Below are 57,671 nucleotides of genomic sequence, written 5' to 3'. Positions count from 1 at the left end.
AATTGGAGTCGAGCTGACGATTAGGCAAAGCACAGCAGTAAAGAAATGAACAGAAGCAGCGCGATAAGCAGCAATCTATGAAGGGGGTGATGCCAAACTTCTAGGAGCCTAGGTGAAATAATGCGTCTAAACGGAGGGTATTTTGTTGAACTAGGCAATAAATCTGCATTTCAAAATAGTGGGGAGTGTTGAATGGATGAAGGTTATAGGGAAAAGGTTAGCTTTGTTCGTATTAGCAGCAGCACTTGTATTGCCGGCAATTAGTGTTAATCCAAGAGAAGCAGAGGCATTAACCGCATCGTCCGCGCTTAGTCCAGTTACGCCAAAGGATACGGTGTACCAAATTATTACGGATCGATTTTATGATGGCAACACAAGCAATAATATCCCTGCTGGCTCCTCCGCTGCTTTATTTGATGATGCGAATGGCGATGGCAAAGGGGATGGCAATGATTTAAAGCTTTATCAAGGCGGGGATTGGCAAGGGATTATCGACAAAATTCCTTATTTGAAAAATATGGGTGTAACAGCTGTTTGGATATCCGCACCCTACGAGAATAGAGATACAGTAATTGAGGATTACCAGCCTGGCGGCGGCATGAATAAATGGACGAGCTTCCATGGCTATCATGTTCGCAATTATTTTGCGACGAATCAGCATTTTGGGCTGATGAAGGACTTTGAGAATCTTCGTGATGCTCTCCATAATCAAGGAATGAAGCTGGTCATTGATTTTGTAACGAATCATACGAGCCGCTGGCAAAACCCGACTAACGGCAATTCTCCAGAAGACGGCAAGCTCTATGAGCCGGATAAAGACGCAAGTGGTAATTATGCCTTCAATGCTGCTGGCAACCCTTACGATTACAACAACGATGGCAAAATAGAAAACCTAATCGCCGACCCGAATAATGATGTAAACGGCTGGTTTCACGGATTAGGCGATCGCGCCGGCGACAATTCTCGTTATGGCTTCCGTCATAAGGAACTCGGCTCGCTTGCGGATTTCTCGCAAGAGAATGCCAATGTAGTTGCGCATTTGGAGAAGGCAGCGACGTTCTGGAAATCGAAGGGCGTTGATGGCTTCCGCCATGATGCAACGCTGCATATGAATCCTGCATTCACAAAAGGTTTAAAAGACGCCATTGACTCCGCTGCAGGCGGACCGCTCACTCATTTTGGTGAATTTTTTATCAGCAGACCTGACCCGAAATATGATGAATTCCGTACCTTCCCTGACCGTACAGGCGTGAATAATCTTGATTTTGAATTTTATCGTTCTGCAACAAATGCTTTCGGCAACTTCTCCGAGACGATGTCTACTTTCGGTAATATGCTGACACAAACGAGCGCCGATTATTCCTATGAGAATCAAGCGGTAACATTCCTCGACAACCACGACGTTACGCGGTTCCGCTATATTCAATCGAACAATAAACCTTATCACGCTGCGCTCGCAACGCTTATGACATCACGTGGAACACCAAATATTTATTATGGTACGGAGCAGTATATGTCCTCCGCGGACAGCAGCGATATTGCTGGCCGTTCATTTATGCAGAAGGCGGCTGCTTTCGATGAGACGACAACTGCTTTCAAAGTAATCAAGAATCTATCGGCCTTGCGTCAGTCCAACGAAGCGATCGCTTATGGTACAACTTCCATTCTGTACAGCACAGACAATGTTCTCGTTTACCAGCGTCAGTTCTACGACAAGCAAGTGATTGTCGCTGTAAATAGACAGCCAGATATTTCGTATACGGTTCCTGCAATTAATACAACGTTGCCTGTAGGAACTTACACAGATGGATTGTCCGGCCTGCTAATGGGCGCGTCGAATACGGTTGCGAGCGTATCAGGGCAAAATAAAATTTCAAGCTTCACGCTCTCAGGCGGCGAGGTAAACATTTTGGCGTACAATCCATCGCTTGGCACTACGGTTCCAAGAATCGGAGATGTTGTTTCTACCTCAGGACGCCCAGGCAATACCGTTTATATTTACGGAACGGGCTTAGGCGGCACGGCTACCGTGAAATTCGGTACGGTTGCTGCAACAATCGTATCTAACAATGATACGTTTATCGAAGCTGTCGTTCCAGCTGTAGCTGCCGGTTCACGCAGCATTACGGTTACGAAAGGAACAAATGTCAGCAATAGCTTTACTTACGAGGTACTGTCGGGTGATCAGGTGCAGGTCATCTTTAAGGTCAATGCCACAACGACAGTTGGACAAAATATTCATATCGTCGGCAGCATTCCTGAGCTTGGCAGCTGGGATGCAGCTAAATCGACGGAAGCGATGATGAATCCGAACTATCCAGTATGGTTTCTGCCGGTAAGTGTGCCGAAAGGGACGACCTTCGAATTCAAGTTCATTAAGAAGGACAGTCTCGGCAATGTCATCTGGGAGAGTGGAACGAACCGCTCGTTTACTTCCCCTGCGAGTTCGACTGGCACGTCTGATACTGCCGTCTACAATTGGTCTTGATGTAAATCAGCAGCGCGGAATTCAAGCATAAAAAACCCCGACGGTTCAAGCAACCGTCGGGGTTTGATGTATTTGTGATTTTTTAAAATCGGATAGAGCAGGTTTTACTTTGCTTCCGCTTCCGCAAGCATGAAAATCGTTAATATAAACATGGCATGCGACCAAGTAAGCGGGACAACCCAAGCGGTTTCGCCGGTGTTTTTGTCTACTTGCTCTGGCAGGAGGCCGGTCTCCGTACGATGGTCCATCGCCCACTTCAGCAATTGCTTCGCTTCATCAATGCTGCCGGTTTGAATGCGATAGTGAGCAAGCCATAGTGTAGTGAGAATCCATGGGTTACCGCCAATATAGATATCGTCCTCATAGCGCTTAATGCCGCCGACGCCCGGTACAGTCAATGCAGCTTCAACAGCATCAGCAGTGCGGCGCATGGAGTCATCATCTGCCGCTACCGCTCCAAACGGTACAGCGATGCCAAGCAGGCTGATATCAATTACAGCATCATGATCGAGAACATGCTTCTTGTAGCCTTTATTGCTTTCAGTCACATAACCAGTTGAGCCAGCTGCCAAGGCTTGCTCGTATTTGCCTGCGTTTACCGTTAGGTCAACTCCGCGGTAGAATCGGCCGCCTTCCTCGTTCCAGCATAGCTCTTTGATCGCTGCTGAAATCCGCTCCGCAGCAGCAGTCCATTCAGCTGCAAGCTCAGGTTTGCCTGCTAGCTCGGCAAAGCTCGCTGCTGCCGTCAACCCGCCGTATACAGCGGCTGAGGAGTACGTATGCGACGCTTCACGCTCTTCCCACAGGTCGATGCTAGGCTTCGGCAAGCCGCTCTCTGCATCGAGGAAGCTCATCAAGAAGGATGCGCCTTTCTCTACAGCAGGCCATACCTGCTTAGAGAAATCAGAGTCCTTTTTCTCCAAATAATGCTGCCACATTCCCCAAAGAATCGACGAGCCTTCATCAATTTGCAAACCCCATGATGGCGCTAAGCTGCCATCATGATAATGCCGCTGCTGCCATGAACCATCTGGTGATTGCGCAGAAAGCGTCCATGCATAGAAGCTGTCGGACAGAGCGCCAAGACCTGCTTTATCAAGCGCAGTTGTAATGAATGCGGCATCTCGGCCCCAGCAGTAGGAATAACCCCCGCAGCGCGTGAAATTTTCATCAAATTCTGGAGCAGCGATAATGCTTCCCGTTTGCTCATCGGACATGAGCTTGAACATAAGCAGGGATCGGTCATATAGATCTGAGATTTCGTTGTCGTCAATCGGACAAGGGGCAGCGGCAGCCAAAAATTCATGCCAGTAGGTTGTCGTTTCTTGAACCCATTCTGCGCTTGTTTTGCTTTTTGCAGTACGCATTTGTTGCAGTACGCTTTCTTCATCATGGCCGGCTGTTATATAGACGGGAATCGTTACGGATGCGCCTGCTGCAAGCTCATCGACGCGCCAGTTCAAGGCACCATCTGGCTTCATATCAATGTTATTGCCGTTCAACTCCCCATGCTGAACGTTATCCCAGTTGATTCCTGATTGATAACCTGTGCATACGTTTGCACTTGAAAGCGCAAAATAATACTTATGGCGGAAATGAACCAAGGAGTCTTCAGCGGCATTAAACATAGTTGTGTTATATAGATTATTCTCGCTTACGAGAAAAGAAGAGTGAACGATAAACGAGAAGGAAGCAGCTTGATTGCTGACGTTTGTGAACGTGTATTCACGAACGATAATATCTTGGCCGGGAACAGCAAAATGCAAGCTGTCCACTTGAACGGGCTGTTGTTCAGTACGAGCATTCACTTGCAAAATGTTTGTTTTTGCAACATATGCCGTCTCATGAGTGAAGCCGTTCGTTTCTTCATCAAACCAGGAAACAGGGGATTGCGCCCACTGAATTCCTGTGCGGATAGCGTCTACATGCTGCGGCAAATCAATGTTCGGCCACCACAGGCGATACATTTTGCCTGTGCGGCCAAGCGATGCGAGAAACTTGGAATTGCCGATAATGGCATCCACTAAAAATGGTTTTTTATTTGACATGCTGTCAACTCCTCTTGGATACGGTTTGAATCGATGATTCGCGAACGATCAGCCTATGCGGAATAATCATTCTGTTCTGGTGTATGCTTTCTTCTTGTATAAGACGAATCAACATTTGTGATGCGGTATAGCCGAGCTGATAGGTTCCGATATCTATCGAGCTGATTGGCGGTGTTGCAAGTTCGGACAATGCAATGTTATTGAAACTTACGATGCTAAGATCATCAGGCACCTTGTACCCAAGCTCTGTCAGGCCGCGCAATACGCCGAATCCGACTACATCATCGATGACAACAAGGCCGCTAGGTCTTTCGGGCAGGCTCATCATAAATGACATGGCACGATAGCCGCTTTGCTGAAGAAACTCGCCTTCAACGATCCATTCGGATCGAACAGGCAAACCGGCTTCGGACATGGCTCTGCGGTAGCCTTCCATCCGGTCATGTGCAACGGTTAACGATGGCGGACCGCTAACAAAACCGATTCTTTCATGGCCTTGGACAATGAGATGCTGCGTCGCATCATAAGCTGCTTGCTCATTGTTATTATCGACTGATAATATATTAGGCCGATTTTCTGTGCGGCCTATTAATACAGTAGGAAACTTATGTTTGTCCAATAGGTCGATTAAAGGGTCATTTACCCGAGAGGATAACAAGATAACGCCGTCAACTCGTCTACCGAATACAAGACGTGATACGGTTTCCGTCTCGTCGCTTGGCGACGTCGCTGCGGTAAGCAGCATATCGTATCCCGCTCTTGTTGATTGCGTCAATATTCCGCGAAGCAATTCACCGAAGAAAAAGTCCTGAAACAGCTCTTCAGCTGGTCGAGGCAGCATTATGGCTAAGGTTTGTGTTGTTTTTGATACCAGACTCTTCGCCATCACGTTAGGATGGTAGCCCATTTCTTCCATATACCGTTTGACCTTCTGAGAGGTTGCCTTGCTAATTCTAGGATGATTAGAGACGACTCTTGATACAGTGGAAGGAGATACCCCTGCAGCTTTTGCAATATCTTTAATGGTTACCATATTAAGTTGAACCCCCACCCGCGCAAACGTGCTTGCTTTATATGCTTCATCCTAATGCAACTGTTGCCTAAAAGTAAATATATATCTAAAGTAAGCGTTTCACAAATATTGAAAAACTGAATGAGAAGGAGAATATCGAAGAAAATTGAAGATAACTCCGTATTTAAGCGGAATATTGAACTGTGCAAACGTTTTAACAAACCGTGCACCTTGTTGTATGATGAATCCACGAATAGAACGCTTTCAAAACAATTCCACCATGTTTTCAGCTGTGAAACGGCATAAAAACCGCTCACAAATTATTTTCTAGTATGATTTGTACAAACGTTTGCGCATTGTTGAGTTTACCAATTTATGATGGGAGTAAGCTTTTCAGAACGATGAATAAAACGTTTGTGCGAATGCAGCCTATTAGAAAAGAGCTTGAGGAATTGTTGGAACGCCGCGAATTCAAAAAAAAGGCATGAAACACATTATGGAGGGGGATCACCTAGCATGAAAAAGTGGTTTGTAATGTCATTAATCACAGCCTTATTTATCGTTTCCGCTTGTGGTGGAACAAATAAGGCAGAAAACACAGAGAAAACTGGAAATGCAACAAATGCTCCAACGAATAATACACCTGCTAACGAAGGTACTGCATCAGAAGAAATCGTTCCTGAAGAAGGCGCATCACTGCTTATATGGGAAAGTAAAGAGGAACGTCCTTTCGTTGAAGCCATCGCGAAGGAATTCACTGCAAAATACGGCATTGAAATTAAATTCGAGGAAATCGGCGCAGGCGATCAAGTAAACAAGCTGGTTACAGACGGCCCTGCAGGTCTTGGCGCTGACGTTGTTCTTTTCCCTCATGATAACCTTGGTAAAGCAGTAACAGCTGGATTGGTTTTGCCAAATGACTACTATGAAGAGCAATCAAGAAGCGCAAACTCGGAAATTGCAGTAAATGCAGTATCTTATGACGGCGTGCTTTATGGATACCCGCGCTCGGTAGAAACATACGCATTGTTTTATAACAAAGCACTAATCAAAGAAGCTCCAAAAACGTTTGATGAGGTAGTAGCATTCTCGAAAACGTTCAACGATACGAAAAACAACAAATACGGTCTTATGTGGGATGTAGGAAACTTCTACTTCAGCTATCCGTTCATCTCAACTGGCGGTTATGTATACGGCGATAACGGTCAAAACAAAGACGATATCGGCCTTAACACAGAAGGCGCAATCGCTGGTTTGAAATACTACGGTTCATTGAAAGACAGCATTTTGCCGCTTAACTCTGGCGATATCAACTACGATATTAAAAAAGGTTTGTTCATCGGCGGTACACTTGCAATGGATATTAACGGACCTTGGACTATCGGCGATTACAGAAACGCTGGCATCGATTTCGGCGTAGCTCCATTGCCTAGCATCAACGGCCAACCGGCTTCTTCCTTCTCAGGCATTAAAGCTTGGTATGTTAACTCATTCTCGAAATACCCGAATGCAGCACGTCTATTCTCTTACTATGCATCTACAAAAGAAGCTCAGTTGAAAAACTTTGAACTGACAGGCGCTATTCCTGCGAACACAGAAGCAGCAGCAGATCCTACTGTACAAGGCAATGAAGTGGTAAAAGGTTTCTTGGAGCAATTCAACCAATCGACGCCAATGCCTTCCATCCCTGAGATGGGCAATGTATGGACTCCTATCGGAGCAGCATTCTCTGACGTATGGAACTCCGGCAAAGATGCAAAAGCAGCTTTAGACAATGCCGTGCAACAAATTAAAGACGCTAACAACGGCGCAGCGGCATCGAAATAACATCATATCAACGGTTTCACCCGCCGAATTCCTTCGGCGGGTGAACCGATGTTTTATAAGCGATACTTTCCATACTAGCAAGTTGCAACAAGTTTTTTTATATGAAAGGAAGGGAGCCAGGCGGGATGAATCGTCATCGCAGCACCGCGGCTATATTGTCGTTACTCGTAATGGGTCTTGGCCAATTGTATAACCGCCAATTTATAAAAGGCTTAATTATGCTTGCTGTTGAAGCAGCGGCGCTCATGTATTTTATTCCAAACCTAGGAAGAGCGATTTGGGGAGTTGTCACGCTCGGAGAGAAAACGCAAGGGCTTGAGAAAATAGGTAAAATCAGTGTTCGTGTAGAGGGAGACCATTCGATCTTTCTTCTAATCAGTGGATTAATAACGTTAATTTTATTCCTGCTATTTGTCTTTATCTATGTTATGAATATCCGCGATGCTTATCTGAACGGCAAGCAAAGAGACGCAGGAGTGGCGCCAGCAAGCTTTCGGAAGACGTGGGCTTATGTAACGGATCGTAATTTTCCGCACTTACTGCTTACGCTTCCGGCGCTCGGTGTATTGTTTCTAACGATCATGCCGATTATCTTCATGATTATGCTTGCTTTCACCAACTACGCATCGCCTGATCATATTCCGCCAGCTAAGCTGGTTGACTGGGTAGGCTTCCAAACGTTTGCTAATCTATTGACTTTGAAAACGTGGAGCCATACATTCGTTGGCGTATTTACTTGGACGATTGTATGGGCTGTTATTGCAACGGTAACGACGTATTTCGGCGGTTTGTTAGTTGCGCTGCTAATTGAGCAAAAAGGCATTCGTTTTAAAAAGCTATGGCGGACATTGTTCATTATTCCTTATGCCATTCCGCAATTGATCTCCTTGCTCGTCATGAGAAATTTGTTTAATGGACAATTTGGTCCGATCAATCAATACTTAAAGTTTTTTGGTATGGGCAAGCTGCCTTGGCTGACAGATCCATTTTGGGCAAAGGTAACGGTTATTATCGTTAATATGTGGATTGGTATCCCGGTTTCAATGGTACTTATTCTAGGCGTATTGACTGCAATTCCGAAAGACCTGTACGAAGCTGCCGATGTTGACGGCGCAACAGGCATACAGAAATTCCGTATTATTACGATGCCATTTATTTTGTTCTCGACGGCACCGATTCTGATTACACAGTTCGCTGGCAACATGAATAACTTTAACGTTATTTTCTTGCTCACGAACGGTGACCCGGTTAAAGGTGATTACCAGTACGCCGGCAGCACGGACTTGCTTGTAACCTGGTTGTATAAGCTAACGCTGAACAACAGTCAGTTCAATATGGCATCCGCGATCGGTATCATCATTTTCTTGATCGTAGCGTCGTTCTCTATTTATAACTATCGCCGCTCACGGTCATTTAAAGAGGAGGATATGATTCAATGAAAATGGGCCGGAAAACCGCCAATATTGTGCGCCTGACACTTAGCTATGTCGTTCTAATATTTATAGCTGTGTGCGCTATCTATCCTGCTCTTTGGGTGCTGCTATCCTCGCTTCGCCCGGGCACGGCTCTGTTTAGCGACAGTCTTATTCCTGATACATTCACGATTGTTCATTATAAGGAGTTATTTACGAATCCAAGCTTCCAATACGGTGTTTGGTACGTGAATACGCTCAAAATTGCGACGTTGACGATGATCTTCTCTACGATTCTGGTCACGCTCAGCATGTACGCGTTGTCGCGCTTCCGCTTCCGCGGCCGTAAGATGACACTGACGATTATGCTTGTACTGGGCATGTTCCCTGGCTTCATGAGTATGATCGCTATCTTTATCTTCTTATTGCAGCTTAACCTGCTAGATACACATGCGGCGCTCATTATCGTATATTCTGCTGGTGCAGTGCTCGGTGGCTTTGTCGTTAAAGGCTTTTACGATACGATTCCTCGGAGCTTGGATGAAGCGGCTCGGATCGACGGAGCAACTCATCTGCAGGTGTTTGTAAAAATCATGCTTCCGCTGTCGCGTCCGATGTTAACCTATGTAGCGCTGACTACATTTGCTGGTTCATGGGTAGACTTTATCTTTGCAAGATTGGTACTTCGAAGCAAAGACAACTGGACACTTGCTGTAGGAATGTGGGATCTTGTAAGCAATTATCAGAACAGCAACTTCACGTTGTTTGCCGCGGGTGCGGTGTTGATTGCGATCCCGATTACTCTCCTATTCATCTTCTTGCAGCGCTTCCTTGTACAAGGGCTGATGTCTGGCGCTTCGAAAGGATAAGAGAATGAACCGCAGCCGTTTGCGTTATGCGATAGTCCTGTTATGCTCGCTAATCTTTATTATGCTCGCTGCTTGCTCTTCAGAGGAGGCGGCGAACAATAATAAACCAAGTAGCACAGCTTCTGCAGAAGCTGATGAAGAAGGTGCAAGCGGGGAAGCTTCCACTGCTGCTTACACAGTAGATGAGCAGCCTGGCGGCGTATACTATGAAATATTTGTCCGTTCCTTCTATGATACGAACGGAGATGGAATCGGCGATTTGAATGGTGTAACCGCTAAGCTTGATTACTTAAAGGAGCTTGGGGTTAGCGGTATTTGGCTAATGCCGATTAACGCTTCGCCAAGCTACCATGGCTATGATACAACCGATTATTATGCGGTAAATCCGGAATACGGCACGCTGGATGATTTGCAGAAGCTGCTGGATGAAGCGCATAAGCGCGATATTAAAGTTATTATGGATCTTGTCGTTAATCATTCGAGCAAGGAACATCCTTGGTTCAAAGAAGCATTAAAGGATGAGAACAGTCCTTACCGCAGCTGGTACACATTTGCTAAACAAGGTGAGAAGGTTAGAGCAGATGGGGCAGTTGGCGGTGATCCATGGCATAGCTATGGCAGTCTCAAGTATTTAGGTGTCTTCTGGGAAGGCATGCCCGATCTGAACTTTGACGAGCCGAAGGTTCGCGAGGAATTGATTAAGATCGGACAATACTGGCTGGAGCAGGGGCTGGACGGCTTCCGCCTTGATGCGGCAAAGCATATTTACGGCGACTTCGCGTCTACGGCCAGCACGCCTGAGATTCAAGCGAAAAATAAAGCTTGGTGGCAAGAGTTCCGAGCTGGCATGAACAAAGTGAAGCCAGATGCTTATCTGATCGGAGAGGTTTGGGATTCACTAACGGTTATTGCGCCTTACTTTGACCAAGCGCTGAACTCCGCATTCCACTTTGATCTAGCTGGTCGGCTGCTGAGTGCAGCCGGTACGGAGAAGGATGCAGACTTAGCTTATTCTCTAGGACGTGCATACGGCGTTTACGAGAAATCATCTGGTGGTACATTTGTTGATGCGCCGTTCCTAAGCAATCATGACCAGAATCGTGTCATGACGGTTTTAAACGGCAATATCAATCATGCCAAGATGGCTGCTGCAATGCTGCTTACTTTGCCAGGCACCCCGTACCTTTATTATGGTGAGGAGCTGGGCATGAAAGGGGCTAAGCCGGATGAATACATTCGTGAGCCAATGCCTTGGTATAGCGCAGCAAGTGGAGGAGAAGGGCAAACCACTTGGGAGAAATCGCGATTCAATGGGAATGCCGAGACGGTATCTGTTGAGGCACAGACAGCAGATAAGAATTCGCTGTTAAACCATTATCGCGAGCTCATAAAGTGGCGGAACGAGGAGCCTGCTTTGCGCAATGGCGGAATAGCCGAGTTTAAGCTGGAGCCTGCCAATCAGAAACTAAGTGTATATGTTCGCGTCATTGCTAGCGAGAGAGTGCTCGTTGTGCACAATCTATCGGGCGAGGATCAGATGACTGATCTTCAGCCATCCAAAACTTTTGGATCATTCGAGGGGATCATTCACTCAAGCAATGATGGGGCTAAGTTGGATAATGGGAAACTGACCATTCCAGCTTACACCACAGTCATATTAAAATAATACGGTAAGAGGGATCTGCACCGCCGGTGCTGCTCCCTCTTTTTTTTGTGCGTTCCAATGCGATTCCAGCCCATTTGTATTCAAATTTTGTAAAAAAATTAAGGAAATTACTAGTTGGTATATTGACATGTTGACATATTGTTTATAATATACTATTTGTAAGCGCTTATCACAAAGCTTTATCCAACTTGTAGAAGGATCACCATTAGGAGGAATGTTTGCGAATGAATCTGTCTATTACCGATATGAAAAAGAGTGACGCATTGATTTCATCTCTGGAAAAGTGGCCTGAAATCGTTAAGTTTTATAAAAACTGCTTCTATAACACGCTGGAGACGACGACGGAATGGCTAGAGGATGGAACCACTTTTGTATTTACGGGTGATATACCAGCCATGTGGCTTCGTGATTCATCTGCTCAGGTTCGGCATTATATTCCACTGGCTGTTTCAGACAGCCACTATCAGAAAATGATAGAGGGACTTATCAAAAGGCAAATGCAATATATCCAGATTGATCCTTATGCAAACGCATTCAACAAAGGCCCGGACAACAAGGGACATACGGAAGATGTAACCGAGGGCAATTCATGGGTATGGGAAAGAAAATATGAAATTGATTCCCTGTGTTACCCGATACAGCTCGCTTATTTGTACTGGAAGGCAACAAACAGCACCGCAATGTTTGATGATGCTTTTAAAGAAGCGGTTAACAAAATTATTGGGCTATGGACAGTCGAGCAGAAGCATGCAGAACAATCGAGCTACAGCTTCCAAAGATTTAATTGTCCAGAATCGGATACGTTAAGCCACGATGGAAAAGGGAGTCCCGTTGCCTATACAGGGATGACATGGTCGGGCTTTAGGCCAAGCGATGATTCGTGCAAATATCATTATTTGATTCCTGCGAATATGTTCGCTGTTGTTGTACTGAGATATGTGGAAGAAATCTCCCAAGACATATACAAAGACGAAACACTGGCGCTCGCTGCCAAGAAACTAGGCAGCGAAATCGATGCCGGCATTAAAGCTTATGGCATCTACAAGCACGAAACGTTTGGCGAAATATATGCTTACGAAACAGATGGCTTAGGAAATTACAACTTGATGGACGATGCGAATGTGCCAAGCCTGCTGTCGATTCCTTATCTCGGATATACAAGCAAAGAGGATATGACCTATCAGAATACGAGAAGGTTTATTTTAAGTGAAGAGAATCCCTATTATTACGCAGGAAAAGCAGCTAGAGGAATCGGAAGCCCACATACTCCCACGAATTACATATGGCATATCAGCCTAGTCATGCAAGCGCTAACTTCAGACAACGACGCAGAAATACAAGAACTTCTTAGAACGATAATCAGCTCAGATGGCGGTACTGGCTTTATGCATGAGGGTTTTCACGTAGACAATCCGAATGAATTCACGAGACCGTGGTTTGCATGGGCTAACAGCTTACTCGGTGAACTTATTTATAAGCTCGTAGAAGACAAGAAACAGCATCTCTTTTAATTGGTTTGACCTCCACTTGTGTTAGAGCGGGCCTGACTCCGCTGCGGACAGGACTTGCATAACAAATAAAAGATTTGAAAGGGGCAGAAAAATGAAACAAAAGAGAATGTTTTTGTTAGTCGTATGCGTCCTCATTATTTCCATCTTTGCGAGTGCTTGCACAAGTAATAACGGCGGAGGCAAAGACAAGGAGACGGCTGAAGCAACGAATAAGGCAGAAGATACAGCCTCGCCAAGTCCGGAAGCAACACCAGATGACGGAGCTCCTCCAGTAAAAGATTTAGGCGGTTATAAATTTATCGTTGCGGATAACAATGCGAACAGATGGTTCCCGCAAGAAGGAAGCTCTGATCATGCCAATGCCATTATTGATCGAATCAAGTGGGTAGAAGAAACGTACAACGTAAAAATTGAAGTGAGAAAACATTCCGAGGAAGAGTTTGGCGCGGCGGTACTGGCGGGCGACAAATACGCTGACATCATCGTTGCTCCTACTTGGGAGCTGGGAAGACATATCAACGGCAAGCGTATTGTGGACATGAATACGATTCCTAACCTTCGGATGGATCAAGATTATTGGAAGGAATACAACACTTCATTCTTGCTCACTTATGACAACAGAACATATGGAACAGCAGCTCCATTCGCTAACCAAGGGGATGAAGTATGGGTTCTGGCATTCAACAAAAGCATTATTCAAGAGCTAGGTCTTGAAAATCCTTATGAGCTGGTAAAAAACAAACAATGGACATTCCAGAAAATGCTCGAGATGGAGCAAGCGGCAAAACGTGATCTAAATGGTGATGGCGTGATGGACAGCAATGACCGTTATGGACTGGCGACTGGACATGACTGGGATATTTCTGTAGCGCTTTATCTGGCATCCGGCAATAAAATCATTGATATCGCCAGTGATGGAAAAATGAAATATGCAGTAAATACACCAAAAGCATATGAGACGATTGAAATGATTAAGAAGATGGCGAAAAAAGGTGATACGTTCTTCCCGAAAAACGAAGGCGAGGATATGGACGCTTACGTGAAAGCTTTTGCTGAAGGGAAATCGCTGTTTTTAGCCTACTCCAGAGGCAGAGGCGTTATTGATCCGATTTATGAAATGGAAAGTGACTTTGGCTTTATCCCATTGCCAATGGGCAACAACACAGACGATTACCTTGATTGGGTAAGCCATGATGCTCCTTCGATCGCAGTGCCGGTAACGAACAAAGAGCTTGATAAAACAGGACTTATCTTGGATGCACTAGCGTGGAAAGCGCAAAGCGAAGAGAAAATTTGGATGGATGAAATTGCTCTCACTCAGTTGCGTGATGAGGAATCGCTTCAAACGCTGTTGCAGCTGAAAAATTATGGTGTGTCGGACATTGCGTTCATCGGTCAGCAAATGCAAGGCAATGTACACAGTGGTTTAGCGCTCATTCCCGATGTTGGGTTCTACGATCAGAACCTGGAGCCTGCCTCCAAGGTAGCGGAAATCGAGGATGCTGTAAATATTGGTCTTGAGGAGCTTGCTTTAAGGCTGAAAGGTGAATTCGTAGAGCCTGAACCAAAGCCTGAGGAAGAGAAAAAGGCAGAATAGCAGCTTTCACCAAATAGATAAAGGGGCTGTCAGACAGATGACGATTGCTGCTAGCGCAACAGCCCCTTTTCTTTTTTTTGCAAAAAAATGAGGCTGCTTTCCCTATCGTTCACGAAAAGGCAATGAATCTCTGTCTATATGGAGGAAACAAATATGACGGTGCGAGTTGAACGTTTATGAATAATAAAATAGCGAAATTATCAGTTGCAGCAATCGCCTTATGTTTGTTGGTGATTGGTTGGCCGCATGCGGYATTTGCAAGCAAGGATGACAACTTAATCAAGCTGCAAAGCTACCGCACCTATCTTGAACAGCACGCCGATAAAAAAGCTGGAAATGCGGATATTGTGATTAAGGCAGATGCGTATACGAATGCGGAGGGAGATTTGGAAACCCTCGATCATTTTGAAGGTAAGGAAGGCAAATCTGTTCTTACGGGTGAAACCGGAAAGATTGAATGGGAAATTAACGTTCCTGAGAGTGGAATGTACAATGTAGAACTGCTTTATTACCCGATAGATGGGAAAGGCAATTCCATTGAAAGAATGATATCAATTGACGGTGAAGTACCTTATAACGAAGCGAAATACATAAATTTATCACGGGTTTGGAAGGACAAAAGCGAGATTGCGCAAGACAAAAAAGGAAATGACATTAGGCCGAAACAGACGGAAGCGCCTAGATGGAGAACGGTGCTGTTGCATGATTTGCTTGGCTATTATAACGATCCATTACTATTTTATTTGGAAAAAGGTAAGCATACCATTGGATTCGAATCGGTGAGGGAATCGGTGGTTTTAAATACCGTCCGTATTTATAAAGCGGAGGAGCTTCCGACCTATGATGAAGTAAAAGCGGGTTATGAAGCAAAAGGCTATAAGGAAGCGGACGCCGAGACCATTAAGGTTCAAGCGGAAAACAGCTTTGAGAAATCTGATAATACGCTATATCCGGTGTCCGATCGCTCATCAGCTATAACCGAGCCGCAGGACCCATCGAAGCTTCGCTTGAATAGCATAGGCGGCGATAAATGGAAAATGCCGGGTCAATGGATCAGCTACCGATTCACGGTAGAGGAAGCGGGCCTGTACAAGATTGCAACGAGATTCAAGCAAAACAAATTAGCTGGGATGTACGTCAACCGCAAAATTTTGCTGGATGGAGCCGTACCGTTTAAAGAAGCAAAAGCTGTGAAATTTAAATACGGGAACAACTGGCAAGTGAAAACGTTGGGGAACGACGATCAGGCGTTTTCTTTTTACCTAGAACCGGGCGAGCATGAACTGACGATGGAGGTCACGCTCGGAGATTTGGCTGATGTGCTGAACAGGGTTGATGATAGTTTATTTCAACTGAATGCCGTATATCGGCAAATTCTGATGATAACCGGCGCTGAGCCGGATTTGTATCGTGATTACGGCTTTGAGAAATTAATACCGGATGCGATAGCCGCCATGAAGGAGCATGCCGCGATACTTAGAGAAGTATCGGCTGACATGGAGGCGCTAGTTGGTCAAAAAGGCGAAAACATGGTGCTGCTCGATAAAGTCGCCTTCCAGCTCGAGCAAATGGTTAAAAATCCGGAAGCCAATATTGCGAAGACGTTTACCCCTTTTAAAGAAAATGTAGGCGCGCTTGGTACGTGGATCTTGACGGTAGGCGAGCAGCCTTTAACGGTCGATTATTTTAGCGTGATGTCGTTGTCCAAGAAGCTGCCAAAAGCGGATGCATCCTTTTTCAAAAAAATGGTGTTTGAAGCGAAGTCATTTTCGATGTCTTTTTTTGTGGATTACAATGCCTTGAATACAGAAGGTGAAACCAAAGGAGAGCCGCTCGAAGTATGGCTGACGTCTGGACGCGATCAATCGCAAATTATTAGGGAAATGATCAATGACACGTTCACGCCGGAATCGGGCATAAACGTAAAGCTCAAGCTGGTAACGGAAGGGACGCTTTTGCCATCGGTGCTCGCAGGTACGGGTCCGGATGTGGCGATGGGAAATCTAGCTGCCGACCCTATTCAATACGCGTTAAGACATGCGGTGGAGAACATCAAAGACATGCCGAACTATGATGCTATTGCCTCTAGATTCCATCCAAGTGCATTAGTGCCCTTCGAATTAGACGGAAAAGTATATGCTTTGCCGGAAACACAATCGTTTCCCATGATGTTTTATCGGAAAGATATTTTGCATGATTTGGGGCTGAAGGCTCCAGAGACATGGGATGAGTTTTACAAGCTAATACCGGAAATTCAGAAACAAAATATGCAAATTGGTTTTCCGGCGGATATTACCGGCTTGCAAATCTTTTTGTATCAGAAAAATGGGGAGCTTTACAACAAGGAGCGCAGCCGCTCAACGCTGGAAGACGATCTGACGATCGACGCGTTCCAGAAGCAGACGGAGCTGTTCACCACCTATAAGTTTCCGAGGGATTATGATTTCAGCAACCGCTTCCGAACTGGGGAAATGCCGATAGGTATCGCGGATTATACGACATACAACCAATTAATCGCGTTTGCTCCTGAAATTAAAGGACTGTGGGAATTTGCTCCGCTTCCTGGAACGGTGATGGAGGATGGACAATTGAACCGGGCGACGCCGTCGACAGGGACAGCGATCATGATGCTTAAGGGCGTCCAGAAAAAGGATGACGCATGGCGCTTTATGGAGTGGTGGACGAGTGCAGAGACGCAGTCCAGATTCGGAATGGAAATGGAAGCGATTCTCGGCAAGGCAGCCAAACAAGCGACTGCCAATATGGAAGCCCTTGTTAATATGCCTTGGACAAAAACAGAGTATGACCATTTGATGACGCAGTGGTCGTTCGCAACAGGTACACCGGAGGTGCCGGGCGGTTACTATGTGACTCGAAGTATTGGATTCGCTGCCGCAACGGCGTATAACAACGGAGATCCTGAATCTCTTCTGGACTATGTGAAAGAAGTTAATACTGAAATAACGCGAAAAAGGCGGGAGTTCAAGTTGGAATGATGCTGCCTTGCGATTTTACTGATTCAGGAGGACCCCATTCATGAGTAGAGATTTGGTGATATCAGGAGCTGTTGACCCTAAGAGGCAGGGCAATCCGGTCTTGCGAAAATTGGAGCAGGGCTGGAAGTCGATTAAAAAAAATAAAGTGTCCTACCTCTTTGCAGCACCCTATATGATTTTGTTTTTTGCTTTTACCGCTCTGCCCGTCATTATTTCATTGATTTTAGGTTTTTTCTCTTTTAACTTGCTCGAAGCGCCTATCTTCGTTGGTATGGACAACTATATAAGGCTGTTTCTAGGCGATGATATTTTCATTAAAGCGATCGGAAATACGTTCCTGCTAGCTGTGATGGTAGGTCCGATCGGTTATATCATGTGTCTAGTGTTCGCTTGGCTTATTAATGAGCTGCCGAAGTCGCTGAGAACGATTTTAACTTTAATTTTTTACGCGCCATCCATTTCAGGAAACATTTATTTGGTTTGGGGCATTTTCTTCAACAAGGACGCTTATGGTTATGCCAATGCTATTCTACTTCGTTATAATGTCATTTCTTCGCCTATTCTATGGTTTGAGAATCCGAAATATATGATGACTCTTGTCGTCATCGTTGCTTTATGGACCAGTGTTGGAACGAGCTTCCTTTCCTTTATTGCGGGATTGCAGGGGATAGATCGAACGCTTTATGAAGCAGCGGCTATGGATGGGGTTAAAAATCGGTGGCAAGAGCTTTGGTATGTCACGCTGCCTTCGATGAAGCCGCAGCTTATGTTCGGGGCGGTAATGAGCATTACCGGCGCATTCGGCACCGGTGCCATTGTTACCGCATTGTGCGGCATGCCGAGCAACAGCTATGCAGCGCATACCATCGTTAACCACTTGGAGGACTACGGCGCCATACGTTATGAAATGGGCTATGCCTCTGCTATAGCTACCATTCTATTTATCATCATGATTGGAGCGAATAAGATTGTGCAAATGCTTCTGGCAAAGGTAGGTGAATGAAGTGATTCAAATCAAGCTTCATCGGAGCAAGAGCGGCATTAAACGTTCCTTTTTTGCGGATTTTGGCATCTATTTGTTTTTGCTGCTGTTTGGCATTTTTATGATGCTGCCACTGGTATATGCGATTTCAAATTCGATTAAGCCATTGGAGGAGATTTGGTTTTTCCCTCCGCGGTTTCTAGTAAATAACCCAACCTTCGATAACTTCAGAGATTTGCTCGCAGTCATGAGCGACTCGTGGGTGCCCTTCAGCCGGTATATCTTTAACACTGTATTTATAACAGCTGTTGGTACGGCTGGCCATGTGGTCATCGCTTCCTTATGCGCTTATGTCTTATCCAAGCATAAGTTTCCTGGCAAAGGAATCATGTTCAGCACGGTCGTGCTCTCGCTTATGTTTAGTGGTGTCGTTACCCAAATACCGAACTTTATCATCATTTCTTCGTTAGGCTGGATTGATTCGTATCAGGCTATTATTGTTCCGGCATTTGCATCCTCGCTCGGATTGTATCTCATGAAGCAGTTTATGGATCAGATGATTCCTGACGCCATCTTGGAATCGGCTCGCATTGACGGCTCCAGCGAATGGAAGATTTTCTGGTCAATCGTGATGCCAATGGTTAAGCCTGCTTGGCTGACGCTCATCATCTTCTCCATGCAAGGTTTGTGGGGAATTGGCGCGAATCACTTCATCCAAAGCGAGGAGCTGAAAACCTTAAATTATGCGTTGTCCCAAATCTTAGCCGGCGGAATTGCCCGTACAGGGACAGGATCGGCTGCAGCGGTGCTGATGATGATTGTGCCTATCATCGTGTTTATCATCTCTCAGTCGAAGATTATAGAGACCATGTCTGCATCAGGCATGAAAGAATAGGCATGGAAGGGGAAGAATGCGGTGGTTAGAAAAAAGTGGATTTTGTTTTTTGCCGCACTATTATTGTTGTGCAGCTTCGGTATTGAATCAGCTTCCGCCATGGTTCCATATAAAACCTATTTTTATGATTATGACGGGGAGTATCTCGTTTCTCCTGACGCTTATGTGCCAGGCAAAGTGTTAAATGCCAAGGCGATGGGGATCGAGGGCGCTGGGCTGAACCAGCCTCTGGATTTGTTTGTAGACAACAATAACTCGGTTTATATCGCAGATACGGGATCGAACAGAATTATTATTCTCGATGAACAGTACCGAATTAAACGAGAAATTACGGAGTTTGTCCATGAGGATGGCGTGACGAAGGATCAGTTCAACACGCCAAGCGGCATATTTGTGTCAGAGGAGGGGCTGATCTACGTTGCCGACTCCAAAAACGCTAGAATCGTCGTGCTTCATCAGGACGGAAGTGTAGAGAAAATATTGGAGGCACCGGATTCGGATGTGTTTCCTGCCGGCTTTATTTACGAGCCATCAGCAATCGGTGTTGATCCGTCCGGTCTTATCTATGTTATTTCGAAGAGCACAAACATGGGTGTTATTGCTCTGAATGCTGACGGAGGATTCGAAGGTTTTGTTGGAGCGGAGAAGGTAGTGCCCAAAGTGTCCGATTTGTTCTGGAAGCTGGTGACGACCAAGGAGCAGAAGAGCCGCACAGCCAAAAGCGTACCGACCGAGTACAACAACATTACGATCGATGAGCTTGGCTTTGCTTATGTTACGAGCAGTGCGATCCATGCCAGAAACCAATACAGCGCGCTCATTAACCGGGACAAATCGAGTAAGCATGCGCCAATTAAGCGGCTGAACAATACAGGCATAGATGTATTGAAACGAAATGGCGCTTATCCGCCTGCTGGAGATATTCAAACAACCGACAAGGTTTCACGTTTTATTGATGTAGCTTTGGCAGATGACGGGGCGTACAGCACGCTCGATTCTTCGCAAAATAAGATTTTTACTTACGACGATAACGGCAATCTTCTTTATGTATTTGGAGGGTACGGAACACAGGACGGCGTGTTCCAGAGCGCTTCAGCACTCGCTTACCAGAGCAATAATCTGCTTGTGCTGGATAAGGATTCAAGCAAGCTGACTGTATTTAGGCGGACCGAATACGGCGCTAACATTGCAGCAGCGATTCATTATCGCAAGAATCGCAATTACGATGAATCCATCGCTGCATGGCAGCGGGTTTTGAAGATGAATCCGACGCTTGAGATGGCGTATTCCGGTGTGGCGCAGTCCAATATGCGCAAAGAAGAATACAAGGAAGCGATGCACAATTACAAGCTGGCCAATGACTGGGATCATTATTTCAAAGCTTTTGCGGAGTATCGGAAAGAAATAGTAAGCAAATTTATTATCCTCATTCCAATAGTCGCAGCAGCCATTTTATGGCTAGTGTACAGATTTTTTAAATATGCCAAGAAGGTCAACGCAGCAGGCTGGAAAAAACCGGGCAAGCGAACGCTGTGGGAAGAGCTGCTTTATTCCTTCCATGTGATGTTCCATCCGTTTGACGGGTTTTGGGATTTGAAGCATGAGAAACGAGGCAGCGTTCGTGCCGCTGTCATTATTGTTGCAGCCGTTTTGGCTGTAGACATCTTTAAACAGCTGGCAGGCGGATACATATTGTACCCTTCCGACTGGCGTGTTATTGAGCTTTGGGATACGCTGCTTAGCGTCCTTATTCCATTTGGATTATGGTGCTGTGCAAACTGGGGTCTTACAACATTGATGGATGGTGAAGGAAGCCTTAAAGATATTTTTATCGCGTCTTCCTATTCGTTAGTCCCGATGGTGATCATTACGATTCCTGTCACCCTATTCAGCAATATCGTTGTTTTGGAAGAGCAGCAGTTTATTACCTTTTTTACAACCCTAGCGTTAGGCTGGTCTCTCGGGCTCATATTTATAGGTGTATTGGTGACCAATGATTACAGTCCATTCAAGAATTTCTATACCTCTGCTATTTCAATAGTAGGGATGGGGTTCATTGCTTTCCTTACGGTGCTGTTCATTAACATCCTGCAAAATATGAATTCCTTTATTACGACGATCATCAATGAAATTACGTTTCGGTTGTAGAACAAGATGGTGGATAGGAGGTCAGCGATATGAATGCCAAGGGGATTATCTCTAGGCTATTGGTCATAGTAGTTGCCATTACGCTCGGGATACCGACAAATGGGAAAACGGCGGAGGCAGTTGAAGCAACAACAGCAGAAGCAGCAGTTGCAGCAAAAGCAAGCCCGCAAAACATGAAAAAAGCTGTAAAGGATGGCGGATTGGCACTTGCTGCTGAGAACGATCGCCTCCTGCTGTACTTCGATAATGAATCGGGCGGCGTGGCGGTTGAAGATAAAGCGACGGGAAGCAAATTTTATTCCAACCCGCCAAGTGCTCTGGAAGACCCGAAAGCTAGTGATGCAATGAAGCAGGAGCTTATGTCGCAGGTCAAGCTTGTCTATAATGTGCAAGGCAAAGAAGGCGACTTGGAAATGAACAGCTACACGCATGCGATGAAGCTGGATCAAGTGAGCTGGGGCAAGATTGATAACGGCATAAGGGTGGATATGGTCATCGGGCGCGAGGAACAGCGCATGCTGCTGCCGCGTCAAATTACGAAGTCCAAATTTGAGCAAAATGTTCTTGATCATATGGAAGCTGATCGGGATAAGAAGAAGCTATTAGCCTACTATATCCTCTACAGTCGTGCTGATGTAGAAGGAAGCAAAGGCAAGGATCTGATCGCGAAATACCCTGTTTTGGAGAAAGAAGATATTTATGTGCTGAAAACCTCCGTCAAGGAGCGGGACAAGAAGGTATTGGAAAACTACGTCAAGGAAGCAGGCTATACGTACGAGAAGCAGGAGGAGGACTACGCCGAGGTAGGATACGACGGAGATGATTCCGTATTCCCGTATTTTAAAATGAGTCTTGATTACGTGCTTGCGGACGGCGGTCTATCGGTCACTCTTTATAACGGCGACATTGAATATGATCAATCCCGTTTTAATCTTGTGAAGCTTTCCTTGCTGAACTATTTCGGTGCAGGCCAAACCGGCGAGGAGGGATATGTATTCCTTCCTGACGGCTCGGGAACGCTCCTCAATTTCAATAATGATGCAAGCAAAAATACGTTATTAACGACGGGGAAAATGTACGGGCCGGATTATGCATTAACGCAGTCGCCAAGAGGCAGCTTCAAACAAGAGTTTCGAGCGCCGGTGTTTGGCATCAAGAAGGATGGAGCAGCGCTATTCTCGGTTATTGAAGAGGGCGATGCGGTAGCGGATATTAATGGCGTTATGGGCGGCATTAATCACTCCTATAACACGGCCTATGCAAACTTCACTATTCGAAACAAAGACTCTTTTATTGCCAAAAATGCTTTTGAACAGGCTCCTTGGATTATTTACGAGAAAAATGCTTATACCGGCAACATCGTCATGAAGTACTTCTTCCTTACAGGAGACAATGCAAATTATGTTGGAATGGCAAAGGCATATCGTCAGTATCTCGTTGATAAAGGAAGCTTGACCAAAATGAGCGCCGAAGAGAACATTCCGTTCTACATGGATACGATGGGTTCTGTCGATAAGATGGTGCGGAAGCTGGGTATTCCGTTTCGCAGCCAAGTGGCAGTCACATCCTTCGATCAAGCGGGACTAATGCTGGATGAGCTGTCGCAAAGCGGTATCCAAAACATTAAGTTTCGCTATACCGGATGGTATAACGGAGGCATGAGCCATACCGCACCTACAAAAATGAAGGTAGAGTCCGTGCTCGGCGGTGCAAAGGGACTGCGCAAGCTGTCAGAGAAAGCGGAGAAGCTGGGGGCAAAGGTGTTCCCAGATGTGGATATGCTATTTGTTTCTTCTAATAAAGCATTCGATGGCTTTAAGCCGCAAAAGGACAGCATTCGTTCCTTGTTTCAGAAAACTAGCTATAAAGGGTTGTTCAACGTAGCTACGCTTGAGTATGAGAGCAGCGTGTGGGGAATTAATCCGGACAAAATTTCAGGTTATTACAATAAATTTTCCAAAGATTATCATTCGCTTGGTTTAAAGGCACTTTCCTTATCGACGATGGGAGAAAGCTTGAACTCCAACTTTAAGAACCGCGCTCAAATCAATCGACAGGACACAAAAAAAATAACGACAAACGTTTTAGCTAAAGCGAAAGAGGATTATGAGGATATTATTACGGACGACGGAAACGCGTACACCTTTCCTTATGTTAATCATATTTTGAACCTGCCTGACGAGGATAGCTCCTTCTTGATAGCAGATGCGCAGGTACCATTTATTCAAATCGCGCTGCATGGCTATATTGGGTATGCGAGCGAAGCTTTGAACCTAGCAAGCGAGCTGCGTCCGGCTGTTTTGAAAGCTCTGGAATACGGCAGCGGTGTCTATTTCAAGTTGAATTACGGGGAGAACAGCCTGCTGAAGGATGCTTCGTTGTTCGATGATTTGTACGCTTCCCAGTTTGATGATTGGGAGGAGAGCGCTGCAGCCATCTATGCAGAAATGAACAATGTATTGAAGCATGTTCAGGATCAGGCGATCGTGAATCATGAGCGGCTAGGTGAAGAGGTTTACAAAACAACTTATGAAAATGGTACAGCGATTATTGTTAATTACAGCGATAAAGGAATTGAGGTTGAGGGTACCGCAGTAGAGGGATTGGGTTACGCGGTCATTAATCCTTAAACCAAGCGAGGAGGATCACCGGCAATGAACAAATTGTCTGCAGCCATAAACAAAAAAGAAAGGTTTAGGCTAACCGTGACGCAGAAGAGGGATCTGATGGGCTGGGTTTTTGTCAGTCCTTTTGTACTCGGATTTCTCCTGCTGTTTCTGGGTATATTCATTGATTCGTTGCGATTTAGCTTCATGGATGTGAATCTTCTAACCCAAGGCGGATTTTCGGAAAAATTCATTGGGCTGGACAATTACCATCAAATTTTAAGAGTGGACCCTAACTTTAACAAGCAGCTTTACGGTGCTGTTCAGAACATGTTATTCGATATTCCGATTATCGTCATGTACAGCTTGTTTATTGCCGTTTTGTTAAATATGAAAATGAAGGGCCGAGGAATTTTTAGAGCGATTTTTTTCGTGCCCGTTATTTTGGCAACTGGAATCATTGATAAAGCTGATTTAAGCAACTCGATTATGAATGCTTATCAGAGTATCCCAGGGCTTGATACGGGCGCGTCTATCGTGAATGAATCGGCAGGCGGGATGTTCAGCAATCTGGAGCTAAAAAAATATATGTTCCAAATGCTGGATTTCAGTCCGGCACTCGTTAATATAACGGTTGGCGCTGCGGAAAATATATTTGCCGTCATTAATAGTTCAGGTGTGCAAATTCTTATTTTCTTGGCAGGACTGCAGGCAATCTCCTCCTCCATCTACGAATCGGCCAAAATCGAAGGCTGTTCCGCTTGGGAGTGCTTTTGGAAAATTACATTTCCGCTGATCAGTCCGTTGATTCTAGTCAATATCATTTATTCAATTATTGATTCCTTTACGGGAAGCAAAAACCAAATTATGCACAGCATTACGAACGCGATGAAGCTTGGCCAATATGGAACAGCCTCGGCTATGGCATGGATTTATTTTTTGGTGGCAGCCGTATTCCTTGTCGTCATTGGCTTTTTTGTCAGCAGATTCGTCTTTTATCAGAATAGGGAGTGAAAAATATGCGGGCTAAATATTTAAATCTGCATGCAATAAATGGCTTGTTCTGGTCGGTTATTCGCTATTTGCTTCTCATTGGGCTGGCGTTTCTCATCTTATATCCGCTGCTCGTAAAGCTCTCTAACAGCTTTATGAGCCCGCAGGATTTGATAGATGGCACGGTGCGCTTCATCCCAAGGCAGTTTACATGGTTTAATTACAAAACGGTCATCGAATATACGTCCTTTTTTAAAGGGCTGTCGAACACGTTCGGCATATCCTTTCTAAGCGGTATCATTCAAATGCTGGTTTGTACGATGGTCGGCTATGGGCTTGCGCGGTTTAACTTTAAAGGGAAAAGCGTCATATTTTCTTTAGTGGTGCTTACGATTTTAATTCCGCCGCAAACGTATATGATCTCTCTTTATATGAAGTTCAGCTTCTTTGATTTATTCGGTCTGATGTCTACCTTTACAGGGGGGACGGTTAGGCTGATGGATTCAATGTGGCCGATGGCGATTTTATCGATGATCGGTTTTGGATTCAAAAATGGGCTTTATATATTGATCATGCGGCAATATTTCAAAGGAATACCGAAAGAACTAGAGGAAGCGGCCTATGTGGACGGCTCGGGCTTGTTTCGGACGTTCAGCATGATCATTCTTCCGCTCTCATTTTCCATGATGATTACGATCTTTGTATTTTCCTTCTCGTGGCAGTGGACGGATAGCTTCTATTCCTCGATGTTCTTCAGCCAGTTCAAGCTGTTATCGAATTCACTGCTGGTCGGATTTGAAGGCTTGATGATGGAGGGCGCCACCATTGGACTTAAGCAGGGTCAGCCTCTGACAGCCACCTTAACGAACACGATGTCATTATTAGTTGTTGTGCCATTAATCATTGTGTATTTATTTGCGCAAAAATACCTTGTAGAGGGTATTGAACATAGCGGTATTGTCGGTTAAAAGGCGGAAGCCTGCAAGAAGAAGGGACGGATGAGGTGAATTTAATGAAAAGCATATGCATGCTGCTTGTCGGCAGTTTTTTCTTGACAGGCTGCAATGGAAATGAGGAGCGCTTGGAAAATTACAATAATCATGCGGAATGGGCAGAAGAGAAGCTCATCGAGCATTATTGGAATGAGAATGGGAAGCTGATGAACAACGCTTATCCTTATAGCAAAGAACGCGAGGAGAGCCTAAACTATTGGTGGAAGGCACATGCCGTGGATGCCATGATGGATGGGTATGAGAGAACGGGTGATGCTGCTTATACGGATAGGGCAGAGGGGATCGTCAAAAGCATTATTAAAAAAAATGGGTCATTGTTTAATGAATTTTATGATGATATGGAATGGCTCGCTCTTTCAGCACTGAGGCTATATGATGCAACCAAAAGCGAGACGGTTAAAGGGTATGTTTTAAAGCTGTGGAATGATATTAAGACCGCTTGGTGGGAAGATGAGCTGGGCGGCATGGCTTGGAAGAAGGATCAACGAGACAGCCGGAATGCATGCTCGAACGGGCCGGCAGCTATTTTGGCTGCCAGGATGTATGAGTATTTTGGCGATAAGGAAGATCTGGAGTGGGCCAAAAAGATATATGATTGGCAGAAGAAAAATTTGGTTGATCCTGAAAGCGGTCTTGTGTATGATGGCCTTAAGCTGGAAGAGAATGGTGATCTTAATGTTAATAAAAATTGGATATTCACCTATAACCAAGGCACTTATATAGGCGCAGCAGTTGAGCTTTATAAGCATACAAATGACAAGACTTATTTGGCAGATGCGGAGAAAACCGCTGCCTCGGCTATGAAATATCATACGGTTGCTGAGACCGGAATGATGAAGGAAGAAGGAACCGGAGACGGTGGACTGTTCAAAGGCATATTCATTCGTTATCTGATCCATTTGTATGAAGTCAACGAAAGCGTCCAAATTAAAGAAATGATCTTTCATAATGCGGATACACTGCTCTCGAAAGGCAGCACGAAGGAAATTGGCTTGTTTGGTCCTGCTTGGGATATGCCTCATCAGGAGCCTCTGGATATATCCGTGCAATTGAGCGGAGTTTTCTTAATAGAAGCCGCAGCCAAAATAGAAAGACTAGATTCGGAATAAGTTAGTATTGACGTAGCGGGGCGACGGCAGCGCCGTTGCTCCATTTCGCCTTTTCATATATTGATGTCGTGATAATAAAGTTGTATAGTTGATATATCAAGATACTATGACAAGGTAGGTCGGCTAATGGATAATCCTTTATACGAGCAGATTTATAATTATATTTTTCAAAAAATCAATGACGGCGAATTGAAAAAAGGGGAGCGTGTTCCTTCGGAAAAAGAACTTGCTGCCCATTTTAACGTGAGCCGAATTACGTCTAAGAAAGCGCTGGAGATGCTCTCGCAGTATAAACTCATTGAAAGAATACAAGGGAAGGGCTCCTTTGTGGCGGAGGTTTTGCCCGATCTGCAAGAAACGAAGCTGCAGAAGCAGTCAGAAAGCGTAGAAGCGAGGCCGGAAGATGAAGTTGTGCGCATTGTTGGTGTGATTCTGCCTGACTTTGGCGATTCGTTTGGTGCTGATCTTATTCGCGGAATAGAAGAGCAATGCGCGATTAGCGGCTGCGTCATGATGATGAAGCTGACTTACGATAACCGTGAGGAAGAGGAAGCTGCCATTCGTGCTTTTGTGAAGCTGGGTGTCGATGGTATCGTCGTATTCCCAGGCCATGGCGAGCACTATAATGCTGAAGTGCTTAGACTCGTATTAAACGGTTTCCCTATTGTGTTAGTAGACAGATATTTGAAGGGGATTGCGGCTACCGCTGTGTATACAGACAACAGAAAGGCAGCCTTCGACCTTACGAATATTTTGCTGAATCAAGAGGGCCGGCATGTCGGTTTCTTATCGACGCCTGCAGACAATACGACGACGATTGAAGACCGAATACAAGGTTTTAATGATGCGTGCATGCAGCGTGGGTTTACACCTAAACCTGAACATATTATGACGAATCTATACAGCTCTTTGCCGCAATCGTTTCAAACGATTAAAGTACAGTATGATATTGAGACGGTACGCCATTTCGTGGAAATTAATAAGGATCTTAATGCGTATGTCGTTACGGAATATAATCTTGCTCTTATTTTACGGGAAGCGCTATTGTCCCTAAAGAAACGGATTCCGGAAGACTATCAAATTGTTTGCTTTGACTCTCCGAGTCAGCCGTTTGGCGATTATTTGTTTACTCATGTTCGCCAGAACGAGCGTGATACAGGCAGGAGAGCTGTCGAAATATTACAGCGTGTTTGGAATAATGAGACTACGGAATTGAACAATATTGTGGAGCACGAGATTGTTCAAGGAAATTCTACCGTATCTATCTAACGTCAGAATAGGATAAAGGGTCGTTTCTTAGAGCTGCCAATATGGCTCTTGAAACGGCCTTTTTTTTGTAGAAAATTACAGTCTGAAATGTAAAGATGACATATTGACATATTAACATGTGAAATATAGTATATTATTTGAAAGTGCTTTATATTGTACATTTTCAAAGAGGACGTAATCCCGTGTTAAAGCAATTTGCAGGTCGCGGGAAACCTAATGGATCAAAGTGAAACGGAGGTAGAGGAAGATGGCAAACAACGTAAAAGCTGCGTTCTGGGATATGAGAGCGGAGCAGGCTCAACGAACATTGGATTCTCAGTTCTGGAACCCAAGTATCAGCTTGTATGACATTAAGACGCCATGTCCCGGCGGAGCGTGCAACACGATTTTTCATTACTGGTGGATGGCTCATGCGGTTGAAACGCTGGTGGATGGATGGAACCGTACGGGTGATTCCATCTATAAGCAAAGGTTGGCTATGCTTCACCAAGGCCTTCTGGAGAGAAACGGCGGAGAATGGCCAAACAATCTATACGATGATATGGAATGGATGGCAATTGGCTGGCTTCGCGCGTATTTGATTGATCAAGATGAAACCTACGGGCACACTGCCAAGTTGCTATGGGAGGATATTAAGACGGGATGGAATGACCATGTCGGCGGCGGAATTGCTTGGCAGAAAACGCAGCTGGATTATAAAAACACGCCTGCTAATGCTCCTGCGGCTATTTTGGCTGCACGTCTATATCAGGTATTCGGCAAGCAGGAAGATTTAGATTGGGCAATCAAGATTTACAATTGGCAGAAAGCTGTGCTTGTTGATCCTGAAAGCGGTTTCGTGTGGGATGGCGCTAACCGTCTAGGCGATGGAACTATCGATAAGGATTGGAAGTTCACTTATTGCCAGGGCGTATTCATTGGAGCAGCAGTTGAGCTGTACAAAATTACGGGCGAAAAAGGTTATCTTGAAGATGCTATTCGGACATGGCAGGCGTCTGTGGAGGAGTTTGCTTCGCAGGAAGCTAATGTCCTACCGGCAGAAGGCGGCGGGGATGCTGGCTTGTTTAAAGGCATTTTTGTTCGTTACGCAGGCGAGCTGGCCCTTGCGATGGGCAGCGGCAGCGGAAGTGAAGTAGCAGATGTATTGTATGCAAACGCATCGTCCCTATGGAGCAGCGTTTCGAGCCGGGGGGATATTCTTTTCAGCAAACGGTGGGATGAATCGCTTGAAGAAGAAATCGAGCTCAGCACACAGCTTAGCGGCGTGATCCTGCTCGAAACGGCAGCAGCTTTGGAGAAGTCTGGATTAATATAGAGTAGTCTAAGTAGATCCTTGGGAGGTATATCATGAGTACACCGAAACCAGTAAAGACGTTCCGTTTTGTTGCATTGTCGATTGTTGTTTTATTAATGACGTCCGGTCAAAGCGTCTGGGCCAAACCGAATAAAAATCAAAATGCAGAACGGGCTGAAGCGGCTTATCAGGCTCTACAAACCTACTTCTATCAGCCAGACACCAAGCTCTACAGCGAGAACAGCCCACATTCTGGGAACAATAAATACTCCTACGTTTGGCCTTATGCAGGGACGATGCAGTCAACCGTAGCTTTGGCGAAAATACCTGCGGTGGGCGAGAAATACAAAACCGACATTCAGAATCGATTAGATGGTCTAGCTGCATATTGGAATGACACGAAGACACCTGCAGGCTACGATTCTTACGTACGCGCACCGCTTGGCGGAGGCGGGGACATCTTTTATGATGATAATGATTGGATCGCAATAGAACTTATAAAAATTTACCGAATTACTGGTGATATTGCAGCTTTAGATAGAGCAAAGCAAATATTTGAGCTGCAAGTATCCGGCTGGGACACGGATGCCTCTCATGCTTGCCCTGGCGGCGTTTTCTGGACACAGGCATCGTGGAGCAAGGATCGGAATACCGTATCGAATGCACCTGCCGCTCAAATAGGACTGTATTTATATGAAATTAGCAAGGATACATACTATTTAGACTGGGCGAAGAAAATGTATAACTGGGTAAATGACTGCATGCTGGCGCCTAACGGGCTTTACTGGGACCATRTTGACCTAAACGGAAATATTAATAAAACACAATGGTCCTATAACCAAGGAACGATGATTGGAGCCAGCGTACTTTTATACAAAGCAACAGGTGAAAAATCGTACTTGAACAAAGCAGTAAGCATCGCTGATGCGGCTTTGAAATTTTATGGCAGTTCGCGCCTCTACACACAGCCGATTATTTTCAATTCAATCTTTTTTGAAAATCTGCTGCTGCTGGATGACATGAACAAAAAATCGAAGTATAAAGATTATATACAGAACTATGCGGATGAGGTGTGGACGACGCTTCGGAACCCTCAGACGGGAGTCATTGAAATCGATCCGAATCGTTCAACTGAACTATTGGAGCAAGCGGCGCTGGTTACGATCCACGCTCAGCTGGCAGCTGATACGAAATAGTAATCAGAGTGATGTGATTCAGCCCTCAATTTAGCGTAGTAGAAAATGCCTTAGGGATCATCCCTAAGGCATTCCAACCCTGTATGCTTCTTTTTCTATAGCAAGGTTTCTGCCCCATCGATGTAAATTTCGGTTCCAGAGATATGGCTGGATTCCTGCGATGCTAGAAACAGCACTAAATCGGCGACCTGCTCAGGCTGCCCGGGACCATGCTCAAGAGGCTGGCTGCCTTCAGGGTAGTTCACGGGTATGGTGATTTTATCTACTTGAGCAGTGCGATGGGTGTTTTCCCCAATGTTCGTTTGAATGGCTCCAGGACAAATGGCATTCACACGTATTTTATATCGGGCAAGCTCTAGAGCAGCCATCTTGGCAAAAGCGACCTGACCTGATTTGGAGGAGCTGTAAGCAGCCATGCCGGCACCTGAAAAATCACGATTGCCATTAATAGAGCTCGTTATAATGATGCTCCCGCCGGATTTTTTCATATGGGGGATTGCATATTTGACGGTAAGGAAGGTTCCCTTTAGATTCGTTGTTAGCGTTTCATCCCATGACTCGGGCGACAGATCTTCAATAGGAGCGAGAGTGCCGTTAATGCCCGCATTAGCGAACACAATATCGATCCGTCCGAAATGCTTTGYGGCAGCTTGGATCGCTTCTTGCATCCGTTCAGCATTGGCAACATCGGTATCGATGAAGAAGGACTCGCCTCCTAATTCCTTTATTTCTTGCTCTACCTCTTCAGTACGGTTGTGAATGAGATCGAGAAGAACGATTTTTGCTCCTTGCTGTGCGAGACGCAGCGCAGCAGCGCGTCCTATGCCGGAACCAGCTCCAGTGATGACCGCAACCTTATCCTTTACGCGAAGCTGAGAAGAGCTGGAATCCTTCTGGTTAGCTGCATTGTTCATTACTAACGATTCCCTCCATTACTAGCTTATTTCCAAATTAGTATTCCTTTGGGGCAAATCATTTATTCTTTAAGGAAACGGGTTAAGGATCACTAGCATGGCTAGATGTAATTCAACTACATAAGCAGCATAGAGGAGATGACAAATTGAGCGCTATATTTTTGAACCGTGCACCGCTTGCTTCGACCCCTTTTCAAGAGCTGCCGCTTGGTGCGATTAAGCCAGACGGCTGGCTTAGAGACCAGCTGGAGATTCAAAGCGAGGGAATGACAGGGCATCTAGATGAATTTTGGAGTTATGTCGGGCCAAATAGCGGTTGGCTCGGAGGAGACGGAGACAGCTGGGAGAGAGGACCCTACTACTTGGATGGTCTACTTCCGCTTGCTTATCTCCTTGATGAGGACAAGCTTAAGGCCAAAGTAAAGCCGTGGATCGAATGGACGCTTGTAAGCGCACGCGAGGATGGACAATTCGGGCCTGCCGCAAATGAAGATTGGTGGAGCCGAATGATTATGCTCAAGGTGCTGATTCAGCACGCTGAGCATACTGGTGATGAACGGGTAGAACCATTCTTGATGAACTATTTCAAATATCAGCTTGCGGAGCTGCCGAATCGTCCGCTGCAGAAATGGGCAAAGGCAAGAGGCGGCGAAAATCTCATCAGCATTTATTGGTTGTACAATCGCACCGGCGAGCCTTTCTTGCTTGAGCTCTCGCAATTGATTCAGGAGCAAACGCTGGACTGGACAGGCTTATATGAAGACTATCCTTATTGGTACTTGCAGAAGGCATTTGATCACCGGGTTCATGTTGTTAACGTAGCGATGTCATTCAAGCAGCCGGCTCTCCGCTACATGCAGTCAAAAGATAATCGGCATATCGAAGCTGCATACAAAGGGATTTCAAGCGTGATGACTTACCATGGCCAAGTTAACGGCATGTTTTCTGGTGACGAGTGGCTTGCAGGAACTCATCCTAGCCAAGGCACGGAGCTGTGCTCTGTGGTGGAATATATGCATTCCTTAGAGCATCTGATTCGGATTACAGGCGATGGCTCCTTCGGTGATATTTTGGAGAAGGTTGCTTATAATGCACTGCCTGCCGCAATCAGCCCGGATTGGACGGTTCATCAATATGACCAGCAGGCTAACCAGATTATGTGTACGCATGCCAAACGCAATTGGACGGAAAACAACAATGAAGCCAATCTATTTGGCATTGAGCCGCATTTTGGCTGCTGCACTGCTAACATGCATCAAGGATGGCCGAAATACACGGCAAGATTGTGGATGGCAACGGAGGATGGCGGTTTGGCTGCAATCGCGTATGCTCCCTGTACGATCACAGCTGCCATCGACGCAAGCACCGATGTTTCCATACGTGTAGCAACGGAATATCCATTTAGAGAAACGATAACGATGACAGTGCATGTAAATCAGCCAGCTGAATTCCCGATTAAATTACGAATACCGGAATGGTGCAGCGCGCCGGTTCTGTTGATCAACGGACAACAGCAGCCTGCTATGATCATCGAAAAAGGTTTTGCTGTGCTACGGCAGGTTTGGAACGATGGCGATGAGCTGACTCTTCGGCTTCCAATGGAGGTACGCACGATCAGCAGAGCTAACGGTGCAGCCGGCTTGCAGCGCGGAGCGCTTATGTTCGTTATCCCAATCAAGGAGCGCTGGCAGAAGCATCGCACATACGAGCCTTATCATGACTGGGAGATTTACCCGGAGTCACCATGGAATTATGGAGTGAGTCTGAAGGAACTTGAACAGGGAAAACCTATTGTGGAAGCCGCAGCAATGGTAAGGCAGCCATTCGCAGCTGAGAACGCACCGATACGTTTGCGAATGAACGGTCGCCGGATCCCGCAATGGACCATGGAGCTTAATTCGGCTGGCACTCTGCCAATAGGACCTGTTGCTAGCAAGGAACCCGAGGAAGAAATTACGCTTATCCCGTACGGCTGCGCGCGACTTCGGATCGCTGAGTTCCCAGTTGTTCAATCTTAAAATGTTGTCCGTCTATTTGTTTAGTTGAAGTGACGCATCTCCTTCATATACATGTAGGAGATGCAGCCAATAATGAGCATTGCTGCGCCGCTTATCGCTATGATGACGGCAGGCCCGTGTATATCAGATAGGGTTGAGAATACGGCTAAGCCGACAGGCGGCGCAACGCTTGTTAGAGCTCCGATGAGTCCAAATACTCTGCCTTGCATCGAAGGATCAATGGCTATCCGAAGTGCGATAAAGATGATCGTCGTACTGAAGGAGAAGAGGAAGCCAACCAGAAGGATAAGCGGCAATGCTGCAAATGCAGATGACATTAGTGATATGGCGATGAACATAGGACCCATGAGGATCATGCTTCCAATGATCCATTTTCCTCTGCCTTTTAACCGTGTATCGAGCTTAATAATCAGAATGGAGCCTACGACATAACCGAGCGGGATGCACGCCTCCATAAGTCCGAATACAAACGGTTTTGCATGCCATACATTGACGGCCATGACTTGAATGAGCATGAAGGTGGACAGAAAGAAGAACATAACTACCGGTAATAAAATAACTGCTGCTCTGGAAAATGGATCCGTCCATACGTATCGGAAGCCTGCTTTGAGATCCTCTTTAAAGGTGGTTTGCGCCTTCTCCGTATCTCGAACCGCTGCATAGGGGAACTTGCCCGTGAAGAGCAGCAGCGCTGCTGAGAGCAGAAAGGTTACTGCATCGATAGCAATTGCAAATGCCCCGCCAAATGCAGCAACGGCGATACCTCCAAGAGCAAAGCCAGATATTCGGATGATGTTATCCGATATATTGATTACCCCAACGGCCTTGGTTATTTGTTCTTTATCAATAATTTCGACGAGCGAAGCCTGGAAGGCGGGCGTTCGAATGACCCCTGCAAATGCGACGATGGCAGTCAAAATAACGATAAAAATAAACGGTATATTAGGCAGGTAAACAAGTACAGCGATAGCGCCGACGAGCACAAAACGGATAATATCTGTCACCCACATTAACGTGCGACGATCGGTGCGATCCGCAATCGTGCCTGCGAAGGAACCGAACAGCATGCTGATTACGAGATGGGTAATGAGTACAACGGACATGAGCTTGGCGCTTCCTGTCGTTTGCAGCACCCACAGATTAAGCGCGATGCTATGAAAGGTATTGCCTAGCAGCGATAAGCTGTAGCTGGAGAATACGGCAATGAAATTTCGGTTTTTCCACAGAGATGAAGTAGAACCTTCTTGCGGTTGAAGATTAGGAGCGCTGCCATTTGATTCTTTTGCTAATCCGAGCATAATATAACCTCCTATAAGAATGATTGACTTGGTTAATAATTAACTGCAGATATTAAGGATATAGAGGACAACTTAATCGTTTAAGTTATTTATAGAAAAAGCAGAGATTACTCTGCGTTTGCTTATTTTTCAGCTTTTACTAGAACATATTTATTGGCAGGGCCAGACTTCGGATCATTCAGCAGCTGCATCATAAGCTGGAACGCTTCTTCTGGCTTGCGATCGCCAAACGATATCTTGGAAGCGGGAGCAGGGGCGATTTCCGGACAGCCTGCCGTGCAAATGACGGTTAAACTTGTTGGATCAACATATTTAGCTGCTGAGATGGCGACAAATTCGTTCAGAATGATGCCGGTCCGATCCGAATTGTGTTCTAGGAATGCCTTTAAGTCATGCTCTTCGTCCATAACGTGGATTTGATTGCGTCCTATTCCTGAATGAGTACAAAAATGGTTAACGAGGTCTGCATTGTTGAAGCTGTCGATTATCAAAAAGCTCTCCTTAGGCTGTATGAGCGATGCGAGTGCATGAGTGAAGGCATCGGCATAATCATAATTAACCTTATAAAATAAGGGATCTTCAATCATGCTGTCCACAACGATTAAAGGGACGCCAGTAGAGAAGTGGCTAGAAATCAGGTGGAAGTTTTCCTCCTTAACATCAACAACAAATACGCCGTCCAGCTTGCGTTCCGAGATAATATCGAGATTTGGGCTTGAGGCATCCAAGCTGAATAATACAACGTGGTAGCCGCGATCTGACAGCAGCCGCTCCAGCCGATTAATAAACTGAGAATAACGGAACTGCTTCCAGAAGCCTTCATTTTCCGCTCTGTTAATCAGAATGCCAATCAATCCAGACTTTTGCTTGACCAGCGATCTGGCAGCAAGGTTGGGTACATAATTCAATTGCTTGGCGGCATCGAGGACACGGCATTTTGTTTCTTCAGGTATCGTCTGATTGGAGACATTGTTGAGTACATAACTGACAGTAGCTACAGATACTTGAGCAGCCTTTGCAATGTCCTTAAGCGTAGCTTTTTTAATGGGGATACAACTCCTTCAACCTTAATACGATTGGAATCGTGAGAGCTTGCCAAAGCTTGATAATGACTGTTGGATTATTAAATCGGAAATGGCATGTTTAAAAGTAGTTACTTAATCGTTTAAGTAATTATTGCATGAATGTCAATTAAATGTCTAGACTCAATTTATTAAAGATTTCCTCAGACGTATCTCGGTGTAACGAGTAGTAGTAACAGCTGTAAGCATACATAGGTGCTTATTGAGCGAATTCGGCGTATGCGGCGGGTAGAAAAGAGGCTGTAAGCACGTATGTGTTCTTACAGCGAGAAACTAGCTAAGGTTACTGGTCTGTAAGCACACATAGGTGCTTATTGAGTAATTTCGGCGCATGCGGCGGGTAGAAAAGAGGCTGTAAGCACGTATGTGTTCTTACAGCCGAGAAGTAGCTATGGTTACTGATCTGTAAGCACAAATAGGTGCTTATTGAGCGAATTCGGCGTATGCGGAAGGTGGAAAAGAGGCTGTAAGCACGTATGTGTTCTTACAGCGAGAAACTAGCTAAGGTTACTGGTCTGCAAGCACGTATATGTGCTTATTGAGCGAATTCGGCGTATGCGGTGGGTAGAAAGGAGACTGTAAGCACGTATGTGTTCTTACAGCCGAGAAGTAGCTATGGTTACTGGTCTGTAAGCACACATAGGTGCTTATTGAGTAATTTCGGCGCAAGCGGCGGGTAGAAAGGATACTGTAAGCACCTATGTGTTCTTACAGCCGAGAAGTAGCTATGGTTACTGGTCTGTAAGCACGTATATGTGCTTATTGAGCGAAATCGGCGCATGTGGCGGGTAGAAAAGAGGCTGTAGGCACATATGTGTTCTTACAGCGAGAAACTAGCTATGGTTACTGGTCTGTAAGCACACATAGGTGCTTATTGAGTGAATTCGACGTATGCGGCGGGTTGAAAAGAGGCTGTAAGCACGTATGTGTTCTTACAGCCGAGAAGTAGCTATGGTTACTGGACTGTAAGCACAAATAGGTGCTTATTGAGCGAATTTGGCGTATGCGGTGGGTAGAAAACAAGCTGTAAGCACGTATGTGTTCTTACAGCGAGAAACTAGCTATGGTTACTGGTCTGTAAGCACACATAGGTGCTTATTGAGCGAATTCGGCGTATGCGGAAGGTTAAAAAAGAGGCTGTAAGCACGTATGTGTTCTTACAACGAGAAACTAGCTATGGTTACTGGTCTGTAAGCACACATAGGTGCTTATTGAGCAAAATCGGCGTATGCAGAAGGTAGAAAAGAGGCTGTAAGCACGTATGTGTTCTTACAGCCGAGAAGTAGAATGGTTACTGGTCTGTAAGCACACATAGGTGCTTATTGAGTTAATTCGGCGTATGCGGCGGGTAGGCAGGAGACTGTAAGCACGTATGTGTTCTTACAGCGAGAAACTAGCTAAGGTTACTGGTCTGTAAGCACACATAGGTGCTTATTGAGTGAATTCGGCGTATGCGGCGGGTAGGCAGGAGACTGTAAGCACGTATGTGTTCTTACAGCGAGAAACTAGCTAAGGTTACTGGTCTGTAAGCACGTATATGTGCTTATTGAGCGAAATCGGCGCATGCGGCGGGTAGAAAACAAGCTGTAAGCACGTATGTGTTCTTACAGCGAGAAACTAGCTATGGTTGCTGCTCAATAAGCACGTATAAGTGCTTATTGAGCGAATTCGGCGTATGCGGAAGGTAGAAAAGAGGCTGTAAGCACGTATGTGTTCTTACAGTGAGAAACTAGCTATGGTTACTGGTCTGTAAGCACAAATAGGTGTTTATTGTGTTACATGGACGTGTGAATCAACCCCCAAAAAAAGGGCAGTCCGCGATTGGACTGCCCTAAGGAAACAAGGTTAGTGGTTGCTTGCTGTTTGCTCCAAAATCACATAGCCGTAAGCAGGCAATGTGAATTGAAGTTTACCGTCGTTGCTGCTTGCAACGGAAGAGCTTACTGCATATTTGCTAGTGTTTGATAACAATACAGACCATGTCGATGCGCCGTTATCTGTGATGACAGCTGTTGCAACCGATCTAGCATCGGCCTTAGCATTTTCGATCGAGGCAGCCACTGGGGATGCAGAAGCCTCGCTTACAGCAGTTGCAGCAGCAGCTGCTGGTTTCGCAAAGCCTCTAAAAGCAACAGCATGAGGAGCAGCGTTGCAATCAGTCGGCTGAGCTTCAATTACGAAGCTCAGATCAGCCGCTTCGCCGCGAGCATTCATCGCGATAAGAAGCCGTTGGCTGCCTTCACGACGCTCATAGACCAAGGTGCCATCTGCTGCGCCAACGTGCACGAAGCGAATATCAGCGCTGCGAAGCGCGTTGTACTTGTGGCGCAGTCCGATTGCGTCGGTATAGAACGTGAGCAATTCACGGTTTTGCTCCTCTGAGTCCCACACCATACATTTGCGGCAGCCTGGATCGCCAGCGCCATTGATGCCTACCTCATCGCCATAATAAATACATGGGGTTCCAGGGAAGGTCAGCTGGAAGAGCGAAGAAAGCTTCATCGCATCCGTATTATCCTCGCAGATCGTAAGCAGACGAGGCGTATCATGGCTATCGAGCAGGTTGAAAGCCGATTCTGTTACTTGCTGCGGATATGCTGCAAGCTGCGCTCCAATCGCATTAGCGAAGTCAGAGGCATCAATCGTTTGATAAGCAAAGAAATCAAGAACTGCATTCGTGAAAGGGTAGTTCATAACCGCATCGAATTGATCACCCTGCAGCCACATCATCGAATCATGCCAAATCTCGCCCAAAATATAAGCGTCTTTATTCACTGCTTTTACCGTCTGACGGAACTCGCGCCAAAACTGATGATCAACCTCATTGGCAACATCCAGTCTCCAGCCGTCGATTCCAATCTCCTCGATCCAGTAGCGAGCTACCTCGAACAAATATTGCTTCACCTCAGGATGCTCGGTGTTCAGCTTCGGCATAAGCGGCTCAAATGCGAAGGTCTCGTACGTCGGAACGCCGTCCACCACTTGCAGCGGCCATTCCCGAACATAGAACCAATCCGCATATTTTGACTGCTGTCCGTTCTTCTGAGCATCGACAAATGGAGGGAAGGTTTTGCCTGAGTGATTGAATACCGCATCAAGCAAGACACGAATGCCGCGGGCGTGACAAGCATCAACCAATTCCTTCAACTTCTCATTTGTGCCAAAATGCGGATCAACCTTCATGTAGTCTTGTGTATCATACTTGTGATTGGTCGTTGCTTCGAACAGCGGAGTGAAATATACCGCATTAATGCCAAGTGCTGAAATATGATCCAAGTGATCAATTACACCCTGGAGGTCACCGCCAAAAAAGTTTTTTGGCGTAGGCTCGCCGCCCCAAGGCAGCACATTTTCAGGATTGATCGAAGGATCGCCATTCGCGAAGCGTTCAGGGAATATTTGATAAAAGACAGCGTCCTTCACCCAAGCTGGCGGCTCAAATACATCGATTGGATTAATATATGGGAAATCAAAAAAAGAATTTGAATTGTCAGGAAGTGTAAGTTCGATACCTTTATCCGAGAAAATAACCGTCTCATCTCCGCTTATTAAACGGAACGCATAACGCAGCCTCCGAAAAGGAGGAATAACGGAAGTTTCCCAATAATCGAATCGTGCATCCGAAGTGAAAATATACATAGGGACCGTTGTAATCGTTTGATCCCACGCGTACTTGTCGCCGACGATTGCTTCAACTACAGCAACATCGTCTTTTTTGGTACGCAAGCGGAGGTGCAGCGTTTTTCCGTCGTAGGCGTAAGCCCAGTTTTGCTTCGGTCTGTGATAAACAGCTTCTAATAACATGATTATCGCTCCTTCATGGATGATGTGAGAAAAGATATGGAAACACGAAAAAAGGCACAACCTCTCTGCTCATAATAAGCCGAGGTTGTACCTTCTCCCATAACACGTTCAGGCGCCGCTCACGCGAAGCATATTGCGAACAAATGGTTGCGGTAGCATTGCCTTTCTATTGTAAATCTCAACACTTTTATTATACATAATTTGCACGTATTGTACTAGTCTAGTTTTGAAAAAAATTATGCATTAACCGCTTCATGCGCTAGTGATTCCAAGTAGCGTTCGCAATCCAGAGCAGCCATACAGCCGCTTCCAGCAGCGGTAATCGCTTGGCGGTAATTACGGTCTTGAACATCGCCACAAGCGTATACGCCTGGGATGTTCGTCTCGGAAGTGCCCGGCTTCACAATAATGTAGCCTTGCTCATCAGTGTCGATTTGACCGCCAAGGAAGACAGTATTAGGCGTGTGGCCGATCGTAATAAATACGCCGTCTGTTTCAAGCAATTCTTCCTCGCCCGTTTCATTATTGCGCACCTTCAACCCTTGCAAGCCCATGCCTGTTGCAGCAACTTCAAGCGGTGTACGGTTTAGGCTCCATACGATTTTGTCATTCGCACGAGCGCGATCCTGCATAATTTTTGATGCGCGCAGCTCATTGCGACGGTTAACTACTCTTACTTCGGAAGCGAAGCGAGTAAGGAACACGGCTTCTTCCATTGCGGAGTCGCCGCCGCCTACTACAATAATTTTTTTGCCGCGGAAGAAGAAGCCATCACAAGTTGCACATGTGCTTACGCCGCGACCGATATTTTCTTGCTCACCCGGAATGCCGAGGTATTTGGCTGAAGCGCCTGTAGAGATAATGATGGATTCGGCTTGCAGCTCGCCAATGCCTTCCACATCAAGCGTGTAGGGACGTTTGCTGAAGTCGACGCTTTTTACAGAGCCTGTTTTGAATTTTGCACCAAAACGCTGTGCTTGCTTACGCATGTTGGACATTAGCTCGCTGCCCAAAATACCATCAGGGAAACCTGGGAAGTTTTCTACTTCTGTTGTTGTTGTAAGCTGGCCGCCTGGCTGCCACCCTTCAATAACGAGCGGCTCCATGTTCGCACGAGCCAAATAAATGGCAGCCGTCAATCCGGCAGGTCCTGTACCAATAATAATTGTTTTATGCATCATCTATATCCTCCATTCAAAATTCCGTTGAATAATAAATCCTACTTTAAAATTATTATAATGTAGCTTTAAAGTCAATATCGTTCATGTAACGTTCATGTTGGTCATGTATGCTGAAATCATAACGACATAAGTCTAATTGGAGGAAGAATAAAATGCCCAAAATCGTAGTTGCAGACGACGATCCAAACATTCGCGAGCTGGTAGCTCTTTTCCTAAAAAGAGAAGGCTGTCAGGTCATTGAAGCTATAGATGGTATAGACGCATTAGAGAAGCTGGACTTGGTACGACCAGATCTTGCGATCATTGATGTAATGATGCCCCGCATGGACGGGTGGGCGCTTTGCGCGGAACTGCGAGCGAGCTATGATATTCCGCTGCTCATGCTGACTGCAAAGGGAGAAACCTCGCAGAAGGTGAAGGGGTTTGAGCTTGGTGCGGATGATTATATGGTCAAACCATTTGATCCGCCGGAGCTTATAGCCCGGGTTAAGGCGCTGCTCAAAAGATACCGGATTACCGCTTCGCAGACGGTGGAGTTCGGCGATGTCCTCATGAATCGAACGGACTTTCATATGTCAGCTGGTGGCGAGAAGGTAACATTGCCGCCTAAGGAGTTTGAGCTGCTGTTCAAGCTGGCAAGCTATCCAGGCAAAACCTTTGCCCGTGATCATCTAATAGAACAAATATGGGGGATGGACTATGAGGGGGACGAGCGAACCGTTGATGTCCATATCAAAAGACTGCGGGACCGTTTTCCCGAGGAGCAATATCGTTTCCGTATCGTAACGATTCGCGGACTAGGGTATCGATTGGAGGTATGGTCATGATTCGCGGCCTTTACTTTCGAATTACGGCTACATTCCTTGTTATCGTTCTGATTAGCATCGGGGTCGCTTTTTTATTCACGAACCAAATGTTCAAGAGGGATGCAAGGGGGCAGCTGCCCAATCAGCTGGAGAAGTCGATTGCTCGCATAGAACAGCTTTATGCGGTCTCGAAGCCGGCAGATTTGCAAGCATTTTTGGAAGAGATCTCAAGCTTGCAAGGGCAGTCAATTGTCGCTATTAGCAGCTCCAACTATTTAGTAAGGGCCGGCGAGCGAAGCGAGCTGATTATGGAGCGACTTACATTCGAGCAGCTAAGAAAGGTATTTGGCGGCAGCTCTGTCAGATTGGATGTATACACTAGCGAGGAGGTTAGCCCGCCTTCGCCGCCTGCTTTAGGGAAACTTGTGTCATTCGGCAATGAAAGATGGGCATTGTTCGTTCAGCCAAATCGTTTTCCGCAAAATAGCAACTTCTTATGGACGGCTGTCACGCTGCTTGTTACGCTGCTGCTCGTCGGAAGCGTACTTATTCTAATCGTAGCCCGTTATTTAGTGAGGCCTCTAAAAATGATGACGAACGCTGCGACGCGAATGTCACAGGGGGATTTCAGTGTACGGCTGCCCGCAAGACGCGGCGATGAGCTCGGTGAGCTTGCGCAGGGCATGAACAAAATGGCGCTCAGCTTATCACAGCTTGAAATGATGCGTCAGGATTTTGTATCAAATGTCTCGCACGAAATGCAGTCTCCCCTTACGTCGATTGGCGGCTTCGCAGAAGCACTGCGCAGCGAGGAGGTTACTGGAGCTGAGCGGGAGCGTTATATTAGCATCATTAAGCAAGAGAGCATGCGGCTTTCTCGGTTAAGTGAAAATTTACTTAATTTAGCATCGCTTGATTCCCAGCAGCATCCTTTTCACCCGCAGCCCTATCGACTGGATCGCCAGCTTCGAGATGTGGTGCTTGCCTGCGAGCCGCAGTGGATGGCCAAGAGGCAAACGGTCGAGCTGCTAATGGAGGAAACGGTGATTACTGCTGATCGTGATCAGCTTAATCAGGTATGGATGAATTTGCTTGCCAACAGCATGAAATTTACACCAGAGGATGGCAAAATCTTTTTGTCTTTGTCCGAACAGAATGGATCCATCGTGGTCCGAATTACCGATACCGGGATAGGCGTTCATGAGGAGGATCGCGAGCGAATATTTGAGCGTTTTTATAAGGGTGATCTATCGAGGGATAGAAGCCAAGGCGGGAGCGGGCTTGGGCTTTCGATCGCACAAACCATCATTCATATTCACGGCGGAACCATCGCGCTTGATCCAAGTGCGGACCAGCTTACTGGAGCAAGCTTTATGATTAAGCTCCCGTTTGCACGAACAGCTGCTTAGTTATGGGACGAAGCTGGAAAGAAGCGACAGTGGAAGCTTTTGAAGACATGGAAAAACGAGGGTGAAACCGTTATGATAAAAGGAGCGATTGCATAGAAAGCAAAGAGCTGGGGGAGATGTTAAGGTGGAGAAGCGGATTCGGAAAGCGATCATTCCTGCTGGGGGATTAGGGACAAGGTTTTTGCCGGCTACGAAAGCGCAGCCGAAAGAAATGCTGCCTATTATCGATAAGCCTGCTATTCAATATATCGTAGAAGAGGCTGTAAATTCAGGCATCGAGAGTATCGTAATCGTCAGCGGACGCAACAAACGAGCGATCGAGGACCATTTTGACAAATCTGCCGAGCTCGAAATGGAGCTGGAAGCGCGTCATAACGAAGAAATGCTGGAGATGGTGCGGAAAATATCACAGCTGGCAGATATTTATTATGTTCGTCAGAAGGAGCCGCTAGGCCTTGGTCATGCAGTGCTTTGTGCACGCCGCTTCATAGCGGACGAGCCGTTCGCGGTATTGCTCGGCGACGATATTTTGAAAGCTGATCCGCCTTGCTTGCGGCAAATGATGGATGTGTACGAGAGGGAACAGTCATCTGTTGTAGCTGTGATGGAGGTGCCATGGGATCAGACGCATAAATATGGTATTGTTGATATTGAGCGGGATAAGCAGGTAGCGCGAGTACGCAACATTATTGAAAAACCGGCGCAAGGACAAGCCCCGTCCAACTATGCGGTTGTTGGACGCTACGTCCTTGATCCTGTCATATTTGATCTGCTTGAGAAAGCGACGCCAGGCAAAGCTGAGGAAATTCAACTGACAGACAGCTTACAGCAATTAAACCATATCTCTTCTTTAATGGCTTATCGGTTCGATGGTATTAGACATGATGTAGGCGACAAGCTTGGTTTTGTACAAGCTACGATTGATTTTGCATTAGAGCGTGCGGATCTAGGCGATGAGGTCAGAAAGTACATGCTGGAGAGGCTGAAGGAAACGCAGTTCTAATCCATGAGAAATGAAGGCCGCCAATGAGCGGCTTTTTATTTTGTCTTTTGGCCGGTTCTATGGTTAGAGCTTGATATCATGTACGTACAAGTTTCGCGTATGATATACTACAGGAATACAACTAACGGAGTTGAGGTGTGAAGTGAAGGAACAGCAAACGCCCAAATATATGCAATTAAAGCAGGAAATTATATCCTGGATCGTCACAGCGCAGTTCAAGCCGCACGAGAAGCTGCCATCGGAGAATGAGATCGGCAAGCAATTCGAGATGAGCCGGCAAACGGTGCGCCAAGCACTCGGTGATTTGGAGCAGGAGGGCTGGCTCTACCGTGTACAAGGGAAAGGGACGTTCGTGTCGGACCAATCTGCGCCGGAGCGGAAAAACTCATCCCAAGGGATGACGATCGGGATGATTACGACCCATATATCAGATTATATATTTCCGACCATCGTCAGAGGCGTTGAATCGAGCTTGCGCGCTGTAGGGGCAAGACTTCTGCTGGCGAGCACGGATAATGAAAAGGATAAAGAAAAGGACAGCCTGGAGTCGATGCTGCGCGAGCCGCTGACCGGGCTCATTATTGAGCCGACGAAGAGCGCGGAGGGCAACCCAAACTTTAATTATTTTTTGGCGCTTGATGCGCTCAAAATCCCATACATTATGCTCAATGAGCGATACAGCGACGTGGATGCGCCATGCTTGCGCGTGGATGACGAGCTTGGCGGCTATCGTGCCGCAGAGCATTTAATTAAGCTCGGCCATACGCGAATCGCCGGATTTTTTAAGACGGATGACTTTCAAGGCGTTCACCGGATGCGCGGTTTTTTACGGGCTCATCGGGAGCAAGGGCACACGGTTCCGCCGGATTATTTGCTGCGCTATACGACGGAGGAGAAGCAGGACAAGCCAATGCAGGCCTTGTTTGCGATGCTGCAGCGTGAGCCGGATCAGCGGCCGACCGCTATTATTTGCTATAACGATGAGCTGGCTGTAAAAATGCTTGATATTGTAAGGCAGGCTGGCTTAACGGTGCCTGAGGATCTTTCGATTGTCGGTTTTGATGATGCGAATCTGGCTACGGCTACCGAAGTGAAGCTGACAACCGTTGCGCATCCAAAAACAGAAATGGGCACGGATGCGGTCGAATTGCTGCTTAGTATGCTGGATAAGCAGCACCAGCGGAGACAAACGCAGGATAAAATATATGATCCGCAGCTCGTTATACGTGATTCAACTAGACCGCCCCAAAGCTAAGCTGTTGCTGAACGGTTAATGCTTTTTAAATGGATGAATAAAAAAGACGTGACACACTTGTACGTACAACTTATAATAAAGCAAAGATATTCTATGGCGATGTCCGTATAAGTGAATGCGGATCAGCATAGAAATGTGAGCTTGAAGGGAGCGATAAGTGGTCATGTTAGAAGCATTGAAGCATGCGGTTTGGGAAGCGAATATGGATCTTCCGAAGTACGGATTAGTTACATTTACTTGGGGCAACGTCAGCGGTGTAGATAGGGAGTCTGGATATGCGGTTATTAAGCCGAGCGGCGTTCCTTACGAGGAGTTAAAAGCAGAGCAGATGGTTGTCGTAGATTTGGAAGGCAATGTGATTGAAGGAAATCTTCGACCTTCCTCGGACACGGCTACTCATGTGCTGCTATACAAATCGTTTCCTTCGATAGGCGGAATTGTACACACCCATTCGCCTTGGGCGACAAGCTGGGCACAGGCGGGGCGCTCCATTCCATCGCTTGGCACGACGCATGGCGACTATTTCTATGGCGAGGTGCCTTGCACACGCGCGATGACAGAAGCGGAAATCAACGGCGCATATGAGCTGGAAACGGGCAATGTCATCGTTGAAACCTTCAATAAAAACCATATCGATCCAAACCAAGTGCCTTCGGTGCTCGTAAACAGCCACGCTCCTTTTTGCTGGGGCAAAGACCCGCATAACGCCGTTCATAATGCGGTTGTGCTGGAGGAAGTGGCGAAGATGGCTCTTCATACGTATCAGCTTAACCCGAATGTTCAGCCGATGGATCAAGCTTTATTGGACCGACACTATTTACGCAAGCATGGAGCGAACGCCTACTACGGCCAAAAATAAGGAGGATTCGGATAATGAGCAAAAAATACGCAATTGGTGTAGACTACGGCACGCAATCGGGCCGAGCTGTTCTTGTGGATCTATCTAACGGTGCCGAGGTAGCGGAGCATGTCACGCCGTATACTCACCACGTTATTGATGAGAAGCTTCCGGTATCTGGCATTAAGCTTGAGCATGACTGGGCGCTTCAGCATCCGCTTGACTATATTGAAGTGTTGGAACTGTCGGTTCCTGCGGTGATGAAGGAATCAGGTATCCATGCTGCTGATGTCATCGGTTTAGGCATCGATTTTACAGCATGCACAATGCTTCCTATCGATGGAGAAGGGAATCCGCTATGTGTACAGGATGCCTACAAGGATAATCCGCATAGCTGGGTGAAGCTGTGGAAGCATCACGCTGCACAAGATGAGGCTAACCTTATCAACGAAATGGCAGCGCAGCGCGGTGAGAAGTGGGTGCCGCGTTATGGAGGCAAAATTTCATCAGAGTGGATGATGGCCAAAGCATGGCAGATTTTGAATGAAGCACCGGACATTTATGAAACAGCAGATAAATTTGTTGAAGCGACGGACTGGGTTATCGGCCAATTGACCGGCAATATCGTTCGCAACAGCTGTACGGCCGGCTACAAAGGCATGTGGCATAAGCAAGAGGGCTATCCAAGCAAGGATTTTTTCAAAGCGCTTGATCCTCGTTTAGAAAACCTGACAGAAACGAAGCTGCGCGGCGAAGTTGTACCGCTTGGCTCGAAGGCTGGAGAATTGCTGCCTGATATGGCTGCACGCATCGGACTTGCGCCAGGCACGGCGATCGCGGTTGGCAATGTGGATGCACATGCGGCGGTGCCAGGTGTTGGCGTCGTTACGCCAGGCAAGCTGGTTATGGCGATGGGCACATCGATTTGCCACATGCTGCTCGGAACGGAAGAGAAGGAAGTGGAAGGAATGTGCGGTGTCGTTGAGGACGGCATCATTCCGGGTTACTTTGGCTACGAAGCGGGACAATCAGCGGTTGGCGATATTTTTGAATGGTTTGTAGAGGAATCTGTTCCAGCCTACGTGCTTCAAGAGGCAGAGCAGGCTGGCGAAAATGTACATGTTTATTTGACTCGCAAAGCCAGCGAGCTGAATGTTGGCGAATCCGGCGTACTGGCGCTTGACTGGTGGAATGGAAACCGCTCGGTTCTTGTTGATACAGATTTGACAGGTACCATTGTAGGCCTCACCTTGCTAACGAAACCTTGGGAAATTTACCGCGCCCTTCTTGAAGCAACGGCATTTGGCACACGCAAAATCGTCGATGCGTTCCACAGCAACGGGGTTGAAGTAAATGAATTGTACGCATGCGGCGGATTGCCGCAGAAGAACGCGCTGCTTATGCAGATTTATGCAGATGTAACGAATCGCGAGATCAAGGTCGCAGCATCCAAGCAAACGCCTGCACTTGGTGCAGCGATGTTTGGAGCAGTAGCAGCTGGTGCCGCAAAGGGCGGTTTCGACAGCATTGTTGATGCGGCTCAGAAGATGGCTCGTGTACGCGAAGAAACGTTCAAGCCGATTCCGGAAAACGTTGCAGTTTACGAGAAGCTGTATGCGGAATATAACTTGCTGCACGACTACTACGGACGCGGCGCAAATGATGTAATGAAACGCCTTAAGGTTATAAAAGAAGAGCAAGCTTAGGTAGCTATTATTCAATCATATATATACCAAAAAAACGACTCCTGCATTTAATTATGCGAGGGAGTCGTTTTTTTTTTTAATTTCTAGCTTTTTCCACTATTCTTGTCGAAAATGTACAGAATTTGTACAGAAACGAATGTTATTATAGGTCGTCGGACTTATAAAAAAGAGACATAAGAAAGTAGACAACTTTTGAAAGCGATCTTAATAGTAAAGGAGAGTACGGGAATGATGGAAGATGGTAGGTCTATGGAACCGAGAGGTTCTAGGAACAGAGGTCGAATGAACAGCAGACTGTGGCGAAAACGGTTATTTACCGCATTTATGGCATTTGCGGTGCTGCTCGTTCAGCTTTTCCCTGTTCCATACGCAGCAAGTGCTGCAGCGCTTGATACAGGAGCGACTTATTTTACCGGTACGGATAACTGGGGCGGCGGAGCTGCGAACAGTGCAGCTGACGGCGATGTAGACAGCAGCACGGGGAACGGTACGCCTCTTTATCCAATCGAATTTAAAATTAAAGACATTAAAGCCAAACCTACAAAAAGCGCTTATATGCTTATACGGGCTCTTGATGTAGACGAATACGATGAATCAAACAAAAGCGGTACAGGCGAGTGGGACCGTGTATATTTCTCATCTAACCCTGCAGATATTGCATTAGGTGCACCTACAACCCCATGGCCAGCAAATTTTGGGTCTGCTACATACAAGAAGGAATTCCCTCAAGCATTTAACTTGGGCGCTTTATCCGGAAAAAATGATGTGTGGAATACGACCGTTCTGGAAATTAAACCTGATCAATGGAATAGTATCGTCGCCAATCAGGATTTATATGTTGGCATTTCCGTACATCATTATTTCATGAATACTTCTAATTTCAACAGCGGCTGGGTGACGACCATCGATTGGGGTCAGCTTGTCATTGACGGCGGCGTGAGAGAGACCGGAGAAATTACCGGAGCCGCTGTTGCTGTTACGAAAGACAAAGTAACGATAAATACAGGTTTCTTGCCTAAAAAAGACGGAAACTTTTATATGGAAGTCAACGTCATTGAGAAAACAAAAGTCGGCAATGAGATTAGGGAGAAAAATTTGGATTTGTCGCAGAAGTACTTTAGCGGCTCCAAGCAAGGAACCGAGCAGAAATGGGACAACATTGTACTTAATGCTCCTGGAGCAGATCCAAGCAAAGAATATACTGTAAATATTATATTGTTCGACAAGCAGCCAGATAAGAATGAACCTGGAACAGCTCAGCATATTTATTCGATGTCTACGTTTGACCCCGCGGTAAAAGATATTGCAAAAGCGGGACCTCAATACGAGCCAACGAATTTTACGCTAACTGACTTCAGCAGCAAATATTATCGTGTAACAGGTGAAGCGCAAGCAGCTAAGCTTGAAAAAGTGAAAATCGTTTCGCTTCCAAGCGGCGGCAATCTCCAGATTGCAGGAGTGGACGTTAAATTAGATGACGAAATTGCTAAGGCAGATGTCGCTAAATTGACCTTCGTTCCAGATGCAGCAGGTTTAACGGGCACGACTTCATTTAAGTGGAATGGCTACGATGGAAGCAAGTACGCGGCTATCGATGGGACGGTAACGATTACTGCAAATGCTGCTCCTGTTGTAACAGATATGAATAAGGCTATTAATCAAGGTGAAACACTGACATTTACAGCTTCAGATTTCACAAGCCAGTATACGGATGCAACTTTGCCGAAGGAAAACTTAAGCAAGGTGAAAATTGTTTCATTGCCGGCGCCAGCTGCCGGTAAACTGATGATCACAAACGGTGGTTCTGCTGTAGCTGTGGCCGTGGGCGATGAAATCAGTGCAGCTGATTTGGGCAAGCTGAGCTTTGTTCCTGCGAGCAATGCCAGCGGTACAGCTTCTTTTGAGTGGAATGGCTCAGACGGCGTTCAGTATGCGAAGGATAATAAGCAAGTGACCATTGCTATTAATACGGCGCCAATTGTTAGTAACATTTCTTTTGCAGCTATAGCTGGCAATACGGTTCAAATGAAAGCTACCGATTTCACTAATGCGAATGCATATAGCGATGCGGATGGCGATTTATTGACAAAAGTACGTATTAACCTTCCAGCCAACTTTTCCAATAGCGGAAAGCTGCGTTATACATCCGAAGGGGTGGACTTCGTAGTATCTTCTAATAGAGAAATTTCTTTAACGGAATTAAATACGCTGCGTTTCGTTCCAGCTGCAAATTTGGCGGAAGAAAGTATAGTTACCTTCACTTGGGATGGATTTGATGGCAAACAGTATTCTTTATCGCCAGCAAATGTGAGCATTACTTATACGAACGACCCTGTCGTGAGCAACATTGCGAAGGACGGTCTTCAATATGAGCCGACTGCTTTTACAGCTGACGAGTTTAGAAGCCAATATGCGAAAGCAAACGGTGCTGCTAATTACAATGGACTTCAGCTTGTGAAGATAGTTACTCTGCCAGCAGTGGGACAAGGCTCTTTGTTCCTAGGCAGCAAGGCAGTTGAAGCCGGTGATGAAATTGCGATCGGTGAAGTGGATACGTTATCTTTTGTTCCAGCTGATGCTGGGTTCACAGGTACGGCAGCATTTAATTGGAATGGTTATAATGGATCGAAATATGCGAAGCAGCCAGCTGCGGTAACTATTAAAGCGAATGCTGCTCCAACGGTAGAACAGATTAATAAGGAGATATTGAAAGGTGGCACGGTGCCTTTTGCAATTAAGGACTTTACGGATTCGTACAGCGATTCCAACAGTGAGAGCTTAAGCAGAGTAAAGCTCGTATCGCTCCCAGATCCTGCAAAAGGCAAGCTTGTTTTTCAAATAGGCAATGGCCCAGTTTATGACATTACGACTGCCGGCTTTGTCATTAAAGCAAGTGACTTAGATGGTTTAACCTTTGTGCCTGCTGCAGGCGTAACGGGTTCAGTAACATTCGACTGGAACGGCTCGGACGGCAAGCAATATGCGAAGGAAAACAAGAAGGTTACGATTACCATTAATACTCCGCCAGTCTTAGATGACATTATAAAAGCGGGACTTTCTGGTGAAATTATTGCTTTTAAAACAACGGATTTCACGGATTCGCCTCGTTACACAGATGCAGATGGCGATTTGCTGAAAGAAGTTGCGATTATTGTTCCAGCAAATTTCAATCAGAGCGGAACGCTTTGGTATACACCTTCTGTTGGTGAGTCAGTCTATTTGATGCCAGGCAGTACTGAAATCATTGCAAAAATCGATTTGGAAAGTCTTAAATTCCAGCCTTCAACCTCATTAGCAGAAGGAAGCACAGTTGAATTTGGTTGGAGGGGCAGCGATGGGAAACAATTTGCAGAAGCGACTGCTGCAATCACTATTGGCTACAACGGCAAGCCGGTTGCAGAACCAATCACTGTAAATGTTGCCGAAGGCACAACTGATATTATTATTGTTTTTAAAGGTTCAGATCGCGAGACAGTTACGAAGCTTGTTTACGGTTTAGAGAGCAATCCAGGCAAAGGTACGCTAGAGCCTGCCGATTATAATGTATCGGGTGATACATGGATCTATAAACCGGGTTCGGATTTTATATCTGGACAGGATAGCTTTACGTACACTGTAACGGATGGAGATAATCAAGTTGCAGCTCCTGCAACGGTAACGATTAATATTCATAGAGCGCTCGATGGATGGGCCGGAGACAAAGCGCAGGGCGAGGTAGATGTATTAAAAATCATTCCAGGCGAACAGCTTAAGCTGAGTGCTGTCAGTTCCTTGCTTGCTAAGAGCGTTACGGCGAATGTGAACGGTATTATCGTACCGCTTACGCTTGTCAATCAGGATACTTTCGTAGCAGACGGCTATAAGAAGTGGGAAAATACAACGTATTTACTTCCTGAATTAACAGCAGCAAGCAAATACGAAGTTACATTTAAGGCGCTAGACGTTGAAGGAGGCTTATTGCCTTCAGAGACAAAATTAGCGGATAACAGCTTTGAAGTGGTTAAGGCGGTACTGGCGTTAACCGCAAGTCCAGAGAAAATTTTGGGCGATGGCAAATCAACTACCGAGCTATCAGCATTGCTAACAAATGCAGATGGCACTCCAATTAAAGATGTAACGGTTATTTTTGAAGCTCCTGTTGGTAAAGGGACGTTTGTTGGTGGAAACACTGCGGTAACTGACGCGCAAGGAATAGCGAAGGTTACGTACAAATCACAGCAAATTACAGGCATCAACGAGCAGCAGATTCCGATTCAAGCGAATGTGTACAACAAAGAGCGTGGCTTGAAGGAGCAGGATGAGATCATCATTACCTTCTTGCCTGCGGCAGTTAAAGGGTTTATTACAAAGGGAGATACGAATTCGCCAATTGCTGGCGTAAGTGTTCGCGTAACGCTTGATCTAGATGGCGACGGCGTTATCACTCCAGGAACAGACTTTGATGAAACGGTTATTACCGATGCTAGCGGAGCTTATTATGTCGTGGTTCCGAAAGGCGATGTCGTTTATGAGCTGGAAGTGACGCAAACGGTTGACGTTGGCGGCGTTCCTACAACTGTAACCTATAAGCAATCGGCACAAGTGGGTGAAGTAACAGGAGCAGGCGAGGAAAACTTTGAATCCGAGAAAACGGTCACAGGTATCGTGCTGCTTAAGCAGCCAGATGGCAAGTCCTCGTTGTTTAACAGTGATCTGCTTGCTAAAACAAATATTTATTTGAAACAAGCGGATGGCAGCTACATTTCCGAAGGTGGAGCTCCGAAAGCATTTGCACTTAGCCCGCAAGGGGTATTTAATGCGAATGGGCTTGCTATTGGAGAATACGAGCTGGAAATTAGATATGAAGTTGAACCTGGCAAGGAAATTATTTTCAGCCATGCGGGGGTCAAAGTAACGGCTTCAGGGGAAATGAATATTTCTGAGGCGCTTGTCGATCCATATGGAACGATTACTAATTCGGTTACAAAAGCAGTTATTGAAGGTGCATCCGTTGTCCTTTATTACGCGGACACAGCAAGAAATAAAGGCAAAGGGATTACACCTAACACGGAGGTTGTTTTGCCGGCTCTCGTTGGTTTTGCACCAAATGACAATGCGAGTCCAGAACAGCTGACTGATGCACACGGTTTCTATGCCTATATGGTGTATCCAGAAACGGACTATTATCTTAGCGTAATGAAGAATGGGTTCTATAACTATAAAAGTCCAGTTCTCTCCGTTGAATGGGAGATTGTCAAACATGATCTAGAGCTGACGCCTATTGAGGCAAGTGCTCCATCTGCCAATCCTGCGCTTACTCTTTCAGTCGACAAGAACAAAGTAAAAGAAGGAACAACGTCGACTCTAACGGTGGATTACAAAAACAACTCCAGCAGTCCAATGGCAGCAGGAGAAATCAAGGTCAAGATTCCAGCGGGCGCAGTTGTTGTGGATGCAGCTGGCGGAATTGTAACGGACAACACCATTGTATGGAAAGTAACAAATGTGCAAGGCGGACAGAACGGCAGCTTCAAACTGGTCATCGAATGGCCGCTTATGAAAGCAGCAGATACGGCATTTGATATTTCGGGTGAATTTGTCGGGAATAATGCCACTGTCCAATCATCAGTAAAAGTAAATGTATTCTCAGATCGCTTCGGGGAGCTTACTCATACTCGTTATATTCTTGGATACCCGGATAAGGAATTCAAGGCAGAAGGCTCATTGACTCGTGCGGAGCTTGCAGCCATTGTTGCAAGACTATCTGGAAACGAGAAAGTGGAAGAGCCGCTTTCATTTAACGATATTCGCAAAGGTCACTGGGCGACGAACTACATCCAAAGCGTTACGGTAAACGGCTACTTCAGCGGATACGAAGACGGCTCTTTCCGTCCAGATGCGGCAGTTACAAGAGGAGAGCTTGCAGCGGTTATGGCAAGGTTCCTCAAGCTTGAAGTGAGCGCGCCTGCGACAGCCCACTTTAAGGATACTTCAGGCTACTGGGCAGCAGACACGATCGAAGCTTTGTTTAACGGCAAGTTTTTAACCGGTTATCCGGACGGAAGCTTTAAGCCGAAAAAAGAAATTACTCGTGTTGAAGCAGTTACGATGATCAATCGTATGCTTTATCGCGGACCGCTTCAGGGGCTGGCTCCATTGTTCCCTGATATGCCGCAAAGCCACTGGGGCTTTGGCGATGTACAGGAAGCAACGATCTCACACAAAGCTGAGCGCAATGAAGATGGCAGTGAAAAATGGATCGAAAACATCAATGATAGCGTGAAATAAAGAGCATTAATAGAAGCAGCCTATCTGTTCACAGTGTATTGTGACCATGATAGGCTGCTTTTTTTAAATATGGCTCCATTTCCCACTATAAAAAAATGGAGATCATTTACTTTTTGATATAGAATAGATAGATATGTTTAGAGAGAAACGTGGGCTGGGGGATGAACGGAAGTGTATTGCCATCATTGTGAAAAAAAACAGACGGATGATGCCATTTATTGCAGCCAGTGCGGCAGATTGCTTGCTGATGGAGAAGAAACTGCAGCGGCTCTAAGTACTGAGCGATCTATGCTGTTATCGGAGCGGGCTGCTTCTGTAGAGATAGACGCAACAAGCCAGCAGCCGGGCAAGCCTAAAAAAACGCGGAGACGTAGAGCTAAGAGCTCTATTTTGGCATGGCTGATGCCTATAATTTTAGCGCTTGTTACCGCTGGTTCCGTATTTAGTTACTATATATATCAATCCGAAATAAATGATAGAGTCATCAAGCTTCATGTTGAGGCGAAGGCGGAGGCGCTAGCAGGGAAATATGACAAAGCGCAGAAGCTGCTGCAGGAAGCCTCGGATGCGCGTCCAGGCTTTGGCGCTCTGCAGAAGGATGCGGAGATCGTTGCCCTTGTCGCAGAGCTGGCACAGTCAATTACAGCTGCGGGGAAGCAGCTGGAGGAGAGTAAGCTTGAAGAGGCAGAACAGACACTGGAGCGGATTAACGGTGAATTAAAGGGTCATAAAGAGCCAATCTATATAAAGATTAAGCATCAGCTTGACGACTATAACGTTAAACTTGGTGTCATGAGGCTGACGGAAGAACTGGCAGGTCTGAATACAGTGGATGAGCTTGAGTCAAGGCTTAACATTGCGAATCAATTAGACGGTGAAGAGGCGCTAGCTGTAAAAGAGCAAATTGTTGCCAAAATCGTCGATATAAGCTATAAGGATGCCGAAGCATTGCTTAAGAAAAAAAACTATTCGGATGCGTTGGCGCTGACGGACCGAGCGCTGCTTTTTGCCAAGGATAATGAGCGGATTATGTCACTGGCCAAAAAGATAACTGATGCACAGGCTGATTACGAGAAAAGGGAACAGCGAAGATTAGAGCAAGCGATGCAGCAGGCTGCAGCAGAGGATCTAAAAAATCAGACGGCAGCCGTCGAGGTAGTTAAAATTGAATCGACGCTCGATGAGTTCGGAGATTTAAATATTGTAGGCGAGCTGAAAAATGCGGCTACACGGCCTATTTATTCGATTAGCGTTCAATTTATCGTCTACGATGCTGACGGCAAAGAGGTTGGCAAGGGCAAGGCAGAGGCGACGCCGGATTATGTTGATCCAGGCCAGAAAATCACCTTTAATAGTACGGTATATGGGGTTTATGTAGAGAATACAACCGTCGTCGTTGATCACGCGACTTGGTATTTGGATTAAGGGGAAGATGTGATGAGAAAACGAGCTTGGATTAGCGTCATCGCTTCTACTCTCATTGTATGTGGAGGATTGGCTGCTGCGTTAGCCATTCATTCAGAGGTGCCAAACAGGCTGACGGGAAAGCCGTTGCTTGCGGTAGCTGATGAGACGAAGCAGAAGTCTCTTAAGGATATTATTTTTGAAACGCAGAAGCTGGTCGTCATGATTGAAAATGAAAACGGGGATCAAGGCTCAGGCTTCCTTTATAATAAGCAAGGGGATCTCATTACGAATGCGCATGTTGTCGCTGGCTCCCATACTGTGAAAATTAAAACGGCGGATGCGCGCGAGCTGGACGGAAAAGTCATTGGCATTAGCACGGAAACGGATATTGCGGTTGTTCGTGTGAAGGAACTGGCTGGAACGGAGCCGCTGCAGGTAGAGCGTAAAGAAAGAGCGGAAGTCGGGGACGAAGTGCTTGCTGTTGGCAGTCCGCTCGGATTTCAAAATACGGTTACTACCGGTATTGTCAGCGGACTAGGAAGAACGTTCAAAATTGATTCCTACTTGTATTCGGATCTCTATCAAATTTCTGCGCCAATTGCTCCTGGTAATAGCGGTGGACCGCTCGTTGACCAGAAAACGGGATCGGTGCTTGGCATAAACTCTGCCGGTTATGAACAAGGTTCAATTGGCTTTAGTATCCCCATTGCGAACGTAATCGATATCGCAGAAGGCTGGTCTACTAAACCGATGACTAAGCTGCCCGATCTGGAGCTTTCGGATAAGGAACTGAAGATGGAAGATGAAGCGAAGATTGAGGAATATGCTGATTATCTCGTTACTCATTTTTATGACAGTCTGAACAATGCCGATTATGTCTATGCTTATTCATTGCTAGGCGGCAATTGGAAGGAAGGGACGAGCTACGAGAAGTTCAGGGCAGGTTACTTGGGGACGCTGAATGTTGTCATCGAAAATATGCATGTGACGGAGAGCAGAGAAGACAAAGCTACCGTTATCGCTGTTATTTCAGTAGATGAGCGGGTCGAAGGCAAATATGTGTTAAGCAAATACCAAGTGACCTATGAGGTCGGCTACGAGAACGATCAATTAAAGCTGCTGAGCGGCAAAGGTAAGGCTATTAAGTAAAGAATGACGTTTAAAAAGCTAGAAAAAGTCGGTCAGGGGAGACCGCTTTTTCTAGCTTTTTTGTATAGCTGTGGGACGTTTTTAATGAGGAATATATCGATCGATCATCAGTTTAAATTAGTTTTCTATACTTGTATTTTCGATTTCATCCTCGCGCAAAACTGGGCTTAAAAAGAGTTCAAGTGCTACAGAGTCATTGCGCTGAAGCGGGAAGCTGAGCAGCGATGCTGGAATTACGCGTCCGTTCAGTATAAGTTGATAGCTGGTATTGCCGCCAATAGGGACTCCACTAACGGAATTAATTTGACCATTAAAGCTGAAGCTAACAACCCCCGTTTCCGCTAGAGCTTGATAGATGGTCAAACCCGGTCGGAAAGGAATGCGATACGCCTCGGTTATGTTAGGAAACGCTCTTCCACCGTTTATGAGAACCGTTACGGTCGCCTGCGGTCCCGCAGGCGGGAACAGCCATGGCCCACCGATCCAGAAGCCCCCCGGCCCAAAGCCGCCGGGTCCCCCTGGCCCAAAGCCGCCGGGTCCCCCTGGCCCAAAGCCGCCGGGTCCCCCTGGCCCAAAGCCGCCGGGTCCCCCTGGSCCAAAGCC

Annotated in this window: 37 protein-coding genes (1 of these 37 running past the window's edge); 29 read left to right on the top strand and 8 right to left on the bottom strand. The window is 46.1% G+C overall.

Annotation, left to right across the window (positions count from 1 at the left end; all coding sequences use genetic code 11):
• Positions 1–49 carry the 3' portion of a LacI family DNA-binding transcriptional regulator gene (locus AB4Z50_RS10325; protein WP_441878554.1) on the top strand. The gene continues 971 nt to the left of window position 1, outside the view, so the window shows 49 of its 1,020 coding nt (coding positions 972–1,020); the start codon falls outside the window, past its left edge; the stop codon is at positions 47–49.
• Between the two features lie 147 nt (positions 50–196).
• On the top strand, positions 197–2,488 hold the full coding sequence (locus AB4Z50_RS10320) for an alpha-amylase family glycosyl hydrolase (RefSeq protein ID WP_441878552.1): 2,292 nt from the start codon (positions 197–199) through the stop codon (positions 2,486–2,488).
• A 104-nt stretch (positions 2,489–2,592) separates the two neighbouring features.
• Here the strand turns inward: AB4Z50_RS10320 and AB4Z50_RS10315 are convergent, their stop codons facing one another.
• Both AB4Z50_RS10315 and AB4Z50_RS10310 read right to left on the bottom strand, forming a co-directional pair.
• Complete coding sequence (locus tag AB4Z50_RS10315) at positions 2,593–4,536, bottom strand: glycoside hydrolase family 15 protein (protein WP_441878550.1); 1,944 nt, start codon at positions 4,534–4,536, stop codon at positions 2,593–2,595.
• A gap of 4 nt (positions 4,537–4,540) precedes the next feature.
• On the bottom strand, positions 4,541–5,569 hold the full coding sequence (locus tag AB4Z50_RS10310; RefSeq protein WP_076268828.1) for a LacI family DNA-binding transcriptional regulator: 1,029 nt from the start codon (positions 5,567–5,569) through the stop codon (positions 4,541–4,543).
• A 495-nt stretch (positions 5,570–6,064) separates the two neighbouring features.
• On the opposite strand from AB4Z50_RS10310, the gene AB4Z50_RS10305 reads away from it, so the two are divergent.
• From AB4Z50_RS10305 to AB4Z50_RS10225, 17 genes are all read left to right on the top strand, one after another.
• Positions 6,065–7,375, top strand: a complete 1,311-nt coding sequence (locus AB4Z50_RS10305) for a sugar ABC transporter substrate-binding protein (protein WP_441878547.1) — start codon at positions 6,065–6,067, stop codon at positions 7,373–7,375.
• Positions 7,376–7,500: 125 nt separating this feature from the next.
• Positions 7,501–8,814 carry a carbohydrate ABC transporter permease gene (locus AB4Z50_RS10300; RefSeq protein WP_076268830.1) on the top strand — a complete coding sequence of 438 codons (1,314 nt, stop codon included), beginning with the start codon at positions 7,501–7,503 and terminating at the stop codon, positions 8,812–8,814.
• 2 nt (positions 8,815–8,816) lie between these two features.
• The gene (locus tag AB4Z50_RS10295) at positions 8,817–9,656 is read left to right on the top strand and encodes a sugar ABC transporter permease (RefSeq protein WP_076268893.1); all 840 of its coding nucleotides are present in this window, start codon (positions 8,817–8,819) and stop codon (positions 9,654–9,656) included.
• A 4-nt stretch (positions 9,657–9,660) separates the two neighbouring features.
• Positions 9,661–11,322 (top strand): alpha-amylase family glycosyl hydrolase, encoded by a 1,662-nt coding sequence (locus AB4Z50_RS10290; RefSeq protein ID WP_441878545.1) that lies wholly within the window; start codon positions 9,661–9,663, stop codon positions 11,320–11,322.
• A 245-nt stretch (positions 11,323–11,567) separates the two neighbouring features.
• Positions 11,568–12,833: a glycoside hydrolase family 125 protein gene (locus AB4Z50_RS10285; protein ID WP_441878869.1), complete on the top strand. Its 1,266-nt coding sequence runs from the start codon at positions 11,568–11,570 to the stop codon at positions 12,831–12,833.
• 91 nt (positions 12,834–12,924) lie between these two features.
• A complete protein-coding gene (locus tag AB4Z50_RS10280; RefSeq protein WP_441878543.1) occupies positions 12,925–14,430 on the top strand; it encodes an ABC transporter substrate-binding protein in 1,506 nt (501 codons plus the stop codon).
• A 176-nt stretch (positions 14,431–14,606) separates the two neighbouring features.
• On the top strand, positions 14,607–17,426 hold the full coding sequence (locus AB4Z50_RS10275) for an extracellular solute-binding protein (RefSeq protein WP_441878541.1): 2,820 nt from the start codon (positions 14,607–14,609) through the stop codon (positions 17,424–17,426).
• 40 nt (positions 17,427–17,466) lie between these two features.
• The gene (locus AB4Z50_RS10270) at positions 17,467–18,429 is read left to right on the top strand and encodes a carbohydrate ABC transporter permease (protein ID WP_076268836.1); all 963 of its coding nucleotides are present in this window, start codon (positions 17,467–17,469) and stop codon (positions 18,427–18,429) included.
• Between the two features lies 1 nt (position 18,430).
• Positions 18,431–19,303: a carbohydrate ABC transporter permease gene (locus tag AB4Z50_RS10265; protein WP_441878867.1), complete on the top strand. Its 873-nt coding sequence runs from the start codon at positions 18,431–18,433 to the stop codon at positions 19,301–19,303.
• Positions 19,304–19,324: 21 nt separating this feature from the next.
• Entirely contained in the window at positions 19,325–21,451 is a 2,127-nt protein-coding gene (locus AB4Z50_RS10260; RefSeq protein WP_441878539.1) for a YIP1 family protein, read from the top strand.
• Between the two features lie 29 nt (positions 21,452–21,480).
• Complete coding sequence (locus tag AB4Z50_RS10255; protein ID WP_441878537.1) at positions 21,481–24,081, top strand: DUF5696 domain-containing protein; 2,601 nt, start codon at positions 21,481–21,483, stop codon at positions 24,079–24,081.
• 24 nt (positions 24,082–24,105) lie between these two features.
• Complete coding sequence (locus AB4Z50_RS10250) at positions 24,106–25,071, top strand: carbohydrate ABC transporter permease (RefSeq protein WP_441878535.1); 966 nt, start codon at positions 24,106–24,108, stop codon at positions 25,069–25,071.
• Positions 25,072–25,076: 5 nt separating this feature from the next.
• Positions 25,077–26,018, top strand: coding sequence for a carbohydrate ABC transporter permease (locus tag AB4Z50_RS10245; RefSeq protein ID WP_441878533.1), 942 nt, complete (start codon positions 25,077–25,079; stop codon positions 26,016–26,018).
• A 44-nt stretch (positions 26,019–26,062) separates the two neighbouring features.
• Positions 26,063–27,172, top strand: coding sequence for a glycoside hydrolase family 76 protein (locus tag AB4Z50_RS10240; protein ID WP_441878531.1), 1,110 nt, complete (start codon positions 26,063–26,065; stop codon positions 27,170–27,172).
• Between the two features lie 126 nt (positions 27,173–27,298).
• The gene (locus tag AB4Z50_RS10235; RefSeq protein ID WP_441878529.1) at positions 27,299–28,441 is read left to right on the top strand and encodes a GntR family transcriptional regulator; all 1,143 of its coding nucleotides are present in this window, start codon (positions 27,299–27,301) and stop codon (positions 28,439–28,441) included.
• 247 nt (positions 28,442–28,688) lie between these two features.
• Positions 28,689–29,756, top strand: a complete 1,068-nt coding sequence (locus AB4Z50_RS10230) for a glycoside hydrolase family 76 protein (RefSeq protein ID WP_441878527.1) — start codon at positions 28,689–28,691, stop codon at positions 29,754–29,756.
• A 32-nt stretch (positions 29,757–29,788) separates the two neighbouring features.
• Positions 29,789–30,931: a glycoside hydrolase family 76 protein gene (locus AB4Z50_RS10225; protein WP_441878525.1), complete on the top strand. Its 1,143-nt coding sequence runs from the start codon at positions 29,789–29,791 to the stop codon at positions 30,929–30,931.
• Between the two features lie 95 nt (positions 30,932–31,026).
• Here the strand turns inward: AB4Z50_RS10225 and AB4Z50_RS10220 are convergent, their stop codons facing one another.
• The gene (locus tag AB4Z50_RS10220) at positions 31,027–31,845 is read right to left on the bottom strand and encodes an SDR family oxidoreductase (RefSeq protein ID WP_441878523.1); all 819 of its coding nucleotides are present in this window, start codon (positions 31,843–31,845) and stop codon (positions 31,027–31,029) included.
• 146 nt (positions 31,846–31,991) lie between these two features.
• On the opposite strand from AB4Z50_RS10220, the gene AB4Z50_RS10215 reads away from it, so the two are divergent.
• Positions 31,992–33,863: a beta-L-arabinofuranosidase domain-containing protein gene (locus tag AB4Z50_RS10215; RefSeq protein ID WP_441878521.1), complete on the top strand. Its 1,872-nt coding sequence runs from the start codon at positions 31,992–31,994 to the stop codon at positions 33,861–33,863.
• A 20-nt stretch (positions 33,864–33,883) separates the two neighbouring features.
• Here AB4Z50_RS10215 and AB4Z50_RS10210 read toward each other — a convergent pair whose 3' ends face one another.
• From AB4Z50_RS10210 to trxB, 4 genes are all read right to left on the bottom strand, one after another.
• Positions 33,884–35,161 (bottom strand): MFS transporter, encoded by a 1,278-nt coding sequence (locus tag AB4Z50_RS10210; RefSeq protein ID WP_441878519.1) that lies wholly within the window; start codon positions 35,159–35,161, stop codon positions 33,884–33,886.
• Positions 35,162–35,283: 122 nt separating this feature from the next.
• A complete protein-coding gene (locus tag AB4Z50_RS10205; RefSeq protein WP_441878865.1) occupies positions 35,284–36,183 on the bottom strand; it encodes a LacI family DNA-binding transcriptional regulator in 900 nt (299 codons plus the stop codon).
• Positions 36,184–38,088: 1,905 nt separating this feature from the next.
• Positions 38,089–40,047, bottom strand: coding sequence for a glycoside hydrolase family 13 protein (locus AB4Z50_RS10200; protein ID WP_441878517.1), 1,959 nt, complete (start codon positions 40,045–40,047; stop codon positions 38,089–38,091).
• Between the two features lie 236 nt (positions 40,048–40,283).
• Positions 40,284–41,225: a thioredoxin-disulfide reductase gene (trxB, locus tag AB4Z50_RS10195; RefSeq protein ID WP_441878863.1), complete on the bottom strand. Its 942-nt coding sequence runs from the start codon at positions 41,223–41,225 to the stop codon at positions 40,284–40,286.
• Positions 41,226–41,380: 155 nt separating this feature from the next.
• Between trxB and AB4Z50_RS10190 the strand changes: the two genes are divergently transcribed.
• The 9 genes from AB4Z50_RS10190 to AB4Z50_RS10150 all read left to right on the top strand — a co-directional run bounded on the left by AB4Z50_RS10190 (position 41,381) and on the right by AB4Z50_RS10150 (position 57,068).
• Positions 41,381–42,055 carry a response regulator transcription factor gene (locus tag AB4Z50_RS10190; RefSeq protein ID WP_441878515.1) on the top strand — a complete coding sequence of 225 codons (675 nt, stop codon included), beginning with the start codon at positions 41,381–41,383 and terminating at the stop codon, positions 42,053–42,055.
• Positions 42,052–43,443 (top strand): HAMP domain-containing sensor histidine kinase, encoded by a 1,392-nt coding sequence (locus tag AB4Z50_RS10185; protein WP_441878513.1) that lies wholly within the window; start codon positions 42,052–42,054, stop codon positions 43,441–43,443. The genes AB4Z50_RS10190 and AB4Z50_RS10185 overlap by 4 nt, the downstream gene beginning before the upstream one ends.
• A gap of 124 nt (positions 43,444–43,567) precedes the next feature.
• Entirely contained in the window at positions 43,568–44,446 is an 879-nt protein-coding gene (gene galU / locus AB4Z50_RS10180) for a UTP--glucose-1-phosphate uridylyltransferase GalU (protein WP_441878511.1), read from the top strand.
• A gap of 142 nt (positions 44,447–44,588) precedes the next feature.
• Complete coding sequence (locus tag AB4Z50_RS10175) at positions 44,589–45,701, top strand: GntR family transcriptional regulator (protein WP_441878509.1); 1,113 nt, start codon at positions 44,589–44,591, stop codon at positions 45,699–45,701.
• A gap of 163 nt (positions 45,702–45,864) precedes the next feature.
• On the top strand, positions 45,865–46,560 hold the full coding sequence (gene araD / locus AB4Z50_RS10170) for an L-ribulose-5-phosphate 4-epimerase (RefSeq protein ID WP_441878507.1): 696 nt from the start codon (positions 45,865–45,867) through the stop codon (positions 46,558–46,560).
• Positions 46,561–46,574: 14 nt separating this feature from the next.
• Positions 46,575–48,245 (top strand): ribulokinase, encoded by a 1,671-nt coding sequence (locus AB4Z50_RS10165; protein ID WP_441878505.1) that lies wholly within the window; start codon positions 46,575–46,577, stop codon positions 48,243–48,245.
• Between the two features lie 282 nt (positions 48,246–48,527).
• Positions 48,528–54,512 (top strand): S-layer homology domain-containing protein, encoded by a 5,985-nt coding sequence (locus AB4Z50_RS10160; protein WP_441878503.1) that lies wholly within the window; start codon positions 48,528–48,530, stop codon positions 54,510–54,512.
• 171 nt (positions 54,513–54,683) lie between these two features.
• On the top strand, positions 54,684–55,937 hold the full coding sequence (locus tag AB4Z50_RS10155; protein WP_441878501.1) for an FxLYD domain-containing protein: 1,254 nt from the start codon (positions 54,684–54,686) through the stop codon (positions 55,935–55,937).
• Positions 55,938–55,949: 12 nt separating this feature from the next.
• Positions 55,950–57,068, top strand: coding sequence for a S1C family serine protease (locus tag AB4Z50_RS10150; protein WP_076268858.1), 1,119 nt, complete (start codon positions 55,950–55,952; stop codon positions 57,066–57,068).
• A gap of 117 nt (positions 57,069–57,185) precedes the next feature.
• On the opposite strand, the gene AB4Z50_RS10145 is transcribed toward AB4Z50_RS10150, so the two are convergent.
• A partial coding sequence (locus AB4Z50_RS10145) for a hypothetical protein (protein WP_441878499.1) occupies positions 57,186–57,671 on the bottom strand: 486 nt, incomplete at its 5' end.

The organism is Paenibacillus sp. 2TAB26 (assembly GCF_052115145.1).
In the GTDB taxonomy this organism is placed as follows: Bacteria; Bacillota; Bacilli; order Paenibacillales; family Paenibacillaceae; genus Pristimantibacillus.
Note: the sequence above shows the minus strand (reverse complement) of the source record. Positions and strands in the feature narration are given on the sequence as shown.

Bases quoted from the DNA above. Each gene is read 5' to 3' on its own strand.
- AB4Z50_RS10320 (WP_441878552.1), top strand. From the start codon at position 197: ATGAAGGTTATAGGGAAAAGGTTAGCTTTGTTCGTATTAGCAGCAGCA.
- AB4Z50_RS10315 (WP_441878550.1), bottom strand. From the start codon at position 4,536: ATGTCAAATAAAAAACCATTTTTAGTGGATGCCATTATCGGCAATTCC.
- AB4Z50_RS10310 (WP_076268828.1), bottom strand. From the start codon at position 5,569: ATGGTAACCATTAAAGATATTGCAAAAGCTGCAGGGGTATCTCCTTCC.
- AB4Z50_RS10305 (WP_441878547.1), top strand. From the start codon at position 6,065: ATGAAAAAGTGGTTTGTAATGTCATTAATCACAGCCTTATTTATCGTT.
- AB4Z50_RS10300 (WP_076268830.1), top strand. From the start codon at position 7,501: ATGAATCGTCATCGCAGCACCGCGGCTATATTGTCGTTACTCGTAATG.
- AB4Z50_RS10295 (WP_076268893.1), top strand. From the start codon at position 8,817: ATGGGCCGGAAAACCGCCAATATTGTGCGCCTGACACTTAGCTATGTC.
- AB4Z50_RS10290 (WP_441878545.1), top strand. From the start codon at position 9,661: ATGAACCGCAGCCGTTTGCGTTATGCGATAGTCCTGTTATGCTCGCTA.
- AB4Z50_RS10285 (WP_441878869.1), top strand. From the start codon at position 11,568: ATGAAAAAGAGTGACGCATTGATTTCATCTCTGGAAAAGTGGCCTGAA.
- AB4Z50_RS10280 (WP_441878543.1), top strand. From the start codon at position 12,925: ATGAAACAAAAGAGAATGTTTTTGTTAGTCGTATGCGTCCTCATTATT.
- AB4Z50_RS10270 (WP_076268836.1), top strand. From the start codon at position 17,467: ATGAGTAGAGATTTGGTGATATCAGGAGCTGTTGACCCTAAGAGGCAG.
- AB4Z50_RS10255 (WP_441878537.1), top strand. From the start codon at position 21,481: ATGAATGCCAAGGGGATTATCTCTAGGCTATTGGTCATAGTAGTTGCC.
- AB4Z50_RS10250 (WP_441878535.1), top strand. From the start codon at position 24,106: ATGAACAAATTGTCTGCAGCCATAAACAAAAAAGAAAGGTTTAGGCTA.
- AB4Z50_RS10245 (WP_441878533.1), top strand. From the start codon at position 25,077: ATGCGGGCTAAATATTTAAATCTGCATGCAATAAATGGCTTGTTCTGG.
- AB4Z50_RS10240 (WP_441878531.1), top strand. From the start codon at position 26,063: ATGAAAAGCATATGCATGCTGCTTGTCGGCAGTTTTTTCTTGACAGGC.
- AB4Z50_RS10235 (WP_441878529.1), top strand. From the start codon at position 27,299: ATGGATAATCCTTTATACGAGCAGATTTATAATTATATTTTTCAAAAA.
- AB4Z50_RS10230 (WP_441878527.1), top strand. From the start codon at position 28,689: ATGGCAAACAACGTAAAAGCTGCGTTCTGGGATATGAGAGCGGAGCAG.
- AB4Z50_RS10210 (WP_441878519.1), bottom strand. From the start codon at position 35,161: ATGCTCGGATTAGCAAAAGAATCAAATGGCAGCGCTCCTAATCTTCAA.
- AB4Z50_RS10200 (WP_441878517.1), bottom strand. From the start codon at position 40,047: ATGTTATTAGAAGCTGTTTATCACAGACCGAAGCAAAACTGGGCTTAC.
- trxB (WP_441878863.1), bottom strand. From the start codon at position 41,225: ATGCATAAAACAATTATTATTGGTACAGGACCTGCCGGATTGACGGCT.
- AB4Z50_RS10190 (WP_441878515.1), top strand. From the start codon at position 41,381: ATGCCCAAAATCGTAGTTGCAGACGACGATCCAAACATTCGCGAGCTG.
- AB4Z50_RS10185 (WP_441878513.1), top strand. From the start codon at position 42,052: ATGATTCGCGGCCTTTACTTTCGAATTACGGCTACATTCCTTGTTATC.
- araD (WP_441878507.1), top strand. From the start codon at position 45,865: ATGTTAGAAGCATTGAAGCATGCGGTTTGGGAAGCGAATATGGATCTT.
- AB4Z50_RS10165 (WP_441878505.1), top strand. From the start codon at position 46,575: ATGAGCAAAAAATACGCAATTGGTGTAGACTACGGCACGCAATCGGGC.
- AB4Z50_RS10160 (WP_441878503.1), top strand. From the start codon at position 48,528: ATGAACAGCAGACTGTGGCGAAAACGGTTATTTACCGCATTTATGGCA.
- AB4Z50_RS10150 (WP_076268858.1), top strand. From the start codon at position 55,950: ATGAGAAAACGAGCTTGGATTAGCGTCATCGCTTCTACTCTCATTGTA.